This is a genomic window from Streptomyces sp. NBC_00210, from assembly GCF_045160975.1.
Lineage (GTDB): Bacteria > Actinomycetota > Actinomycetes > Streptomycetales > Streptomycetaceae > Streptomyces.
This window is the reverse complement of the sequence record NZ_CP108120.1, coordinates 6,086,074-6,143,170: the sequence shown is the minus strand read 5'-3', so window position 1 is coordinate 6,143,170 and position 57,097 is coordinate 6,086,074. Positions and strand designations below refer to the sequence as shown.

The window sequence follows — 57,097 nt, the reverse complement described above, 5'->3', positions numbered from 1 at the left end:
CGGCAGTCACAGCTTTGCCACCCCCTTGGCGATGAAGGCCACCAGCGCGAATACCGCGATCGCGGTGACGACGAAGGCCACGTCGGCCATCGTGAGCTCCTGGAAGAGATTCGGATTGAACGGACCTGACCAGGAAAGCGCCCCGCCGAGCGCATATGCGGTCCGTTGACGGGCCTCTTACGGCCATTGGCGCGCTCTTGACGGAGCTCTTACGCGCTCGGGCCCCGACCACTGGAAATACAGGCCCGTCACACCCCGGAATGGGCCCCGCGGCCCGCCGACGACATCCTTTTCCGGTCATCCGACACAGGGCAGGAGGCCGGAAGACCCAGGAGGTCAGTGCTCCAGCACAGGGCCTGCCGTGTCCAGGGCCGCGCCGGTCTGATCAGCCAGGGTCACAGCGACCAGCCGCGCCTGGAGGGAGGGGACGGCCCCGGGGCCGGGCCGCAGCATGAACCGGCCGCGGTAGTGGCCGTTGCCGAAGACGCGGAGCTCGATCTCACCTTCCGGCCAGCCGCGCCGCTCGACGTCCCAGTGCTTGCGCGCCACGACCATGCCGCCGTCCTGCTCCAGCCGCGGCGGCTGCCCGAGCAGACTGTCGTACTCGAAGCGGCAGCCCCGCAGCTCCAGCACGTCGACGAGCTGCCGCCGCACATGATCGACGACCTTGTCGGGAGAACCGGAGGCCTGCACGAGCTGGGCGGTCTCATGGAGACGGGCCAGCTGACCGGCATCGGTCACCGCGATCACCTGGAGCTTCCGGGCGCGTGCGGCGAGCTGCGACACCACGATGCCCACGACCAGCAGCAGGACGGCCGTCTCGATGTCGTCGGCATCGTTGATGGTGAACTGCTGGTACGGCCGGGTGAGGAAGAAGTCGAACCAGGCGGCCGCCGACAGCGCCGCGAGGGCTCCCGCCGTGCGGTTGCCGATCGCGGCGACCGCCACCACGACCACGACAAGGATCAGTGCCAGGGTCGCGTTCGTCGCGTCATCACGGAAAGGCACCAGGACAGCAGCCACCGCGGGCGGGGCGAGCAGGGCGGCACCCAGCGCGACCGTGTCACGAAGCGGAGTTCTCATGGCCCACCTCGCGTCTTGGGGCTTCAGAACTTCTCCGGGAAGATCAGCGCCGCCACCAGGTACCCGACGAGGCCGACAGCGATGACAAGACCGACTGCATTCTCAGCGCTCACAAGGACAGCGTCCGCCCGGGAACACCGTCCGGGTAAGCCGGACCCGCGGACCTTGACGACTCCCTGACACGAGGACATCACCCCCGCCCGCTCAGGCACGGAACTCGGCCAGCCGCGGGCGCAGACCGAGTACGGTCAGCGCCGCGGCCGCCACGAGAGCGCCGCCGGCCCCGGGCAGCAGGCCGGAGACGGCGCCCCTGCCCTCGCGCACCGATGCCGCGAATTGGGCCCGGTTGATGGCGGTGACCTGGTCGAGTGCGGCCATCCAGGCGCCGAAGTGGGCGTTGGACTTGCCCGGGTCCCAGCTGATGCAGAAGGCGATGGCCTCCTTCTCCTTGCCCTCCGCGATCAGACGGCGGATGGTGCGGTCGTCGCGCTGGTAGACGGCGTACGCCTCGACGGTCCGCTCGGCGGCGGTGCGTTCGCCAGGGAAAGTGATGTTGTCGAGCTCGCGCCGGAACTCTCCGGTGAAACGCAGATCGGCATGGTCGGTGCGGTAGGCGGCCCAAGTCTCGTCCACGCCTGTGTCGTACGTCGCGAGGGTCGCCCCCTCGATGTCGTACAGCTGCTGTGACTTGTCGAGGAAGGACTGCTCGTAGGCGGTCCGCTCCTGCCTGAAGAGGAGGTAGCGGCTTTCGTCGGCGTTCCCGTCGTAGGCGATGGCGCGTGCCCGGGACAGCGCGACGACGGAGTCGAAGGCGTCACGGCGGGCGCCACGCAGATGATCGGACGAGGCGGCAAGTGCCTGGCCGCCCAGGGCGAACGCGAGGAAGGCGCAGAGCGTGCCGGCCAGGAGTGCCGGGTTGAGAATCCGGTGGAACTGCTTCGCGAGATACCACTGCAGTACGACGAGAGCGGCGAGGAGCAGCAGGCCGAGCACGACCGCAGCGATCAGTTCGGCGTTGAGCCGGGAGCGTGCGTCGTCGTACTCGGCTTCGTACGCCTCGTTGTTGGCGGCGATCAACGCCTGTGATTCGGGCCGGATGTGGCTGCCGAGCAGGCGGGTGGCCGACTGGTAGTCGTCCAGGGCCGCGGCCTTGCCGCCCGAGCGGCCGTCGTTCTCCAGTGCGCGACCGATCAGCTCCTGGTAGCGGGCGAAGTTCTCGGTCAGCGCCTCGACGGTGCGCTCGGCCTGCGCGTCGCCCTCGGCGGCGACGGCGAGCGTACGCAGTTCGCGGCTGACCGTGCGACGAGCTGAGTCGTAGAAGCCGGTGGCCTTGTCGTACGGGACCTCCATGCGTCCCGCGCCCGCGTCGCCGCTGGACAGCAGGATGTTGGCGGCCTGCGCGTCCATGTTGTTGAGCGCGAGACCGAGACCGGCGGCGCTGGTGGTGCGCGGGGCGTCGCGTCCCGCAACGGTGTGCCATGTGGCGGAGACAGCGAGCCCAGCCAGGAGCAGCAGCAGCCCGAGCGCGGCCGTGAGCAGCACAATCCCCGTACGTGCCAGACGCAGCCTGGCCGGCAGGGTCGCCCAGCGACGCCGCAGCCGCTGCTTCAGGGCGTCCAGGCGCGGGCGGCCCGGCCGCTGCCTCCCTCGTGGCCGCGGGCCGGGTTGCCCGACCGGTCGTACGGCCGTCGCGTGGCGTGTTCCGGCTTCGGTCCGGGATCCCGCCTCAGGACTCTGCGCGGTACCGGCGGTGATGGTCACACGCCCCTCCAAGCTCACACCACGGACGGTCGTCCGTTCCCCCGTGCGATGAGTCTCAGCCACGCTCCAACACGAATCGGCCTCCCTTGATGCCGCCCTGACGCTATGTCAGTGCTTCTTGATGCGGGCTTGATGCCCCACCGCCCGCGCCTGTCAGAGGGCCGTAAATACCCCTGGGCAAAGGCGAGATGAGGGTTTTGCGGCGGCTAGATTGCCTTTCGGCCGCTGGAACCGCGGACGTCAGTGGAATGACGCGTGTTCGGCGGCGGGTACGCGGCGGCTCCCCGCGTCGCGGCCGCAGTCAGCCTGGTCGACGCCGGGGCGCCCCGGCGTCGACCAGGCCTCAGCGCCTGACGCTTCTCCCCTGCACGCCCCCATCAGAAGGTGTTCGCGATGCTCCCCGCCGCTCCTCAGCAGGCTCCGACAGCACAGGCACCGGATGGAAGTCCGCCACACGCCCACCCGCACCGGAAGCGCTCCGGGCAGGGCGGGTTCTTCGATCCTGTGCAGTTGTTGAAGTCCTTCCCGGAGGCACTGCACAAGCTGCACCCGCGCGCCCTGGTCAAGAACCCCGTGCTGTTCGTCGTCGCCGCCGGATCGGTGCTCACCACGCTCTCCGCGCTCTTCCATCCGTCCGTCTTCACCTGGGTGATCAGCATCTGGCTGTGGCTGACGGTGATCTTCGCCAACCTCGCCGAGGCGGTGGCCGAGGGCCGCGGCAAGGCGCAGGCCGAGTCACTGCGCCGCGCGCGTACGGACACGGTCGCGCTGCGGCTGCGGCACTGGCGCTACGGCACCAACCTGAACAGCGCCGAGACCGAGGCTGTCGCAGCAACCGACCTTCAATTGTTCGACTTCGTCCTCGTCGAGGCGGGCGAGCTGATCCCAGCGGACGGCGATGTCGTCGACGGCATCGCGGCGGTCGACGAGTCCGCCATCACCGGTGAATCGGCCCCCGTCATCCGGGAGTCGGGCGGCGACCGCAGCGGCGTCACGGGCGGCACCACGGTGCTGTCCGACCGGGTCGTCGTACGCGTCACCTCACGCCCCGGGCACTCCTTCCTGGACCGGATGATCGCCCTGGTCGAAGGCGCGCGACGGCAGAAGACACCCAACGAGATCGCGCTCAACATCCTGCTGGCCGCGCTGACCATCGTCTTCGTCCTGGTCGTGGTCACCCTGCAGCCGATGGCCGCGTACGCCAATGCCGCCCAGTCGACCACCGTTCTCGTCGCCCTCCTGGTCACTTTGATCCCCACCACGATCGGCGCGCTGCTCTCCGCCATCGGCATCGCGGGCATGGACCGCCTGGTGCAGCGCAATGTCCTGGCCATGTCCGGCCGGGCGGTCGAAGCCGCGGGCGACGTCAACACCCTCCTCCTCGACAAGACCGGCACCATCACCCTCGGCAATCGCGAGGCCGCCGGCTTCGTACCGCTGCCCGGCGTCGACGAGCTGATCCTCGCCGACGCAGCTCAGCTCTCCTCGCTCGCCGACGGGACTCCGGAGGGGCGCTCCGTCGTCGTACTGGCGAAGGAGAAGTACGGACTGCGGGCCCCGGCCCAGGGCGAGTTGAGCAACGCACAGTTCGTGGAATTCAGCGCCCAGACCCGGATGAGCGGCGTCGATCTGCGGTGGGACAACGGGGCGGCCTGCTTCATCCGCAAAGGCGCAGCCGCCCAGGTGATCAACTGGGTGGAGATGCGCGGCGGTCTCGTCCCGTCCCAGGCGGCCATCTGGGCCGACTCGATCGCCGCGAGCGGTGGTACGCCGCTGCTGGTCGCCGTCCACGACTGGGACGGACCGCGGATGCTCGGCATCATCCATCTCAAGGACGTCGTCAAGGACGGCATCCGCGAACGGTTCGCGGAACTGCGGAGGATGGGCATCCGTACAGTGATGGTCACCGGAGACAATCCGCTGACCGCGAAGGCGATCGCGGAGGAGGCGGGCGTGGACGACTACCTCGCCGAGGCCACCCCCGAGGACAAACTGGCCCTGATCCGGGAGGAGCAGGAGGGCGGCAAGCTCGTCGCCATGACGGGCGACGGTACGAACGACGCCCCCGCGCTCGCCCAGGCGGACGTCGGAGTAGCCATGAACACCGGCACCTCGGCCGCCAAGGAGGCCGGGAACATGGTCGACCTCGACTCCAACCCGACCAAGCTGATCGACATCGTCGAGATCGGCAAGCAACTCCTCATCACCCGCGGTGCGTTGACGACCTTCTCGATCACGAATGATGTCGCGAAGTACTTCGCGATCATCCCGGCGATGTTCGCGGGTGCCTATCCCGGGCTCGAGGCGCTCAATCTCATGGGCCTGCACAGCCCGACGTCCGCGATCACCTCGGCGATCATCTTCAACGCCCTGATCATCGTCGCGCTGATCCCGCTCGCCCTGCGCGGCGTGCGCTACACCCCGGCCTCCGCGCACGACCTGCTGCGCCGCAACCTCGCGGTCTACGGGCTCGGCGGACTCGTACTGCCCTTCGTCGGGATCAAGCTCATCGACCTGCTGATCTCGAACGTGCCCGGATTGGGCTGAAGTTCGTCAGAGGGATGTCAAGGACGGCGCCAGGTCCTTGAGCCGCCGCCGGCAAGCCAGTTGTATGAACAGCGTGAACAGCGAGTGGCTCCTTCTCGACCGGCCGCCTCATCAGGCGTCGCCCCGTCGTGTGCCCCGCTGCCCGGACACGCTCGCCTTCGGCTGACAGCCGTCGGCTGACGCGTAGTCCGTAGCCCCCGGGGCGCCGTGACCTTGTCCGGCGCCCCTTCTTCGTATCCCCACGCCCAGCCTTCTTGGATGGATCATGCCCGGCTCAACCCTTTCCTCCTGCACTGGACAGGGTGCCGGGCGGCCGCGTCGGCAGAGTCGTCAACGTCTCCTCCTCGCTGCACCGCACCGGCTCCATCCAGTGGAGCGACCTCAGTCGCGCACGCCGCTACTCGCGGCTCGCCGCCTACGCCCAGTCGCAGCTGGCGCTCACCGTCTTCGCCGCAGACCCGCGCGTGACGGCCGTCTCCGTCCACCCCGGCATCTGCGAGACCGCGCTGCTGCCGCTGTACGGCCAAAACGGGGCCATCGCCGCCGACGGCGCCTGCCATGTCGTACGGCTCTGCGACCCGGCGGTGGAGATCGTCAACGGCGCGTACTACGAAGGCGACGAGCGGGTCCAGCCCGCTCCCGCCGCCACCGAGGAGCGCGCGATCAAGCGCCTCACCAAGCTCGCCGACGTCCTCGTCGGCCACAGCGCCTGAAGGGACCCCGGAACCAGATGTCGAAGCGCTCCCGCAAGAAGAAGGCCCGCCGCAGGAAGAAGGCGAACCACGGCCGCAAGGCCGGCCAGCGCTAACCCCGGTGGGCGGCCCGCCGCGCCCGATGCCGGTGGCCGCCTGCTCGGCATCTCAGGCCGGAGCCTCAGTCCAGCCGGAACCGGAGCCGGCAGATCACCGCGTCCGTATCCCTGCGCACCGCATGTGCGACGACCGCACCGCGCTGGTTCTGCAGGACCCGCTGCCACAGGTGGGCGGGCTCGACCTCGGGGATCAGCACGGTGATCCGGGCCCCGGGCGCGCACGCCGCCAGCTCCCGTACGTACGCGGCGACCGGGCGGCCCAGAGTGCGGCGGTCCGACGACACCCTCACCAACTCCACACCCGGGTTCCACAGCGCCCAGTCGCGCTCCAGTGCCTCGGTCTGGGCGCGGTCCTCCGCGTCGGGGTGACAGACCGTGACCGCCCGGACCTCGTCGCCCAGCGACACAGCCGCTGTCATGGCCTCGCTGGTGAGGCGGGTCAGGGAGGAGACCGGGACGATGACCAACGAGCGGTCGCGGTGCGGAGGTTCCGGGATACGGCCCACCCCGAGGCGCCCGCCGATCTTCTCGTACGCACGGTGCACCAGCTCGAACGTGACGACCAGCAGCGGCAGCGCGACGACGATCAGCCAGGCGCCGTCGTGGAACTTGGTCGCGGTGACGACGACGGCGGAGATGCCGGTGAGGAGGGCACCGATGCCGTTGAGGAGCGCCTTGCCCGCCCAGCGTGGCCCGCGCAGCTGCCGCCAGTGCAGGACCATGCCGGTCTGCGCGATGGTGAAGCCGACGAAGACGCCGATCGCGAAGAGCGGCACCAGGGTGTTGGTGTCGCCGCCGGAGAAGACCAGCAGCGCGGCGGAGACACCGGCGAGGGTCAGCACACCGTGCCGGTGGACCTGACGGTCCGCCTTCAGCCCGAAGACGTGGGGCAGGTAGTTGTCGCGGGCCAGGAGCTTGAGAAGCACCGGAAGCCCGCCGAAGGAGGTGTTGGCGGAGAGCGCCAGCAGCGTCATGGTCGCGAACTGGATGACGTAGAAATCCCAGTTGTGGCCGAGGGACGCATCGGCGAGCTGTGCGAGGACGGTGACGCCCTCGACCGGCTGCAGCCCGAAACGGGAGATCAGTACGGACAGGCCGATCAGCATCACTCCGAGCAGCGCGCCGAGGGCGACCTCGGCCCGCTGGGCGCGGCGGCCGGCCGGAGCGCGGAAGGACGGGACGGCGTTGGCGATGGCTTCGACGCCGGTCAGCGCCGAGCAGCCGGAGGCGAAGGCCTTCAGCAGGAGCAGCGCGCCAACGGTGGTGGCGTTGTCGGCGAGTACGGAGGCGTGACCGGCGGCCGCCTCGGTCGAGACCGGGGCGTCGCGGAACAGCCCGATGGCGATCAGCACCAGGATCGAACCGATGAACACGACAGTCGGCACGATGAAGGCGCGCGCCGACTCGACGATGCCGCGCAGATTCACCGCTGTGATCAGGACGAGGACCGCGAGGCACAGCCACATCCGGTCGCCGTACAGCTCGGGGAAGGCGGACGTGAGCGCGGCAACGCCGGCGGTGACTGCGACGGCGACGTTGAGGACGTAGTCCAGGACGAGCGATGCGGCCGCGACCAGGCTCGTACGGGCGCCCAGATGCGCCTTGGCGACCGCGTAACTGCCGCCGCCGTCCGGAAAGGCGGCGATCACCTGCCGGTACGAGGCGACCAGCACCGCCAGCAGCGCGGCGATCGCCAGGGTGACGGGGAGCGTGAAGCCGAGCCCGTATCCACCGGCTGCGGCCAGGACCAGGACGATCGCCTCGGGCCCGTACGCGACTGAAGCCATCGCATCGAGCGACAGGGCGGCCAGGCCGGTCAGGGCGGTGAGCCTGTGACGAGCACCCGTATCCGGAGGCTCTTCTGCGCTGGGCGCGACACCGGTCGATGTGGTCATGGCGGACATGCAGTCGGGCTCCTTCGTTCACGTCCGCTCAGGGTGCGCCCCGATCCGACCGGCCACGGCCGTCGCTGGCGCATTCTTGGCGCATTGCGGCGGTGTCTTCACGCGTTCTTGACGACGGCCGTCAGGGGGGCGTCAAGACTGACCGACATCGCGTCAGCGGTGCGTCAATGAACTCGGCGCGGGCCCTCGGCACCTCTAGCGTCGGTTGCATGGAACGGCGCACAGGATCTGCTCCGGGCCACGATGCCGATCGTGTGGAGCCCGCCGGAAAGCACGCTGCCGATACCGGCTGGACCGGTGAACGACGAGCAGCGCTGCGCTATGCCGCCGCGCTGCTGGCGCTGCTCCTGCTGATCGACTGGGGCACCGGAGGCCTGACTGTGCTCCGTGCCGCCCTGTGGACGGGGCTCGCGATCCTCCTTCTTGTGGTGTTGCTGCCGCCGCGGGTGACCGCCGGCGAGGGCTGGCTGGCTTCGCGCGGGCTACTGCGCGAACGACGCGTGCGCACCGACCGGCTGATGGCGGTGCGCTGGTCCGACGGCGTCGCACAACGGCTGGTGCTGCGCGATCTGGACGGCGGACGGGTCGAGGTCGACCCGCGCGTGTTCACCGCCAATCCTGAGCTGTGGCATCTGCTGGACGCCGGCGCCCGTATCTCCCTGGGCCGAGGGACGCTGCTGTCCGGTGCGACCGCCCTGAAGCAGCTGTCGCAGCGGATCGACGGCGAGAGCGCCCGTTTGGTCTTCAAGGTCTCCGGACTGGAGTAGCGACGACCGCCCCCGCTGTGGGCGTAATTGCGCCATATGTACGAACCCTCGCGGAATCCTAACGAGTTCTTGATGCCCCTCCGGCCCCAGTGAGGGTGCTTTTGGGCTGGTGGGGCGGCTTACGCTCGCGCCGTGCTCAATGTGACCGGGATACTCAAGCGGCTGGTTATCGGCCGTGCCAAGCGTAGCGAGGAGCTGGGCGCGACGCTGCTGCCCAAGCGGCTCGCCCTGCCGATCTTCGCTTCCGACCCGCTGTCCTCGGTGGCTTATGCCACCCAGGAGATCCTGCTGGTGCTCACGTTGGGCGGCCTGGCCTATCTGCACTTCACGCCGTATATCGCGGGCGCGGTCGTCACCCTGATGACCGTGGTGGTGCTGTCCTACCGCCAGGTGGTGCACGCCTATCCGAGCGGCGGCGGCTCGTACGAGGTCGCCTCGACCAACCTGGGCCCCTCGGCCGGTCTGGTCGTCGCCGCCTCGCTGCTCGTGGACTACGTGATGACCGTGGCCGTCTCGGTCGCCTCCGGCGTGGACAACATCATCTCGGCGGTGCCCGCCCTGGTCGACTACCGCGTGCTGATGGCGCTCATCTTCGTCGCCGTCCTGACCGCGATGAACCTGCGCGGGGTACGTGAGTCCGGCCAGGCGTTCGCCGCCCCCACCTATCTGTTCATCGGCGGCGTGCTGATCATGATCGGCACCGGCCTGTTCCGCTATCTGATGGGGGACGCGCCGGTGGCCGAGTCCGCCGCGTACGGGATCACGCCGCAGCCCGGGGACGCGAACCTGGCGGGTCTCGCCCTGGTGATGCTGGTCCTGCGCGCGTTCTCCAGCGGCTGTACCGCCCTGACCGGTGTGGAGGCGATCTCCAACGGCGTGCCCGCCTTCCGCAAGCCCAAGTCCCAGAACGCCGCCACCACCATGGCCGCAATGGGCATCACCGCCATCACCATGTTCGTCGGCGTCACCACACTCGCAATCATCGCCAAGGTGCACATCACCGACGACGCCTGCAGACTGACCGGCCTGACCGACTGCGCCAACTACACGCAGCGCACCGTCATCGCCCAGCTCGCCGCCTCCGTCTTCGGCGGCGAGAACAGCGTCGGCTTCTACTTCATCCAGGCCGCCACCGCCCTGGTGCTCATCCTGGCCGCGAACACCGCCTTCAACGGCTTCCCGCTGCTCGCCTCGATCCTCGCCCAGCACCGCTACCTGCCACGCCAGCTCCACAACCGCGGCGACCGGCTCGCCTTCTCCAACGGCATCCTCGCCCTCGCCATCGTGGCCGGCCTGCTGCTCTGGGCGTACAAAGCCAACGTCACCAGCCTCATCCACCTCTACATCCTGGGCGTGTTCACCTCCTTCACCCTCTCCCAGACCGGCATGGTCCGGCACTGGAACCGCGAACTGCGCACCGAGACCAACCCGGCGCTGCGCCGCCGCCACCAGATCGCCAGGGTCATCAACGCCACCGGCGCGGTCATCACCTGCCTGGTCCTGATCATCGTGCTGGCCACCAAATTCACCCAGGGCGCCTGGCTGGCCGTACTCGCCGCGATCGTGCTGTTCGTGATGATGCGCGGCATCCGCCGCCACTACGACGCCACCGCGGCCGAACTCGCGGTCACCGACCCACGCAGCGAAATGGTCCGGCCCTCCCGGGTGCTGGCCATCGTGCTCGTGTCCACCATCCACAAACCGACCCTGCGCGCCCTGGCCTACGCCCGCGCCTTCCGACCGGACCACCTGGAGGCACTCACCGTGGCGGTGGACCGCGACGCCTCCACCGCTCTCCAACGGCAGTGGGAGGACTACGAGATCCCCGTGCCGCTCAAGGTCCTCGACTCCCCCTACCGCGAGATCACCCGCTCCGTCGTGGAGTACGTGCGCTCCATCAGGCGCGACAGCCCGAGGGACGTGGTCGCGGTCTTCATCCCCGAGTACGTCGTCGGCCACTGGTGGGAGAACCTGTTGCACAACCAGTCCGCCCTGTGGCTCAAGAGCCGCCTGCTCTTCACCCCGGGCGTCATGGTCATCAGCGTCCCCTGGCAGCTGACCTCCTCGGCCGCCGCCGACCACCCCGCGGCCCGCGCACCCGGCTCGGTCCGCCGCGGAGAACCCACCACGGCGCCCAAGAGCGACGACATCAGCACGGGCGTCTAGCCGGGACCCATGCTCAACCAACATCCGCTCACAAGAAGGTACTTGGGAAGGCCGAGAGCCCACCTCATCTTGACGGCATACATACGCGACGGTCGTTGTGACAGCCGATCATGTCGGGCAAGACTGCTCGCACAAGCGTCACTCAAGGTGCGGTTCGACCACCCGCACCCCGTGACCACGCGACCTATGTGGGGGAACTACATGTCGAAGTCGAAACTGTCCCGCGCCCGCCGTCTGACCACGCTGGCAGCAGCCGCGGCATGCGGGATTCTGCTCACCACCGGCGGAACCGCGACGGCCTCCGCTGCCGAGAATTCGCCGACGGACAATGGCGGCGGATTCCTCACCGAGGCACAGCCCAAGGACGCCGCTGCTGTGGCCGAGCTCGCGCAGCAGCGCGCCGAGGAAGTCCACGCCCGTACACCCGCGAACAAGCTGTGCACCGGGACATGGACGCACGCGGTGTCCACCGTCACCTTCCAGCGTGCCGCGGGCGGCACGCTGGCCTTGGGCTTCAAACTGTCCAACACTGCCCGCGCCAACCTCGGCCCCACAGTGACGGTGACCATGACCTACTCGTACGTCAACGGCAAGGCCATCAACCCGCCGTACGGCCCCCACACCGCCATCAGCACGTACAACTTCCACGGCAGCATGAAGAAGTACCAGTACGTGGGCGGCGGGTCCGGTTCCATCGCAACAGGGAACAAGGTGACGTTCTACTGGTTCCTCAAGGGCTCCAAGCCGAACAGCGCGGCGGACCGCTACATCACCTGCCAGGTCCCCAAGCCCGGAAGCGCGTGAACAGCTCGATGAACAGCAGCCCTCGTCCCACTGTCCCGATCCTCGGCGGTCGCCATGAGCTCACGCTTCACGGCCTGACCGCGCACGAGGATTCCTTCAGCGTCGAGTACTCCGTCGCCCCGCCACTGCCGGAGGGACCCGAGGGCGAGAGCCCGGTCCTTCTGGTCATGGAGGCCAAGGACGATCTCGGCAACGAATACAGCGACTGGGGAGGCGCGTTCGGCCTCCACCCCGACGGCGCGCGCACCGAAGGGACGATCTCGGGGCAGCCTGCGCTTCCTGCCTCCGCCCGCACACTCTTTGTACGGTTGACGTATCTCCAGGGCGGCAACGAGACGTCGTACGACCTCTCCTTGCCCATCCCGCGGACCGGCTGACCATGCCCGGGGCCCAGACCGGCCGGTCTGGGCCCCAGCCACCGACACCGCCGCCGACACCGCCCCCGCTACCTCATCGCCGAGCCGGGCATCGGCTACCGCTTCACGCCTGACGAGTGAAGCTCCCGCGCCCTGCGGCGTCGGCGAAGGCCGTGAAGGCGGCTGGGGTGACGGCGAAGGCGGGGCCGTCGGGGTTCTTGGAGTCGCGGACGGCGATACGGCTGGGGTGGGCGGCGACCTCGATGCAGTCGCCGCCGGTGTCGGAGCTGTACGACGACTTGCGCCAGGCGGCGGCACCGAGCGGGGCGCACTCGATGCACTCGCCGCCACTGGTGCCGCTGTACGACGACTTACGCCACTGCACGCCCGTCAGGTCCAGGCTGGTCCCCATAACGTTCCTCCATTACGCGAGCGATCAGCGCCGCCGAGTCCTCGGGGGACAGGGCCGTGGCCTGCAAGCGAGCGTAACCGACGGAACGCTCCCTGATCACTTGCGGGTTGGCCGTCATCTGGCCCGAGTCATAGCTCTCCGCATAGAAGAAATCCGGGTCATCCTCGAAGCGCAGAAGGGTGAACGAGCCCATCATCCCCGTGTGTTCACCGGCCGAGAAGGGCAGCACCTGAATCTGGACCCATTGCCGATCGCCGAAACTCAACAAGTGGGCAAGTTGGCTCCGCATAACCTCGCGGCTGCCGACCTCCCGGTGCAGTAGCGCCTCGTCCAGCACCACCCACAGCACCGGCGGATTCTCGCGAGCCAGGATGCGCTGCCGCTCCATGCGCGCCGCCACCATCTCGTCGACTCTGTCCGGGTGGTCGACTGTCAGCAGCGCCCGCGCATACGCCTCGGTCTGGAGCAGGCCGTACACCAACTGCGCCTGGTACGTGGAGATGTACGCCGCCTTCGCCTCCATCTCCGCATACGCCTGGAACCAGCTCGGCAACTGACTCCGCAGCACCAGCCCCACCAGCCGCGAGAACACCCCGCCCGTCCCCAGCGCCGCGTCCACCCGTTCCGAGAAGTCCCTCGTCGGCACCTTCCTCGCCGTCTCGATCTGGCCGATCAGCGACGCCGTACAGAAGACACAGCAACCGAGCTCGCCCTGCTTCAGCCCGGCGTCCTCTCTCAGGCGGCGCAATTCGGAGCCGTAGTAGTCCAGCGGCGATGCGCTGGGATCGAGGTCGCGGATATTGACCACGCGGCGGTCACCCCCAAGCTCACGCCTCGCGGCGTTCGTTTCCGTTCGTAGCCGAGCGTAACCACACCACCGCATGCTGGTGACGTGAATCACACAACTGACTGCCCACCAGCGGCAATTAGCGACAGCTATCGCACGGGCTTCACCCTCGGTGAGCACTCGGCGCGGCATCTGCGGCGCATCCTGCGGACGTTCCTGACCCGCTGGGAGATGGCCGCGCTCACCGACGCCGCCGAGCTGGCCCTGACCGAGCTGATCGCCAACGTCGTACAGCATGTGCCGGGCAGGCGCTGCACACTGCTGATCCTGCGACGGCCGGACGGACTGCGGGTCGAGGTCGCGGACGAGCACCCGCACTGCCCCCGCCCGGTGCGCCCCGAGTGCAGAGGCGACGAGCTCGACGAGGGCGGGCGAGGGCTGTTCCTCGTCGAGACCGTGACCGACCGCTGGGGCACGGTGCCGCTCCCCGGAGGCAAGACGATGTGGTTCGAGTGCGACGTGTGAGGCACGATGGCGGCCGGACACCCCGTACGACCAGGAGGAACCATGGCCGCCGCCCCCAAGCCGGAGACCCTCGCCGCCTTCGAGGCCGCGAAGGGCTTCATGCCCGTACGGGAGGGCCTTGCCCTGTACGCCGCAGCGGCCGAGGCGGGCGCGCTCGGCCTGCCCCTGCTGGAGGTGGGTACGTACTGCGGGCGCTCGACGATCCTGCTCGCCGACGCCGCCCGTGAGGCGGGCACGACGGCCGTCACGGTCGACCACCACCGGGGCAGCGAGGAGCAGCAGCCGGGCTGGGAGTACCACGACCCGGAGACCGTGGACCCCGAGATCGGCCGCATGGACACGCTGCCCACCTTCCGCCGCACCCTGCACAGGGCCGGCCTGGAGGAGCACGTCATCGCGGTCGTCGGCCGCTCCCCGCAGGTGGCGCGGGTCTGGGGCGCACCGCTCGGCCTGGTCTTCATAGACGGCGGGCACACCGACGAGCACGCGGGCGGGGACTACGAGGGCTGGGCGCCGCATGTCGCCGACGGCGGTTTCCTCGTCATCCACGACGTCTTCCCCGACCCGGTCGACGAGTGGACCGGCCAGGCCCCGTACCGCGTCTACCTCCGGGCACTCGCGTCCGGCGCGTTCACCGAGGTCTCAGTGACCGACTCCCTGCGCGTCCTGCGCCGTACCGGGCCGGGGATCTGAGCCGCCGGGCTAGCGGTGCCGGGGAAGTTCGGGTGGGAGAAGGTGGGGGCACCTCCCGTGCCCGAAGGGCTACGGGGGAGGGTCGAGGGCCGAGTCTGGCAAGGCGGAGGAAGGAGCCCACGCGGAGCGTAGGCGACTGACGACAACGCAGCCAGGCGACAGCCATCGGCGCGCGACGCCGCCCGAACTTCCTCGGGACCGCTTAGCATCGCGAGCGTGTCGTACGACGAGAACCAGCCCCCCGCCCCACCGCGCCGCCCAGGACGCGGCAATCTCACCATCGCGGTCGCCGCGCTGGTGCCGACCGCCCTGGCGGGCTGGCTGGTCTGGCAGGCGATGAACGGCTCCGAGGAGAACGAGCCGCCGAAGGTGCTGCCCCTGCCGAGCGGACAGACCACCGCGGGCAAGCCGGGCCCGGGGTCCTCCTCGCACACCGACTCGGCCTCACCCTCGGCCTCACCCTCGGCCTCGCCCTCGGCATCGAAGGGGTCGCAGGAACCGGGCGGGAAGGGCGGCGCGTCGGGTCCGCTCGCGGGCAAGGTCGTGGTCGTCGACCCCGGGCACAACCCCGGCAATTTCCGCCATACCGCTGAAATCAATAAACTCGTTGACATCGGCACGAACCGCAAGGAATGCGACACCACGGGCACGTCCACCAACGACGATTACACCGAAGCCGAATTCACCCGCGATGTTTCACAACGTCTTCGCACCCTGCTCGAAAAGCAGGGCGCAACGGTGAAATTCACTCATGACAACGACCGCCCGTTCGGTCCCTGCGTCGACGAACGGGCCAGGATCGGCAACAAGGCCAAGGCCGACGCGGTCATCTCCATCCACGCCGACGGAGCCGGCGTCGGCGACCGCGGCTTCCATGTCATCCTCCCGGCCCTGGTCAAGGCGGGTGCCGCGGACACCGCAAAGATCGTCGGCCCCTCGCGCGAACTCGGCGAGCGCATCGCCGGCAGGTTCGTACGTGCCACCGGCAGCGCCCCTTCCAACTATGTGGGCGACGGCACCGGGTTGGACGTACGCAAGGATCTGGGCGGCCTGAATCTGTCCACCGTGCCCAAGGTGTTCATCGAATGCGGCAATATGCGTGACCCGAAGGATGCGGCCCTGCTGAAGAGTTCGGCCTGGCGCCAGCAAGCTGCGCTCGGAATGGCGGAAGGCATCGCCGGTTACCTCAAGGGCTAACTGCGATACCCGGCAGACGGCCGGATCGGGCAGACGATAGATTCACCTCTACGATGGGGAGTCACCCCCGAGCTCCGCGCCGTGCTCACCGCCGCAACGGCGGCAGCGACGACCGCCCCGATGAGACGACCGACGAAGGACTTTTCACGTGAACATCCGCTCTCTGACCCGAGGCGATGGCGTGGTGATCGGAGCAGCGGTGTTGCTGTTCATCGCCTCGTTCCTCAACACGAGCGACTGCTCCGGCTCCCTCTGCGACCATGTCCCGAACACTTGGGAATTCTCGCCGATGGGTTGGGGCAGCTACTTCCCCGGCGTGGTTGGCGCTGCTCTGGTCGTGATCAACCGCGCGCTGCCCCAACCGCGCAAGATCGCGGGCCTGGACCTGGGACAACTCGGTGTCGCCCTGACCGCAGCTTCCGCCTGGGTCATCCTCATGTGGATGTTCGAGGCGGACAACGCGGGCGGTGCGCTCATCCTGGGCCTGATCGCGAGCCTGGTGCTGGTCGGCGCCGCGGTAGCCACTCCGCTTGTCCCTGCCCTCAAGGTCGCCCTCGTCGGCGCCCCGAGGCCGGCCGCCAACCCGTACGGCGCGCAGCCCGGCGCCCCCGGCGGCTACGGCTACCCGGGCGCCCAGCAGCAGCCCTACGGCGCGCAGCCGGCTCAGCCGCAGCCGGGTCAGCCCCAGCCGTACGGCGCCCAGCCGCAGCCCGGCCAGCAGCAGTCGGCTCCGGTCGCGCCGCAGCAGGCCGGTGCCCCGGCCGACTTCACGCCGTTCTGGTTCGCGGTGCCGGTGGCCCGTCCGCTGTACGGCGAGGACGGTTCGCCGACCCCGATCGCCGAACTCGCGCCCGGCACCTGGTACCTGGCGGTCGAGCAGCGCGGCCCCGGCCTGGTGGCCCAGACGCAGGACGGCCGCCGCGGCGTGCTGCAGGACACCAGCGGTATCCAGCGCGGCTGATACGCACAGCGCCACAGAGCGGCCCCTCGCCCTTCCGGGCGGGGGGCCGTTGCCGTACCGTGACGCACCGTCAGAAACACACGGTCGGAGAGGAGCTGGCATGCGACTCGGACTCGCGCTCGGCTACTGGGGCCGCGGCCCCGACCCCGGCCATCTCGAACTCGCCCGCGAGGCCGAGCGCCTCGGCTACGACTCCGTGTGGACGGCGGAGGCCTGGGGCTCCGACGCATTCACCCCGCTCACCTGGATCGCGGCGCACACCAGCCGGATCCGCCTGGGCACGGCCGTGGCGCAGATGGCCGCGCGTACGCCCACCGCCACCGCCATGCACGCGCTCACCCTGGACCATCTCTCCGGCGGCCGGATGATGCTGGGGCTCGGCCTGTCGGGACCGCAGGTGGTGGAGGGCTGGTACGGCCGCCCGTTCCCGAGGAGCCCGCTGACCGCCACGCGCGAATACGTCGACGTGATCCGCCAAGTGCTGAGGCGCGAGGCACCCGTTGAGCTGGCAGGCCGCTTCTACTCCCATCCGTACCGCGCGGACGACGCCACCGGCCTCGGCAAATCCCTTAGGCCGATCACCCACCCACTCCGCGCCGACCTGCCGCTCCTGCTCGGCGCGGAAGGCCCGAAGAACATCGCTCAGACGACGCGCATCGCCGACGGCTGGCTGCCGCTGTACTGGTCCCCGCTGCGCACGGACGTCTACGAGGCCTCGCTCACCGAACTGCCCGACGGCTTTGTGATCGCTCCGATGGTCCGCGCCAAGGTCTGTGACGATGTGGCCGAAGGCCTGCTGCCCGTCAAGGCGATGCTCGGCTTCTACATCGGCGGCATGGGCCATGCGGCCCGTAACTTCCACGCCGATCTGATGGCGCGCATGGGGTACGAGTCCGAAGCCCGGCACATCCAGGCGCTGTTCGCCGACGGCCGCCGCGAGGAGGCCGTTCTCGCCGTCCCCGACGCCTTCGCCGACGAGATCTCGCTGGTCGGGCCGCGCGGGCGGATCGCAGAACGACTGGAGCTGTGGCGCAAGGGCCCGGTCACGGACCTGCTGGTGACGGCCCCCGACCCGCACACGCTGCGCGTGCTGGCGGAGTTGAACGGCCAGGGCTAGTCATCGCTGAGCGGGCTCTATGGGTTTCACACGCTCACAAGCGGCAACCCGATACACATGAGTCCTCTTCATCGCAACGGAACAAATCAGGCCGCGGCGGTCATAATGATCGTTGCCGATGTCATGGCCGTCATCCTCGGCCTGTGGATCCTGATGTATCTGCTGGACGCCAACCGGGCCAACGACCTGGTGAGCTTCATCCAGGACGCCGCGCGCTGGCTGGCGGGCTGGTCGTACGACCTGTTCACCTTTGACGAGGCATGGGCGCGGGTGGTGGCGGGTTACGGCCTGGCGGCGGTGGTGTACCTGTTCGTGGGGCACGCGGTCGCGGGGCGCCTGCGCCGCCACTGACGGGCCGGGGAGGTTTTCCCCTACCCGCCCTCCCCCTACGGCCTGGCGGCCGTGGGAGGTACCCCCATCCCGTAACTGGGGGGCAAGCCCCCCAGACCCCGGCGCCCGCTTCGCGTCTCGCTTCCCTCGGCGGCCAGCAGGCCGCGGCGGGCTGCCCACAGGGTGCCGGGGATGTCGCCATCTTCAGCGGCGGCGGGTGGACGGGACGTACGGTTGCCACAGACGCGCCCCTAGCAGCACTCGGGCGCCAGCCCCCGCGGCAGGCGCTCCCCGCCGAAGACCGCCACCGTCGCCTCGTCTCCCCCGAGCGCCGCCACCGCCAGCAAGAGCGACCCCGCCGTCCAGGTCGTCAGCTCCTCCGGCCAGACCGCGCTGTTGCCCTCGAAGACGTACCCCGTCCAGTACATGCCGCCCTCCGCCCGCAGATGCTGCACGGACTGCAGGATCTCCAGCGCGCGGTCGGACTCGCCCATCACCCACAGGGCCAGGGCGAGTTCACAGCTCTCGCCGCCGGTCACCCACGGGTTGGGCAGCACACACCGCACACCGAGGCCCGGCACGACGAAGTCGTCCCAGGACTCCTCGATCCGTGCCTTCGCCTCGGCGCCGGTCAGTGCGCCGCCGAGGACCGGGTAGTACCAGTCCATGGAGTAGTGGCTCTTGTCCAGGAAACGCTCGGGGTGCCTGCGGATCGCATGCGCGAGCGCGCCCGCCGCCAACTCCCAGTCGGGCTGCGGCTCCTCGCGTTCGTCGGCGATCGCCAGCGCGCACCGCAGCGCCTGGTGGACGGACGAACTGCCCGTCAGCAGCGCGTCGTTGACCGGCGTACCGTCCGCCTCGCGCTTCCAGCCGATCTGGCCGCCCGGCCGCTGCAGCTCCAGCACGAACTCGATCGCCGCGAAGACGGCAGGCCACATCCGGTCGAGGAACGCCTCGTCGCCGGTGGCCAGATAGTGGTGCCAGACGCCGACCGCGATGTACGCGCAGAAGTTGCTCTCGCGGCCGCGGTCGGTGGGCCGGTCCGCCTCGCCGTCGTGGTACGCCGCGTACCAGGATCCGTCCGGATTCTGGTGCCGCCGCAGCCACTCGTACGCACGCGTCGCGGCCTCGTGCTCGCCGGCCGCGTCCAGTGCCATGGCCGCCTCGGTGTGGTCCCACGGGTCGAGGTGATGCCCCCGGAACCACGGGATCGCGCCGTCCTCGCGCTGGACGCCCAGTATCCCGGCGACCGTCTCGGCGGCCTCCTCGGCGGTCAGCACTCCCGGCAGGACGAGGTGTTCCGTACGGTCGGGGCCGCGCCTGGGCACAGTCACTTGGCGGCCACTGCGGGCAGGTGCGGCTTGGTCGCGTACGCCACGAAGCTCTTCCCGATCACCGGATTGAGCGCCTGCTCGGCGAGACGGGTGACCAGGGGCTTCTTCATGATGTCCCAGACGAGGAGCTGGTGGTACGCCTTGACGGGCAGTGCCTTGTCGTTGTCGACGCCGAAGGCGCACTTGAGCCACCAGTAGGGCGAGTGCAGGGCGTGCGCGTGGTGGGTGCCGTACGGCCTCAGACCGGCTTCCTTCATCTTGCCGAGCAGCTCGTCGGCCTTGTAGATGCGGATGTGGCCGCCCTCGACCTCGTGGTACGCGTCGCTGAGCGCCCAACAGATCTTCTCGGGTCCGTAACGCGGCACGGTGACGGCGATCCGGCCGCCGGGCTTGAGCACCCGCACCATCTCGGCGAGGACACCCTTGTCGTCGGGGATGTGCTCCATGACCTCGGAGATGATCACGACGTCGAACGACTCGTCGGGGAAGGGAAGATTGAGCGCGTCCCCCTCCATGGCGGTGGCGGTGGCACCCTCGGGCGCCTCCCCGGCCCCCTTCATCGCGGCGAACCACTTGGCGACCTCGCGGATCTCCTCGCCGTTCTGATCGAGAGCCACGACGTGCGCACCGCGCCGGTAGCACTCGAACGCGTGCCGCCCGGCACCGCAGCCCAGATCGAGGACGCGGTCGCCCGCGGCAAGCGGAAAGCGGGAGAAGTCGACGGTCAGCACGTGATCCTGCTTTCGCAGTCGAGGGAACCAGTACGTGTTGCGGTGCGCGGCAGTTGTGGACTGCGTCCACAACTCGGGCCGCGGAGAGGTAGGGAAACCGGGGCCGTGGCGCGACCGGTCACCGCAGGACCCCAGACCTCGTCGCGATCGCCTCGCGGTACAGCTCAGCCGTGCCCTGCGCGGCCTTCGCCCAGGTGAAGCGGGACAGCACCCGCTCCCGGCCCGCCGCCCCCAGCCGTACGCGCAGGTCCGCGTCGCCCAGCAGCCGGCCCAGTGCCGCGGCGAGCGCGCCCGCGTCGCCCGGCGGGACCGCCAGGCAGGTCTCGCCGTCCGGGCCCGCGACCTCCGGGATCGCACCCCCGGTCGTCGCGACCAGCGGCGTCCCCGTCGCCATCGCCTCCGCGGCGGGCAGCGAGAATCCCTCGTACAACGACGGCACACACGCGACCTGCGCGCTGCGCACCAGGTCCACGAGCTCCGCGTCGCTGATGCCCTTGACGAACTCGACCGCGTCCTCGAGTCCGTACCGCTCGATGAGCTGAGCGACCGGCCCGTCCTCCGCGCGCTTGCCGACGACGACGAGATGCGCGGCCGGATTCTCCGTACGGAGCTTCGCCAGCGCCTCGACCAGGTGCACGAGCCCCTTCAGGGGGACGTCCGCGCTGGACGTGGTGACGATCCGGCCGGGGACCTCCGCGACCGCCGGGTTTGGCGAAAAGAGGTCCGTGTCGGCGCCGATGTGGACGACCTGGACGCGGCCCGGCCGTACACCGAGGTGGTCCACGATCTCCTGCCGCGAGGAGCCGGAGACGGTGAGCACGGACGGCAGCCGGCGTGCGACGCGCTTCTGCATCCGCGTGAAGCCGTACCAGCGCCGTACGGAGGCGCGCCGCTTCCAGTCGGGTGCCGCGTCCAGTTCCAGCTGCCGGTCCACAGTGATCGGGTGGTGGATCGTGGTGACCAGCGGCGCACCGAGGTCGCCGAGCAGCCCGTAGCCGAGCGTCTGGTTGTCGTGGATGACGTCGAACTCGCCGCGCCGTGCGATCAGATGACGCCGGGCCCGCAGCGAGAAGGTCAGGGGCTCGGGGAAGCCGCCGGTCCACATCGTCGCGACCTCGACCGCATCGATCCAGTCGCGGTACTCGCCCCGCCCGGGCGTACGGAAGGGGTCCGGGCTGCGGTACAGGTCGAGGCTGGCCAGCTCGGTGAGCGGCACGCCCTCGTCGAGTACGGGATACGGCTGCGCGCCGATCACCTCGACGCTGTGCCCGAGGCGGGCGAGCTCGCGCGAGAGGTGGCGTACGTAGACGCCCTGGCCGCCGCAGAAGGGGTTGCCTTTGTAAGTGAGGAGCGCGATGCGCAGCGGCTCGTCACCGCCGCCGGACGACCCCGTACGAGGGCCGACCTCTATGGCCTCAGCGGTCACTCACGGCCCCCTTCTCACTGCGTTTTCGCCGGAGCGTAACTGCTCGCGCTAATCTAGAACAAGTTTCAGACTTGATCGCTCAAGGAGCTTCGAATCTACCGGCAGGTAGCGGCGCCGGAAGGGCCGGATCAGGTGATTCGCGCCACGGCAGGGGCGCTGCCATGCTGTGCGATCCGGACTCGCGTATGGAACGGGACATATGACAGCCGAAGCCAAGTCGGCAGGGCCGGCGTCGCCGCCCCTGACGGAACGCCAGGAGGCGCGTCGGCGTCGCATCCTGCATGCCAGTGCACAGCTGGCCAGCCGGGGCGGCTTCGACGCGGTGCAGATGCGCGAGGTCGCCGAGGCGGCCGGCGTGGCGCTCGGCACGCTCTACCGGTATTTCCCCTCCAAGATCCATCTGCTGGTCGCCACCATGCAGGACCAGCTCCAGCACATGCACACGACACTGCGCAAAAGACCCCCGGCCGGCGACAACGCGGCGGATCGGGTCGCGGAGACGCTGATGCGGGCCTTTCGGGCGCTGCAGCGCGAGCCGCATCTCGCGGACGCGATGGTGCGCGCGCTGACCTTCGCGGACCGCAGCGTGAGCCCCGAGGTGGACACCGTCTCGCGGCAGACGACGGCGATCATCCTGGACGCGATGGGCCTGGAGAACCCGACGCCGCAGCAGCTCTCCGCGGTCCGCGTGATCGAGCACACCTGGCACTCGGCGCTGATCACCTGGCTCTCGGGACGTGCCTCGATCGCACAGGTGAAGATCGACATCGAGATGGTGTGCCGTCTGATCGACCTGACGACGCCGCCGCCGAAGGCGCGAAGCTGACCGCCGCCGAAGGCGGGCCCTGGGGGTGTCGTAGCTCTTCAGGCCCCGCGCGCGCGGGTCGTGCACGCGGGCGTTCACATCTGGCGCGTGCGCCCCTCTTGCCACCCGTTGGCCGGATCTCCGCCCTCACGGCACCCGTCCACCGATGACAATGTTTCGCGTGCTGCACGGAGCAAACCCGTGGACGGTGAGCTGAGGGGGCGAAACGTGATCCGGGTACTTCTCGTGCACGATGCCGGTCTGCTGCGCGCTGCGCTGGCGGAGAGGCTTGACAACGAACCCGACCTGGAGGTGTTCCACGCATCGTGGCGCAATGCGCCGGGGCTCGCGCGCTCGCTCGCGCCCGACGTCTGCGCGGTGGACCTGGAGTGTGCGGACTCGTACGGCATTGCGCCGATCGGCGAGTTACGGAGCTTGCGCAGAGGCGCGGCCGACGGGCGCCTGCTGGTGCTTGCCAGCGCAAATCGGCCAGGTCCGCTCCGCCGCGCGGTCGAGGCGCACGCCGTCGGCTATGTCGACAAGGAAGGCACGCCCGAGCGGCTGATCGCCGCCATACGGCAAGTGGCCCGGGGAGAGCGCTTCATCGACAACTCCCTTGGCTTCAGCTTTCTGAAAGCAGCTCAGATGCCGCTGACCAGACGGGAGTTGAGCGTACTGTCACTCGCGGCTGAGGGAGCCTCCATCGCCGACATCGCGAGCAGCCTCCATCTGTCCAACGGCACGGTGCGCAACTACATGGCGGCCATCACCCGCAAGACCGGGGCCCGCAACAGGGTCGACGCCATAAGGATCTCCCAGGGCGAGGGCTGGGTGTGACGGCCCCGCCGACTGGCCCACCGGCCGGCCCGCCGACTGACTCGCCGGCTGGCCCGTCGGCGCCGCGAACCCGGTCAGATCGCGGTAGAAGGAAGAGCGGGCCAGCAGCTCCTCATGGGTCCCGTACTCCGTGCGCGTGCCGTCCATCATCAGCACATGGTCGGCCCGCCGCGCCGAGCCCGGCCGGTGCGCGATGACGATCAGCGTGCCACCGGGCCGCTCGGCGAACGCCCGCTCCGCGCGCGCCTCCGCCGCCGGGTCGAGATGACAGGTCGCCTCGTCGAGCAGCACCAGCGGCGCGGGTGCTGCATGGGCGCGGGCCAGTGCGAGCAGCTGGCGCTCACCGGCCGACAGCACCGCGGGCTCGACCAGTGCGTCCAGGCCGCCGAGCCGCGCCACGAGCCCGTGCGCCCCGACGGCCGTGGCGGATGCGAGCAGAGCCGGGTCCGGGGGCGGCTCGGGGCAGAGGTAGCCGAGGTTCTCGCGCACGGAGGCGGTGAAGATGTACGCCTCCTGCGGTACGAGGACCCGCTCGGCGCCCAGGACGATCTCGCCCCGGTCGGGCCGCAGCACCCCGGCGGTCAGCGCGGCGAGCGTGGACTTGCCGATGCCGCTCGGCCCGGCGACGGCGAGGTGGCCGCCGTGCGGAACAGTCAGGTCGAGTCCCTCGACCACGGGCGCTGCGCCCGGGCCGTAGGCGAACGTCACACCACGCAGCAGTACGGCAGGACCGTCGCCGCCGGCGTACGACGCCGGGCCCGGGTGCTGAGGGGGCCCCGGCGCGGTCAGCCGGCGCAGCACGACCGCCAACCGCGCGCCCGAGGCGCCGAGACCCTGCATCAGCGACTGCAGGGCGGGGAGCAGCGACTGGGTGAGATAGGCGAGGGCGCCGACCAGCGCGCCCGCACTCACCCCGCGCGCGAGCAGCCAGGGGGCGCTGAGCAGGAGCAGGACCACCGGGAGGCGGCCGCCGACGCCCAGGGCCAGGACGCGCAGGATGCCCCAGCGGGCCAGCGCGCGGGCCGCCCGGTACTCGTCGGCGAACCGGGCGCGGGCGTCGGCGGCCGCCCGCTCCTGTGCCCCGGCGGCGGTGATGTCCCTCAGCCCGGGTATCAGCGCGCCCAGTTCGGCCGCGACGGCTTCGTCGGCGACGAGGAAGGCCTCCTGCCGTCGTGCCATCGGACGCAGGGACAGCACGAACAGCGCAAGACCGGCGAACAGGGGTGGCGCGACCACCAGCAGCAGCACGGGCGCGAGCGAGAAGAGCCCGGCCAGGGCCCCGGCGGCGGTGAAGACGAAGGTGCGCGAGACCAGTACGAGGCCGGCGAAGGTGTCGCGGGCGATCTCCACCTGGTGGGTCAGCCGGGAGACCGCCGCGTCGTCACCGTCGCGCAGAGCCCGGTCGACAACCTTGCGTACCAGCTCGTCCCGCAGGGGCTCCACGAGGTCGGCAACCACACGGTGCACCCTGCCGGTGCCGAAAGCCCCGAGCAGTACGGCGACTGCCGCGGCGGCAAGCCAGCGCAGACCGTGGGCGGGGTCGTGGGCGAGGAAGCCGCCGTCGACGGCGCGGGCGATGGCGTGGCCGAGGACGAAGGTCTGCCCGGCCTCCAGCGCGGACCACGCGACGAGCCGTACGAGTACGGAAGGACGGCCCCTCAGGAGACAGCTCATCAGGAGTCGGAGCTCACGCATCGAACACCGCCCGGTACTCCGGCCGCCGCCAGAGCTCCGCGTGCGGAGCCATCGCACGGACGCGGCCCTCCTCCAGCCAGACCACCAGGTCCGCGCGCGCCGCCGTCGATGCGCGGTGGGCGATGATCAGGCGGGTGCGGGCGACGGAGCCGTGCCACAGTGCGTGGGACACCTTCAGTTCGGTGGCCGAGTCCAGGCTGGACGTGGCGTCGTCCAGTACGAGCAGCCGCCCCGGGTGCGCGAACGCCCGGGCCAGTCCCAGGCGTTGGGCCTCGCCACCGGACAGCGGCACGCCCTTGCAGGGCGTGTCGTAACCGTGCGGCAGCCGGAGTGCGAAGTCGTCGGCGCACGCGGCTCGCGCGGCCTCTCTCACCCTCTTGGCGCCGGGGTCGTACGTCCCGAAGGCGATCGTGTCCCCGACGGTCGGGCCGAGCAGGGCCGGGCGGGCGAAGGCGTGGCCGACCTCGCGGCGCAGCGCTGAGCGCGAGAGCGAGGGCAGCGGGACGCCGTCGATGAGCACGGATCCCTCGTCGGGGTCCGCCAGCCGTCCGGCGACGGCCGCCAGCGCCGACTTGCCGCTGCCCGAGCGGCCGACGACGGCGGTGACCGTGCCGCCCGGCACGGTCAGGTCGATGCCGTGCAGTCCGCGCAGACTGACACCCTTCAGTTCCAACTCTCCCTTGCCGTCGGGCAGTTCCTGTTCTCCGTACGCCATGACGGGCGTCTTGAGGATCTCCGCGAGCCGGCCCGCGGCCGTGCGCCCGCGCACCAGACCGCTGAGCTGTCCCACCAGTACGCCGGTGCCGGTGGCGAGCACCCCGTACCGCCAGGCGGCCAGCATCCCGCCGACACTCAGCGCGCCGTCCGCGAGCCGCAGCCCCGCCACGGCCAGCACGATGAGCTGCAGCAGGGGCAGCAGGGCGGCCGCGCGGGCGGTCGAGCCGCCCAGGATCCGCCACATCAGCCGGCCCTCGCGTCTCAGTTCGGGCAGCGGCGCGAGTATGCGTGCCGCGTCCCGCTGCTGGGTGCCGGCCGCGGTGATCGTGCGGATTCCGCGGACCGCTTCCGACAGGAGTCCGGCGATCTCGCCCTGGGCCCGCAGATAGCGGGCGCCGCTCTCGCCGGTGGCTCGGACGAACACCCTGAGCAGCAGCGCGAGCAGGGGCATTCCGGCGATCACCGCCAGCGCCGTCCACCAGTCGGTGAGGACGAGCGCCACCAGTCCGCCCACGGGAGTGAGAACGGCGGCGAGCGCGGACGCGAGCGCGGTGGGCACGGTCCCGGCCTGGGCGGCGTTGCCGGTGAGTCGGGCCACGAGATCGCCGGGCGCGATGGTCTCCCGGGGCCCGGCGGCGGGTCCGGCCAGGGGTCCGAGCGCGGGTCCGAGCGCGGGTCCGAGCGCGGGTCCGGCCGCGAGGACGTGGTGCAGGACCCGTTCCCGTATCCACGCGGTGGTACGGGCGTTGGCGGTCCCGGTGACCAGTCCGTCGAGTGCGCCGAGGAGTACGGAGACGGCGGTGAGGCCCCCGCACAGGGCGAGCCACGGGCCTGCGTCCGCGCGACGTCCGGCGAGCAGCAGGTCGAGGGCGCGACCGAGCACGGCCGGCATGGCGAGTCCGGCGGCGGCGGTGGCGCAGGTCAGCAGCAGGACGAGGGCGGCGCTGCGGGCGCGGTGCCGGACGGTTTCACGCAGGAGCACGGACGCCCTCCCTCGTCGGTGCGGCCCCGGGTGGCGAGCGGTGCCACCCGGGGCCGCAAACGCCGAACTGTCAGAGACAGAGGATGTTGCTGTGCGAGCTGTGCTTGTCGCACAGGAGCAGGCTGACGCTGCTCTCGTCGCCGTGCCCGCCGCCGTCCGTCTCGGGAACGTCCAGCTTCTGCAGGTCGAGAAGTGTCATCGTGATCTCCTTCTTCATGGGGACTGTATTTACTGCTCGTTACTGCTCTTTACTGCTCGACCCTTGGGGGCCGTATGGGGAGCCGCCGGTGGAGGCGGCAGGAAGGGCAGCCGTGCGGGGCGTTCGCCTTCGCCCGGCGCAGAGCCCGGCGCGGGGCCCGACGCGGAGCCCAGTGCGAGCAGGACGCCCGCGGTTCCGGTGGCCAGATCCATGGAGAGCCGCATCATCTGGTCGCCGGGGAAGGCGAGTTGGCCCTTGTACGGCACGGCGTACCAGGCGAGCGCGGCGATCTGGACGTCCAGCTGGGAGCGCGGGGCGCGGCTGCGGGCGAGGTGCAGGACCATGCCGGCGCGGCCGTTGAAGAGACCGGGCTGTGCGTAGTACCGCAGCCGCGCGGCCGGCAGGATCGCCTGCCTGGCCTCGGCGAGCTCGTCGTCGTGGCGGTGGACGAGGTAGTCGTCGATGACCGCGCCGATGCCGACGCTGCCCGTGCCCAGGTAGGGCATGCTGCGGGCGCCCTCGTCCACGAGCAGGGTGCCCGTGCGGTCCCGTACGCAGCGGGCGAGGTCCCGGCGCAGCGCCCGGGAGGCGTGGTCGAGGAGGGCGGGGTCGCGGGTGGACTCGTACAGCCGCAGGAAGAACAGCGCGGGTCCGCTCGCGCCGCGCAGCAGCCCGGCGGGTTTGCCGCGCCCTGCGTCCGGCCGCTCGGCGAGGATCCGCGCGGCCTCCAACGCCTCGTCGTGCAGTCCGAGTTGGTGGAGTACGAGGCCGAGCCCGGCCAGCCCGCCGTGCAGGTCGGCCCCGAGCCGCTGCCACTTCTCGTCGAGCACCCGTCCGATGAGTTCATGGGCGCGCTCGCGATGACCGAGCCGGTCCAGTACATGGGCGACGCCCGCGAGCCCGTCGTAGAGCCCGAGGGGCGTGCCGTCGGGCGGCGGCTGGACGCGGTCGAGCAGCCACTGCTCACCCGTCTCGTACCGCGCGGCCCCGGTCTCGGCGAGCGCGTAGAGCACCCCGGCCGCCCCGTGGGCGACCCCCAGCCCGCCGCCGTCCGCGAACTGCGCGATGTCGCCGGGGAAGAGCCGGTCGGCACGCTCGGGCGTCGCGGAGGCGAGGATGGCGCGCACCATGGAGTCGCGACTGGCGGGCCAGTCGTGCGGGGATGCGGGCAGATACCCGGCCGCGGCGGCACCGGTCGGGGCGGCACGGGTCGGGGCGGCACGGGTCGGGGCGGCACGGGTCGGGGCGGCACCGGCCGGGGCGTCCGCGGCCCGCAGGGCAACCGGCGCGTCTGCCGAAGATTCCCGGCGGCGCGACGCGTCACCCGCGGCAGGCGTTCCGCCACCGGCAGGACCCACCGCGTCCGGCGACGGGACCGCCCCGCCCCGGATCACCCGTACCGCCTCCTCGAGGAAATCCCTCCGCAGGTCCGGGAACTGCTCCGCCGCCACCTCCGCCAGGTGTGACGCCTTCGCCCTGTCCACCACCAGCAGCGTCGTCATCGGTACGAACAGCGCCAGCCGCAGGCACGCCAGCGCATAGTGGTCCACCTCGAAGCCCTCGCGGTCGGCGGGAGCCACGAAGCCCGGGTGGGCCATCGCCTGGCCCCGGTGTTCGGACACCGGGGTCGCCGCCTCGAAGTCCAGCAGGCGTACGGACGTCTCGTCCGGGTCGACCATGATGTTGAACATGTGCAGGTCGTTGAAGACGAGCCCGCGCCCGTGAACCGCCGCGACCGCCTCCTCCACCGAGCGCAGGATCCGTAACGCCCAGCGCGTGTACTCCGCGACCGCCCCCGCGTCCGGCTGCACCGCCAGCAGCGGATGGCGCTGCGCGAAGAAGGAGTTGAGGGTGCGGCCCGGCAGGAAGTCCATGACGAGGAAGCGGTGGTCGCCAAGGGTGAACCAGTCGCGCACACCGGGCGCGACCCCGAGACCGCTGAGCAGCTCCAGCGCCGTCTTCTCGCGCTCCAGGCGCCGCACCGCGTCCGCACCGTCCGCCGCAAGACCCGCGTAGGGCCGGGCCTCCTTGAGGACCACCTGCTCGCCGGTCCGCCGGTCGGTTCCGGCGTACACACCGCCGCCGTTGGAGAAATGCAGCGCGCGCTCGATGAGGTACGGCAGATCACCGGTCGTCGTCGCGTTGCGCGCCGCCAGCTGCGGCTCGAGGAACGACGGCAGCGTCACCCAGTCGGGGAGCTGGAAGACCGGGTCTCGCCGGTCGGGCACCAGCACCCCGTCCGCGTTCTCGATCGCGGGCACCAGTGCGCCCGAGCCGTCGGCGTCCACGCAGTGCCGCTTGGCGAAGCCGCCGTACCGGACATACAGCGGCCCGTCCTGCCAGCGGAGGTCGGTGAGAATGTACGGCCCCGGCTCCCCCGCAAGTTCCCCGCCCAACTCCTCGAGAATCAGCCGGAGTTCCGCCTCGTCCGCCGGATAGATGGTGGCGAACTTCCCGCTGGAGCCGCGGCCCGCGTACTTGGAATTGCGCAGATGCAACGGCTGCCGTCCGGGCACGAACTTGAACGGCACGGACCGCGGGACGCAGTAGTCCCACACCCTGGCCGCCGCCTTCTCCGCGTTGTCCAGACAGGCCGAGACATGGATTTTCCAGCCCTGGAGGGGCCGCGCCGGCGCGTTGTCGGGGCTGAGGTGAAGCCAGTCCCCGGAGAGGAATCTCCGCCACCCTTCGGGGACCGGGCGCAGGGCCGCCTCGAAGAGCGGAACGCCGCCGGAGCGCGAACCCATGGGCGCGGAGGACAAGCGGTCCGGGGTCTCGTAGAAGATTCTGTCGGACAGACAGAAGACCTCGTACCGCTTGTCCATTTCACTTCCCCCTCGGGCGACGTGGCCTCAAGATTTCCACTCGCCAAAGGGCCCGGACAGTCGCGCCTGTCACGAGGTCACCGTGCGATACGCACGAGTCAACCTCTGTTCCCAGCCGTTCGAAGGACCGGCTCTCAGTCCTCCGGCGGGAAGACCGGTTCGCCGCTCTCCAGCAGCGCGATCGCGATCGCCTCCACCGGGCAGCTCTCCGCGGCCGCCAGAATCCGCTCGTTCGCGTCGATGTCGGCGGCCCGCGGGTGCGACTGCCGCGCCGAGTCCAGCGTGAAGCCTTCCGGTGCGTTGCCCACGCACAGGCCGGAGCCGATGCAGACGCTCCGGTCGACCTCGACGTGCCAGCGGTCCCCCATCAGTTCTCCCCGGCCGCCGCGTCAGCGGCGGATGTATACGTGGAGGGGAGATGGATCATCTTGTGCTCCAGGTACTCGCCGTATCCTTCGGGCCCGAACTCGCGCCCCAGACCGGAGCTCTTGTAGCCGCCGAACGGTCCGAGCATGTCGAGACTGAAGGTGTTGACGTTGTACGTCCCCGTCCTGATCCGCCGCGCGAAGTCGATGCCGCGCTCGACGTCCGCCGTCCAGACGCTGCCGCTGAGCCCGTAGTCGGAGTCGTTCGCGATCTTCGCCGCCTCGCTCTCGTCCCCGTACGGCAGCAGGCAGATCACCGGCCCGAAGATCTCCTCGCGGGCGATGCGCATGGAGTTGTCGACCCCGCCGAAGAGCGTCGGCTCGACGTACCAGCCCTGGTCGAGCCCGGCCGGACGCCCGCCGCCCGTAAGGATCTTGGCGCCTTCTTCCTGGCCGATCCTTATGTAGTCGAGGGAGCGCTGCTGCTGACGCCGGGCGACCAGCGGGCCGACCTGCGTCGCCGCATCCAGCGGGTCGCCCACCACCAGCGCGGAGGCCGCGGCCGCGAACGCCTCGGCGAACTCGTCGTAGCGGCTGCGCGGCGCGAGGATACGGGTCTGGGCCACGCACGCCTGCCCGTTGTTCATCCAGGCCGCGGGCACGATCCCGGCGACGGCCGACTGAAGATCCGCGTCCGGCAGGATCACCGCCGCCGACTTGCCGCCGAGTTCAAGGGTGACGCGGGTGAGATTGCGCGAGGCGACTTCCATGACCCGCTTGCCCGCGCCGACGGATCCGGTGAAGGACACCTTGTCGATCCCGGGGTGCCCGACGAGATACTCGCTGACCTCACGGTCCGCGGGCAGGATGGACAGGACGCCCTCGGGCAGCCCGGCCTCCTTGGCCATGTCGCCGAGGATGTACGAGTCGAGGGGCGACTCGGGCGAGGGCTTGAGCACCACGGTGCAGCCCGCAAGCAGCGCGGGCCCGAGCTTGGCGGCGGCCGTGAACTGCGGGACGTTCCACGGCACCACGGCCGCGACAACCCCGACCGGCTCCCGTCGCACGAGAATCGGCCCGAGCACTCCGGCCCGCCGCTCCTCGTGCACGAAGTCCCGCGCGACCGTGATGGCCGCGTCCCACACCATCATCGCGCCGAGCGCCTGCGCGAGGACGCTCCAGGAGTAGGGAGAGCCGTTCTGCGAGCTGACGGAGCGGGCGATCTCCTCGTGCCGTACGGCGATGGCGTCCTTGATCCGGCTCACCACGGCAATCCGCTCATCGAGCGTCGCACGTGGCCAGGGCCCCTCGTCGAATGCCTTGCGAGCGACGGCCACCGCCCGGTCGACGTCGGCGCGGGAGGCGTGCGGGACGCGGCCGATGACGTGCTCGGTATGGGGCGAGACGACCTCGATCGTTTGGTCGCCGAGGGGGTCGGTCAACTCCCCGCCGATGAACAGCTTTCCCTGTTCCACAAGCTCCGTCATGGCTGCTGCCTCCCGCGGGCCCCGGCATTGTCTGACACTGTTTCAGAACTGATATCAGTTCTAGTTCGAGTAGTCCACGGCAGGAACGAAAGAGCCTGTGACCAGTGGTTTCCCGTTGAACTGGCTCTCCACGAGCGATTTGGGCGGGCCCCGGCTACCGTGGGACATATGACAACTCATGTGACAAACGTGATGTTCTACACCGTGAGGTCCGGTGACACCCTCACCGGCATCGCCGCCAAGTTCGGCACAACCGTCGAGCAGCTGGTCAAGTGGAACGGCATCCCCAACCCCGACGTGATCAAGACGGGGCAACGGCTGACCGTCTCGCAGTCTGACTCACCTCAAGCGCTCCGCTACACGGTCAGGAAGGGCGACACACTGACGGCCATCGCCGCGAAGTTCGGGACGACGGTCGAGCAGCTGGTCAAGTGGAACAAGATCGCCAACCCGGACCGGATCAACATCGGGCAACAACTCATCGTGGCGAAATCGCAGCCTGCGTCGGTCTGAGACCCCGTCAGAGATCTGCCGCGCCCAGCCGGTTGAGACTCACCCGTCCCACGGCGACGCCGACCGGCAGGCACTGGGAAGCCCCGTCCCCGCCGGCCGGGGCCGAGAAGGGATGAGGAGCCACGCTCGTTGGAGTGACTCACACCGTTGAAGATCCAGGGACGTTCTTCCCACTTACCAAAGAAACGGCCGAAAACCTTCCGGCCGGCCTGACGGTCCACCAGGTACTGCCCGCGGCGGACGGGTCGCCGGCCCACTGCCGGTGGGAGGCACCGTCGGTCGACGATGTGCGCAATCTCATCGATCCTGCGACCGTCGGCATCTCCGTCAACGAGTACTTCGAGGTCAACCCTGACGAAGCCATAGGACTCCCGTGACCCATCACTGAGAGCCAGACCGCAGAAGCTGCGCAGCCCGGCTTGGGCAGCCGTGTGGCCGGGCAGTCACCCGAGCGGGTGACTGCCCGGCCACACGAGATTCAGCCCTGCCACTACCGGCCGGCCCGTATGAGGCATGCGTCGATCAGGTGCGGGCGGCGGGTTCACCGCAGCTCAGCCAACTCCCCACGGAAGACAGTCGACTTGGGCGACCATTGGAACCAGTTCTAGTTATAGTGGGCAATGGCCGTGCCGCCGAAGAGATGATGAGGGGCCTCATGACGCAGGTGATCGACCACCGCGGGGGCGTCTGGTCCATCGAGGTGCCCATCCCGGACAACCCCCTCGGTCACACCCTCGTCCACCTGCTCGACACCGACCGCGGCCCCGTCCTCATCGACACCGGCTGGGACGACCCCTCCTCCTGGGACACCCTCACCGCCGGTCTCGACTCCCTCGGCGTTCGCGTCGCCGAGATCCACGGCGTGGTCATCACCCACCACCACCCCGACCACCACGGCCTCTCCGGGCAGGTCCGGGACGCCTCCGGTGCGTGGATCGCGATGCACGCCGCCGACAGCGCGGTGGTACGCCGTACCCGCGAGGCCGAACCCGGCCGCTGGCTCGACTACTTGACGGACAAGCTGACGCGCGCGGGCGCGCCCGACGAGCACACCGCGCCGTTGCGCGAGGCCCGCGCCTCGGGGCGGATGCGCACGCTGCCGGGGCTGCGCGCCGCCCTGCCCGATCGCGAGATCGTGCCGGGCGAGCTGCTCGACCTGGCCGGGCGGCGGCTGCGCGCGATCTGGACGCCCGGGCACACCCCCGGTCATGTGTGCCTTCATCTGGAGGAGGCCCACCCGGCGAAGCGGCCGGGCAACGGCCGGCTCTTCTCCGGCGACCATCTGCTGCCCGAGATCACCCCGCACATCGGCCTGTACGAGGACCCCGACGACGCGACCGTCACCGACCCCCTCGGCGACTACCTCGACTCACTGGAGCGCGTCGGCCGCCTCGCCCCGGCCGAGGTACTGCCCGCCCACCAGTACGCCTTCCCCGACGCGGCCTCCCGGGTACGGGAGTTGCTCGCCCACCACGAAGAGCGCCTCTCCGGACTGCTCGCCCTGCTGGCGGAGCCGCTCACCACCTGGCAGGTCGCCGAGCGGATGGAGTGGAACCGGCCCTGGGAGCAGATTCCGTACGGATCACGGAACATCGCGGTCTCGGAGGCGGAGGCACATCTGCGCAGGCTGGTGAAGCTGGGGCGGGCGGAGATGCTGGCGGGCACCCCCACCACATACGTGGCCCTCTGACTCGCTCCCACCTTGGCTCAGGCAGGCGCCCTGACGGGCATAAGTAACCCGCCGGTAGAGTGAGCGCGTCGTCATCATGCCCGTACGGGGGGAAGCCGGTGCAAATCCGGCACTGACCCGCAACCGTGAGCCGCCGTCTCAGGCGGTGAGTCGGAATGCCTCGTACGCGGTCGTGAACGGCTCGTGCCACCGGAACCGCCGGTGGCCGGCACCGTCGAGGTATACGGGCCGGAGCCATGGTGCCTTTGCGTGCCTGTGCCCGGCTCCCGCAGGAGAGGCCAAGCCCGCCATGAGCATCGTCCGCCGCAGCGCCGCAGCGCTCGCCGCATCAGCCGTACTCGGCATGGCCATCACCTCGGCCGCGGCCGCCGCACCGTCGCCCACGCCTTCTGCCGCAGCGCCCTCGGGCCTGTACGGCACGGGCGACCCGGCCTACGACGGCGTCTGGCGGCAGTCGCTGGCGCTGCTCGCGCAGGACACGGCCGGCCTGAAGCCCGCGGTGAAGGCGGTGGACTGGCTGACCGGGCAGCAGTGCGACAGCGGGGCGTTCCCCTCGTACCGGGCGGATGCGACCAAGCCGTGCGACGCCAAGCTGCCGCTCGACTCGAACGCCACCGCGGTCGCGGTGCAGGCACTGGCCGCACTCGGCGGGCAGGGCGCCGCCGTGAAGAAGTCGGTCGGATGGCTGGAGTCCGTGCAGAACGCGGACGGCGGCTGGGGCTACAACCCGGGCGGGGCGAGCGACGCGAACTCCACGTCGATCGTGATCGGCGCGCTCGCGGCGGCGGGCGAGAAGCCGGACGAGGTGAAGTCGAAGGGTGGCAAGACGCCGTACGACGCGCTGCTGACGTTCGCGAAGCCGTGCGGCGGGAAGGACGGCGGGGCGTTCGTCTATCAGCCGAAGCAGCCGGGGATCGTGGCCGACTCCACGGCGGCGGCGGTGCTCGGCGCGCACGGCAAGGGGCTGGTCGTGACCGCCGGTGCGAAGGACGCGAAGGGGACGGTCTGCGAGAAGTCGACGACGGTCGAGGGCGCGGCGCACAACGGCGCCGTGTACCTCGCGACCGCGCTCGCCAAGACGGGACACCTCGACACCCCGCCGATGGCGGGCGCGGCCGACCCGACGCCGAAGCCGGACTTCGGGAACACGGCGGACGCAGTCGTCGCGCTGACCGCGCAGGGCCTGGGCGACCAGGCCAGAAAGCCGCTGGAGTGGCTGGAGAAGAACTCCGCGGCATGGGCGAAGGAGTCGGGCCCGGCGGCGTACGCGCAGCTGATCCTCGCGGCGCACGCGGCCGGGGCGGACCCGAAGAGCTTCGGGGGTACGGACCTGGTGGCGGGCCTGAACGCGACGGGTCCGGCGCCGGAGAAGCCCGCGGCCGACACGTCGGAGTCCGAGAAGAAGGACTCTTCGGACTCGGACTCCGGCGTCGGGGTCTGGTGGATCGTCGGCGCGTTCTTCGTCGCGAGTGTGGGTGCGGGCTTTCTGTTCAGCGGCCGCCGGAAGAACCAGCAGCAGCCGTGATGCGTACGCGAATCCTCGCCCTGGTTCTCGCGCTCGGCGCCGCGCCGGCGCTGCTGGGCGCGGGACCGGCGCAGGCCGCGGGGTACCGCTACTGGTCGTTCTGGCTGAGCAGCGGCGGCACGTGGACCTACGCCACCGAGGGCCCGGCGACCGCGAGGCCCACGGACGGCTCGGTGAACGGCTTCCGCTTCTCGGTGAGCGAGGACAGCGCGGACTCGGCGCAGCCGCGCAGGACCCCGGACTTCAAGGCGATCTGCGGCGGGACGCCCCCCAAGGCGGACACGAAGCGCATCGCGCTGCTCATCGACTCCGGCACCCGGGCGGACGCGCCGTCGGGCGACGCGCCACCGGCCCTGCGGGTGGCGTGCGCGCGGGTCCGGAAGGACGCGACGAGCGCGGAGGCACTGGCGTCGGTGGCGAAGCCGCTGAGGTACAACAGCCAGGCACTGCTGTGCGCGATCGCGGGCTACCCGAAGTCGGGCTGCGGCGACCAGGTCTCGGCGCCCGAGCAGAAGCAGTCGGCCCCGGCCGCCTCGGACGCCGAGGAGGGCGGCCCGTCGCTGGGCATCGTGGCGGGCATCGCGGTGATTCTCGCGCTTGGGGGCGCGGCGGTGTGGAAGTCCCGCCGCCGTAAGTACCCGGGTACGTCGTGACCGTGGGCAAAGGGGCGTTGCTGGTCGCTGCCCCAAGGCTGGCTTCGGGGGCGAACCCCGACGAGGCCGGGCACATCGCGTCCCGGTGGGGAGGGGCCGTGCAGGGTCGTCCCCGCAGGGGATCGGCGGCAGGACCCGGTGATCAAAGCAACCGCCCGTACGCCGCCGACCCTGAGGAGTCGAGCCCGACGGGGCCGGTACCGCGGTCGTGGTCGACCTGGGCCAGTGGGCGTTGGTGGTTGCTCTCCGGTGGGTGGCTTCGCGGGCGAACCGCCGCAAACCGCAACACCGGGTGCACAGCGCAGGCCCGCACCCCGTGCCGGGACGGTGGCGGCCCGCCCCGCCACTCCCGCTGGGCGCGGCTGCGGACGCCCGAGGCCAGTCGCAGCAACGCCCTTCACCCCGGCGCCTGGTGGCTCTGGGCGCTCGGTCTCGCCGTAGCCGCTTCCCGGACCACCAACCCCCTCCTCCTCGGCCTCGTCGTCGGCGTCGCCGGATACGTCGTCGCCGCCCGCCGCACCGACGCCCCCTGGGCCCGGTCCTATGGAGCCTTCGTCAAGCTCGGCCTCGTCGTCATCGGGATCCGTGTGCTCTTCTCCGTCGTCCTCGGGTCGCCCATCCCCGGTACGCACACCCTCCTCACCCTCCCCGAAGTCCCCCTCCCCCACTGGGCAAAGGGCATCCGCATCGGCGGCCGGGTCTTTGCCGAACAGCTCGTCTTCGCGCTGTACGACGGCGCCAAGCTCGCCACGCTCCTCATCTGCGTCGGCGCCGCCAACGCCCTTGCCAACCCCGCACGCCTCCTCAAGTCGCTCCCCGGTGCCCTGTACGAAGTCGGCGTCGCCGTCGTCGTCGCCATGACCTTCGCGCCGAACATGGTCGCCGACGTGGTGCGCCTGCGCACCGCCCGCCGCCTGCGCGGCCGCCCCACCGGCGGCATCAGGGCCATCGTGCAGATCGGACTGCCCGTCCTGGAGGGCGCGCTGGAGCGGTCGGTCGCCGTCGCCGCGTCGATGGACGCCCGCGGATACGGGCGGACCGCACAGGTGCCGCCCGCCGTCCGGCACACCACGACCGTCCTCACCCTCGGCGGGCTCCTCGGCGTATGCGCAGGGTCGTACGGACTGCTGGCCGCCGCGGGCGCATCGTACGGACTGCCCCTCCTCGTCACCGGACTGCTCGCCGCGCTCGCGGGGCTCCGGCTCGGCGGGCGACGGTCTGTCCGCACCCGCTACCGCCCCGACCGCTGGGGCCCCAGGGCCTGGCTGGTCGCGGGCTCCGGCGCGGCCGTCGCCGCGCTGCTGATCCTGGCGGGCTCGTACGATCCGGACGCGCTGCACCCCGGCGTCGTACCGCTGACCGCGCCCACGCTGCCGCTGTGGCCCGCCGCGAGCATCCTGATCGGCCTGCTCCCCGCCTTCGTCGCACCCCTCCCGAAGGAGTCCTCGTGATCCGCTTCGAGAACGTCTCGGTGACGTACGGCGACGCCGCCGCGCCGACCCTGCAGAATGTGGATCTCACCGTCCCCGAGGGTGAGTTGGTGCTGCTCGTAGGCCCCTCCGGCGTCGGCAAGTCGACCCTGCTCGGCGCCGTCTGCGGCCTCGTACCGCACTTCACGGGTGGCACCCTCCGGGGCCGGGTCACCGTCGACGGCCGCGACACCCGCACCCACAAGCCCCGCGAACTCGCCGATCTCGTCGGCACGGTGGGCCAGGACCCGCTCGCCCACTTCGTCACCGACACGGTCGAGGACGAGCTGGCGTACGGCATGGAGTCGCTCGGCCTCGCCCCCAAGGTGATGCGCCGCCGGGTCGAGGAGACGCTGGACCTGCTGGGCCTGGCGGAGCTGCGCGACCGGCCCATCGCCACGCTCTCCGGCGGACAGCAGCAGCGCGTCGCGATCGGCTCGGTGCTCACGCCGCACCCGAAGGTCCTGGTCCTGGACGAACCGACGTCGGCGCTGGACCCGGCGGCGGCCGAGGAGGTCCTGGCGGTGCTGCAACGGCTGGTCCACGACCTGGGTACGACGGTCCTGATGGCCGAGCACCGCCTGGAGCGGGTGGTGCAGTACGCGGACCAGGTCATCCTGCTGCCGTCCCCGGGTGCGGCGCCGCGGATGGGCGCGCCCGCCGAGATCATGGCGGTCTCGCCGGTGCACCCGCCGGTGGTGGCGCTGGGCCGACTGGCGGGGTGGGACCCGCTGCCGCTGTCGGTGCGGGACGCGCGGCGCGGGGCGGGTGCGCTGCGGGCCCGCCTGGAGGGTTGTTCCCCCGCCCCGCCCCGGGGGCCGGGCGGGGAGAAGACCCCCTCCAGCCGCACCGGCGCACCCGCCACCGCCACCCGCCTCACCGTCCGCCGCGCCCGCATCGAAGCCCTCCGCCGTGTCGACCTCACCGTCTCCCCGGGCCGGATCATCGCCCTCATGGGCCGCAACGGCGCCGGAAAGTCCACCCTCCTCGCCACCCTCGTCGGCACCGTCGAGCCCACCTCCGGCACCGTCGAAGTCGGCGGTCGCACGCCCCACCGCACCCACCCCCGCGAGCTCGTCCGCCAGGTCGGCCTCGTCCCGCAGGAACCGCGTGATCTGCTGTACGCGGACACGGTGGCGGCCGAGTGCACGGCCGCCGACGCCGACGCCGGAACCACCCCCGGCACCTGCCGTGCTCTGGTCAGCGAGCTGCTCCCCGGCGTCGCGGACGCAACGCACCCCCGCGACCTCTCCGAGGGGCAGCGGCTCGCGCTCGCGCTGGCCATCGTGCTGACCGGCCGGCCCCCGCTGCTCCTGCTCGACGAGCCGACCCGTGGCCTGGACTACGCGGCCAAGGCCCGGCTCGTCGCCGTGCTCAAGAACCTGGCCGCCGAGGGCCACGCCATCGTCCTGGCCACCCACGATGTGGAGCTGGCCGCCGAGCTCGCCCACCGCGTGGTGATCCTGGCAGGTGGCGAGGTCGTCGCGGACGGCCCGACCGCCGAGGTCGTGGTCTCGTCCCCCGCCTTCGCGCCGCAGGTCACCAAGATCCTGGCCCCTCAGGAGTGGCTGACCGTCTCCCAGGTCAGGGAAGCCCTGTGAACCCTGCGAACCTTGTGAGGAGGGTCACACGCCCCGTTGCGAAGCAGGCCGCCCGCGCCCCCGTGAAAGCACGCCCCGTCCGCCTAGGTCCCCGCTCCATCACCGCCCTCGCCCTGATCAGCGCGATCGGGCTCATCGCCTTCGGCTGGCCACTGCTCGCCGACGCCGACTCCGGGCTCGCCCACTCCGCCGACGCCCCCTGGCTCTTCGCCGCGCTGCTGCCCCTCCTGGTGGCCGTGGTCGTGGCGACGATCGCCGACACAGGGATGGATGCCAAAGCGGTGGCGATGCTGGGGGTGCTCGCCGCGGTCGGCGCCGCGTTGCGGCCGCTGGGCGCGGGCACCGCCGGCCTGGAGCCGATGTTCTTCCTGATGGTGCTGAGCGGCCGGGTCCTCGGCCCGGGCTTCGGCTTCGTACTCGGCTCGGTCACGATGTTCGCGTCCGCGCTGCTCACGGGCGGTGTGGGCCCCTGGATGCCGTTCCAGATGCTGTCGATGGGCTGGTTCACGATGGGCGCTGGGCTCCTGCCCGGCCCCGACCGCCTGCGCGGCCGCGCCGAGGTGCTGATGCTCGCCGTGTACGGAGCCGTCGCGGCCTTCGCGTACGGCACGGTCATGAATCTGCAGGGCTGGACCTATATCGGCGGGCTGACCTCCGGGATCTCCTTCCACCCCGGCGACCGGCTCCCCGAGAACCTGGTCCGCTTCCTCGCCTACTGCGCAACGACGTCCTTCGGCTGGGACCTGGGCCGCGCCGCCCTGACCGTCGTACTGACCCTGACCATCGGCTCCACCGTCCTCAAGGCGCTGCGCCGTGCCACACGTCGCGCCAACTTCGAGGCGCAGGTCACATTCGAGGCCCCCGAGGGGGTCCCTCAGAGGTGAGCCGCCCCACACGCCAAAGTCCGGTACGAAGCGGAGTAGGAGACCTCAGCGGGCCGCTGAGCCCCCTCAGGACCCCTCCGATCCCCGCCGTGACCTGCGCGGACGCCGCCCGTCAAGCCTTCTGGATGATTTGCCCGATATGCGAGCTCGGCTAGTAATAAGGGTCGTTGCGAGGGGCTGAGTGGCTCGCTAAACATGGTCCGGTCGCAAGGAGCGGCGTGCTCATCCCGAGCCGCAACGCGCCCTCCGGGCGGCCGGATTTCCCTCGTACGTACGGGAATCCGGCATGCCCGCGACCGCCCTGTTCCCGACGTAAGGACCGCCTGTGTCTCGCTCCCTCATCAGCCGCATCGCCAACCTCCCGAAGACCGCTGTGGTCGGCTCCGCCCTCGTGGTGAGCTCCGCCGCCATGGTCCTCGGCGCCAACCCGGCGACGGCCGCCACGACCGCCGCGCCGTCCGGCTCCGCGCAGGCGATCGCCAAGCAGATGATCAAGGACGACGCGCAGTTCCAGTGCTTCAGCAACATCGTGTCCCACGAGAGCGGCTGGGACGTGTCCGCGTCCAACCCGTCCTCCGGCGCCTACGGCCTGGTTCAGGCACTGCCGGGCGGCAAGATGGCCTCCGCCGGCTCCGACTGGAAGACCAACCCCGCCACCCAGATCAAGTGGGGCCTGGACTACATGAACTCCCGCTACGGCAGCCCGTGCGGCGCCTGGTCCACCTGGCAGTCCCAGGGCTGGTACTGAGCCCGGCCCAGCCCGGCTCGCCCCGGCTCAGCCCAGCTCAGCCCGCCCCGGTCCAGCCCGGCTCAGCCCGGCTCAGCCCGGCTCAGCCCAGCGAGTTGAACCAGCCCACAGTCTTGGGCGCTGCGTTCTTGAAGGCCCCGAAGTGGTCGACCTTTCCCTGGTCGAACACCGGGGCTTTCGTGCCGTGTGCGGCCAGATCGCGGGCGCAGCTGCGCGTGTTGGCGATGGGCACATCGGTGTCGCCGGCCGCGGTGTAGAGCCGCACCGGCGCCTTCGGCCGCCAGGCGCAGTTGCCGTCCTGCGCGCGCAGGGCCGCGAGCAGCCCGCCCCGCGGATGGCGTACCCGCCGCAGGAACTCGGGCGTGAGCAGCTGCTTCAGCGTCCCCGGCAGCGCCTTGACGATGTCCTCCTCCTCGTGGCGGCCGTCGAAAAGCCCCTCGATCCGGGCTGCGTACGGCGCGCGGAACGCGTCGGCAGGCGTCCGGTAGACCGGATGCAGCCGGTTCTGCGCCGTAAGGAAGTACGCCATGTAGAAGACGCCGCTGGTCTTGTTGACGGTGCCGTCGAACAGCCCGGGCACCTCCGCGTGCCTGAGGTCGTACGGCCCCGAGACCGGCGCGAGCGCCCGTAGCCGGAAGTGCCGGTCGGCGCCGTTCTGCAGGGCCCGCCCGAGGGCCATGGCCACCTGCCCGCCCTGCGAGAACCCGGTGGCGTACACATCGCCGGTGAGCGGCCGCGCCAGCAGCCGGCTCGCGGTGCGGGCGGCCCGCAGCATGTCGACGCTCGCGGTCACGGCGGACGCGGTGTCCATGTACGGATGCCGCCCGGGCCCCTTGCCGAGCCCGAGGTAGTCGGGCGCGGAGACGGCCCGTCCGGCGGAGGCGTGCAGATAGGGAGCGAGCCGCCCGAGGCCGTTGCCGACGGAGGGGGCATCGTCGCGGTGGGCCATGGTCCCGTGCGTGTCGGAGACGACGTCGAGCCGTCGCGCCCCGCCGTCGGGCAGGACGAACAGACCGGTGGCGACGGTGGGACGCCCATGGGCGGTGACGGTGCGGTAGGTGAGCCGGTAGGCGCGTACGCCGTGGCGGACGGTACGGGTGTCGAGCCCGGGCCCGGCGATGAAGCGGACGACCTGTGCGCGGTCGAGCGACGCGATGCGCTCGACCCGCAGTAACGTGCCCCGCGCGTGTGTGTGCTTGACGGCTGCGGGGTGCACCGGCTCCGCCACGGCTGCGGGGGCCGCGGGGCTCGCGGCGAGCGCGGTGAGGATGATTGCGGTCGCGCCTGCGAGGTTGCTCAGCTTTGAGGTCATACCTCGAAGGTAGGAAGGCGCGGCTGCGCCGGACATCCGGGCAACACCCGGACCGTGGTACACCCGCCACCACCCCTGGGCCTTCGCCCCAGCCCCCCTCCCGGGACTTCGCCCCGGACCCCGGTCCTCACTCGCCGCACGGCTGGTTTGCAGCCCGTCTAGGGGGTCCCCCCGAACGAAGTCTGGGGGGAGATTGGGGACTGGGGTTCGTAGAGGGACGGCAGTCCCCTACAGCCTCTGAATGATCGTCGCCGTCGCCAGCGCGCCACCCGCGCACATCGTCACCAGCGCGAACTCCTTGTCCCTGCGCTCCAGTTCATGCAGCGCCGTCGTGATCAGCCGCGCCCCCGTCGCCCCTACCGGGTGCCCGATCGCGATCCCGCCCCCGTTGACGTTGACCTTGTCCAGGTTCTGCTCGAAGACCTGCGCCCAGCTCAACACCACCGACGCGAACGCCTCGTTGACCTCCACCAGGTCGATGTCCCGCAGCGACATCCCCGCCTTGCCCAGCACCGCCCGCGTCGCGTCGATCGGGCCGTCCAGGTGGTAGTGCGGGTCCGCCCCGACCAGTGCCTGCGCGACGATCCGGGCCCGCGGCTTCAGCTTCAGCGCACGCGCCATCCGCTTCGAGGCCCACATGATCGCCGCCGCGCCGTCCGAGATCTGCGAGGAGTTGCCCGCGGTGTGCACCGCCGTCGGCATGACCGGCTTCAGCTTGGCCAGCGCCTCCATGCTGGTGTCCCGCAGCCCCTCGTCCCGGTCGACGAGCCGCCACATGCCCTGACCGGCGGCCTGCTCCTCCTCCGTGGTGGGCACCTGCACGGCGAACGTCTCGCGTTTGAAGCGCTCCTCGGACCATGCGACGGCCGCCCGCTCCTGCGACAACAGCCCCAGCGAGTCGACCCGTTCCCGGGTGAGACCGCGGTTGCGCGCGATGCGCTCGGCCGCCTCGAACTGGTTGGGCAGGTCCACGTTCCACTCGTCGGGGAAGGGTTTGCCGGGCCCGTGCTTGGACCCGCTCCCCAGCGGCACGCGCGACATCGCCTCGACCCCGCAGCTGATGCCGATGTCGATGACACCGGCCGAGATCATGTTCGCGACCATATGGCTGGCCTGCTGCGAGGAGCCGCACTGACAGTCCACCGTCGTCGCCGCGGTCTCGTACGGCAGCCCCATCGCCAGCCAGGCGTTGCGCGCGGGGTTCATGGACTGTTCGCCGGCGTGGGTGACCGTGCCCCCCACCACCTGTTCGACGCAGTCGGCGTGCATGCCGGTGCGGCCCAGAAGTTCTCGGTAGGTCTCGCCCAGCAGATAGGCGGGGTGCAGATTTGCGAGCGCGCCCGAGCGCTTGCCGATGGGGGTGCGTACGGCTTCGACGATGACGGGTTCCGCGGCCATGAGCTCGTCCTCTCCTGACATGCGCGGAGGCGTCCCGGCGCCGCCACGCGAGAACTAGTACGCGTTCTAGTTCCCCAAGCAGTCTTATGAGTGCTACCCCCGGTACGCAAGGGTCTTGCACGCCCCTACTGCACCCATGCCCCGCAACAAATCCGGCCGCGACCCTTGCCACTTGTAGAACTCGTTACTACCTTTCGGCCAATTCTGATGGGTCGTCAGGCACGTTCGGACGAAGCGTGTCACCGACACCACCGCCAGACCTGGAGTTGCCGATGCCCTGCCCCCATCTGCCCGAAGGCTTCGACTTCACCGACCCCGATCTGCTCCAAGCCCGCGTTCCGCACCCCGAGTTCGCCGAGATGCGGAAGACCGCCCCGGTCTGGTGGTGCACACAGCCGGCCGGGATCTCCGGCTTCCAGGACGAGGGCTACTGGGTCGTCACCCGGCACGCCGACGTCAAGCATGTCTCCACACACCCCGAACTGTTCTCCTCCAACACCAACACCGCCGTCATCCGCTTCAACGAGTCGATCAGCCGCGACCAGATCGAGGTCCAGAAGCTGATCATGCTGAACATGGACCCGCCGGAGCACACGCGCGTACGCCAGATCGTCCAGCGCGGCTTCACTCCCCGGGCGATCCGCTCCCTGGAACAGGCCCTGCGCAACCGCGCCCACGCCATCGTCGAGACGGCGCTCGCGGGCGCGAAGGCCGACGGCAGCTTCGACTTCGTCACCAATATCGCCGTCGAGCTGCCGCTCCAGGCCATCGCCGAACTCATCGGCGTAGCCCAGGAGGACCGCGCCAAGATCTTCGACTGGTCCAACAAGATGGCGGCGTACGACGACCCCGAGTACGCCATCACCGAGGAGATCGGCGCCGAGGCGGCGATGGAGATCGTCTCGTACTCGATGAACCTTGCCGCCGCCCGCAAGGAGTGTCCGGCCAAGGACATCGTCAGCCAACTGGTCGCCGCGGAGGACGAAGGCAACCTCTCCAACGACGAGTTCGGCTTCTTTGTGATCCTGCTCGCGGTGGCGGGCAACGAGACCACGCGCAACGCCATCAGCCACGGCATGCACGCCTTCCTCACCCACCCCGAGCAGTGGGAACTCTTCAAGCGCGACCGCCCGGCGACGGCCGCGGAGGAGATCGTGCGCTGGGCGACGCCCGTCGTCTCCTTCCAGCGCACGGCGACCCAGGACGTGGAGCTGGGCGGTCAGCAGATCAAGAAGGGCGACCGGGTCGGGCTCTTCTACTCCTCCGCCAACAACGACCCCGAAGTCTTCGACGCACCCGAGCAGTTCGACATCACCCGCGACCCGAACCCCCACCTCGGCTTCGGCGGCGGAGGCCCGCACTTCTGCCTCGGCAAGTCGCTGGCCGTGATGGAGATCAACCTGATCTTCAACGCGGTAGCGGACGCGCTGCCCGGCCTGCGCCTGGTCGGCGACCCGCGGCGGCTGCGCTCGGCATGGCTGAACGGCATCAAGGAGCTGCAGGTCAGCCACGGCTGACCTGCATTGCCGTGGGAGGCAGGGGCCAACTCACCCCCACGCCCCGCCCCTGCCTCCCTCTGGCGCACCTCAGCAGGTAGATTCCTTCGCCAGGGGGTGCGTCAATGAGTGAACCCAGCACGCAGGGGCGGAAGTTCAACTGGCTACGGCGGGGCCGGACCGCCCGTCTCATCAGCGCGACGATCATCGGAGGCGTCACGGGACTGGCCCTCTTCAGCGTGACGCAGGTGACCGGGCGCTACCTCTTCATCATCACCGGCAGTGTTGCCGGCGTGGTCGCCGTGATCGTGATGGAGGCGTACGGACGAGGCGCCCGCCTGAGCGAGGTCAAGGTCACCGTCCCGCAGCTGAGCGAGTTCACCTTCGTGGTCAACAACGATGCCCGGCAGGTGGCGTGGCAGCTGTTCGTCGAGACGGTGACGCGCGTGTCCACACAGCCGCTGGCGAGCGACGACGGCAACATCCGCGAGGCGATGAACTCCCTGTACGGGCTGTTCGCGACCACCCGCGACACATTGAAGGGCAGCCGCCCCTCGACGGCCATCGGGGGCGGCCAGACCGTCGAATACCTGGCCGTCACGATGCTCAACCGCGAGCTGCGGCCCTTCCTGTCCGCCTGGCACCCCCGGCTCGGCACATACGAGCGGGAGCACCCGGACGCCCCGGAAGCGGACTGGCCGGACAACGAGACGTGCCGCGAGGAACTGAGCGTGGTGCAGGGCCACCTGCACGCGTACGCGCTGGGGTTCGCCCGCCTGGCGGGCGTGCGGGACGCGGATGCGCTGATCGGGACGCGGGGCCCGTCGTAGGGGCCGGTCTCCTGCGGCGAAGGCCGCGAAGGCGGCGCGGGAGAGACGGAGGGCGGGACGGCGCACTCGCCCGAGTGGCGAAAACGGGCCCGCGGGCGGATCCTGGCAGGAACGCGACGATCCACCCCAGGGGGTGCGGGGACACCCGTACCCCCTGGGGCCGTGCGTGCTACTTCGGTGCGGCCGGGACCGGCGTCTCCGCCTGCGCACGCGCGAGTGGGACCGCGCCCGGGGGCACCCGGAGCTGCCGTCGGCCCGCCAGGACGTACGTGAGGCCGAAGCCCGCGCCGACGACCGCCGCGCCGCCCGCCGCGTCCAGCACCCAGTGGTTCGCGGTGGCGACGATGGCGCAGACCGTGAAGAGCGGGTGGAGCAGGGCGAGGAGCTTCATCCACAGCTTGGGTGCGAGGACGAGGACGATCAGGCCGCACCAGAGGGACCAGCCGAAGTGCAGCGAGGGCATCGCCGCGTACTGGTTGGTGACCGCGGTCATCGCACCGTAGTCCGGGTTGGCGAGGTCCTGCGGGCCGTGGACGGTGTCGATGAAGTCCATGCCGGGCATCAGGCGCGGCGGGGCCAGCGGGTAGAGCCAGAAGCCGAGCAGCGCGAGCAGTGTGGCGAAGGCGAGGGACGCGCGTGCCCAGCGGTAGTCGGAGGGGCGGCGGACGTAGAGGACGCCGAGGATGGTCAGCGGCACGATGAAGTGGAAGGACGTGTAGTAGAAGTTGAAGAAGGCCTCGGCCCACTTCACCTTCACCACCGCGTGGTTGACCCAGTGCTCGATGTCGATGCCGAGCGCCTGCTCGGTGGAGACGATCTGGCGGCCGTGCTCCTCGGCGGCGGTGACGCCGCCGGTCGCGGCGGCGCGGATGTGCGAGTAGGCGGAGTAGCCGACCCGGATCACGAGGAGTTCGAGGAGCAGGTTGGGGCGGCTGAGCACCCGCCGCCAGAAGGGCAGCAGCGGCACCCGGCGCCAGCGGGCCGGGGCGGGCAGGGCGTACTCGGTGGGGATGGGCGCGCGGAAGTACGGCGAGGTGCGGGGCAGGAACGGCACCGCGCAGGCGGCCGCGAGCGCGGCGACCAGGACGACGTTGTCGCGTACGGGGAAGAGCACGGCGATGTTGGGCAGCAGCATCGCCTGGGGCAGCGTCATCGCCAGGACGATCAGGACGGGCCAGAGCATCCGGTCGGCCGCCCGCTTGCCGACACGGCCGACGACGGCGAGGAGCACCCACAGGAGCTGGTGCTGCCAGGCGGTGGGCGAGACGGCGACGGCGACGCAGCCGGTGAGGGCGACGGCGAGGAGGAGCTGGCCGTCCTGGGCGTAGCGGACGGCGCGGCGCAGGCCGAACCAGCAGACTGCGCCGGCGAGCGCGACGTAGAGCGCGATCTCGAGCGGGCCCTGGAGGCCGAAGCGCAAAAGCGCGCCGTGCAGGGACTGATTGGCGAGGCTGTCGGGGCGGGCGCCGAGTCCGGCGCCGGCGACATGGTGGACCCAGTACGTCCAGGAGTCGCTCGGAAGCGCGGCCCAGGCGAGTGCCGAGCAGGCGGCGAAAGTGCCGGCCGAGGTGAGCGCGGCGCGTCTGCGGCCGGTGAACCAGAGCAGCGGCGCAAAGAGCAGAACCGTGGGCTGAAGGGCCGCTCCGACACCGATCAGCAGGCCGGACGATCTTTCCCCGCGGGCGGCGAAGCAGCCGAGGAGGACGAGCAGAACCGGGATGATGCTGGTCTGCCCGAGGTAGAAGCTGTTGCGCACGGGCAGCGAGAGCATCAGCAGGCTGATGGCGATGGGGGCGGCGAGCAGGCCGCTTCGGCGCGATACGGGGCCCGGGAGGGCGCGGGCGACGACCAGGCCGAGGCCGACGACGAGCAGGAGCGTGCCGAAGGTCCAGGCGACGCCGAGGCTCTGCTCGGCAGAGCGCGCGAGCGGTTTGAGTACGAGTCCCGCGAAGGGTGTGCCGGTGAACTTGTCGGCGTCGTACAGCGAGCCCTTCACATGCAGGACGCCGTTCTCGCCGATCCAGGTCTCCAGGTCGGTCAGCCGCTCGCCGGGCGGCTGCCGGAGCACCGCTGCCGCCTGCCGTATCGCGAGGACGGCGGCCACGAGCCACAGGGCGGCCCTGGCAGCGCCCATCCTCGAGTCCGTCGTCCCGCTCCCGCGCACGCTGTGCTCCGCGTTCGCCACGTCGCGCCGGCCTCCCCTACGTTCTGCGTTTCTGGTTCATAGAGCCTCGCATTGCCCCCCGAAGGAGACCCAGGCAACCCCCTCTTAGCCTGAGTGTCACCCCGTTTTGACCGAATATCTCGCCGACCGGCACCGGAACCGCAAGTTCGGGGCCGTCGTCACAGGAGGCATGCGGGGGAACATACAAGAAATGCGGGCCAGGATTCTGCTGGTCGTGGCAGCGCTGCTCGCGCTGCAGCTCGGATCGCTGATCAGCCCGGCGTACGCGTGCGGCTGCGGGGCGATGGTGCCGGACCGCGGGTCTCATATGGCGGTCGACCGCGAGACCTCTGTGGTGGGCTGGGACGGGCGTACGGAACAGATCGTCCTGCGCTTCACGGTCGACGGGAACGCGCGGAAGGCCGCGTGGATCATGCCGGTGCCCAGCAGGGCGACGGTGGAACTCGGTGACCGGGCGCTCTTCGACGAGCTGGAGACGGTGAGCGCGCCGGAGCACAGGACGCGGCACTACTTCTGGCCGCGCGCCCACGACTGGCCCTTCTCGTCCGGCTCCACGGATTCCGCGGGCGCGCCGGCGCCGGGAGCCAGGGCTTCGGTGGGCGTGGTGGGACGGGAGCGCCTCGGCGACTTCGATGTCGCCCGGCTGACGGCGACGGATCCGCGGGCGCTGCGAAGCTGGCTGGAAACCAACGGCTTCGTGCTGCCGGCCGGTCTTGCGACGGAGCTGAAGCCGTACGTCGCTCAGAAGTGGGAGTACGTGGCGGTGCGGCTGGCCCCCGAGGCGGAGGGTGCGATGCTGCGCGGCACGCTCGATCCGCTGCGGCTGCGGTTCGCCAGCGAGAAGTTGATCTACCCGATGCGGCTGTCCCGGCTGGCCAAGAACGCTCAGTCGCTGGGCCTGTTCGTGCTGGCGCGGCACCGGATGGAGCCGAAGTCCTCGATCGGCGGGGATGCGCCGGAGGTGACGTACGCGGGCAAGGTCCCGGCGGACGGGGTGCTCGCCGGGTTCGCGGGCGGCGGGCAGACCTTCCTGACGGCGCTGGACCAGAGGTTCCCGGAGCCGGGGCGGATCAGCGGCGATCACGAGCTGCGGGCGGCCGAGGCGGACACCGCCTTCCGGCGGGTGGTGTACGAGGACGAGCTGCTGACGGCGGGCGGTGTGCCGGTGTGGCTGCTGACGGTCGGCACAGGGCTCGCGGCGCTCGTGGTGGCGGCGCTGTGGCGCGTACGGGCCAGGCGCCGCAGGCCGGTCCTGCCGCCGCCCCCGGTCCATGTGCCGCCGCCGGTCGCCTGAAAAGTGGGGCTCGCTGAAATAGGTTGGGCCCATGACCCAGGAGCAGTGGAACGCAGTTGACCGCTTCATCACCGACCACCTCGTCCACGACGACGAAGCCCTCAAAGCGGCCCTCGCGGCGAGCGACGAGGCCGGCCTCCCCGCCATCGCCGTTGCCGCGAACCAGGGCAAGCTGCTGAACCTGCTGGCCCAGATCCAGGGCGCCCGCAGTGTGCTCGAGATCGGCACACTGGGCGGCTACAGCACGATCTGGCTGGCCAGGGCGCTGCCGGAGGGCGGCAGGCTGATCTCGCTCGAATTCAACCCGGCCCACGCGGAGGTCGCCCGCGCGAACCTGGCCCATGCGGGCCTCGACAAGATCGCCGAGGTCCGCGTGGGCGCGGCCCTGGACACCTTGCCGAAACTGGTCACCGAGCCGGGCGCGGGCCCCTTCGACCTGGTCTTCATCGACGCGGACAAGCAGAACAACCCGCGCTACGTCGAGTGGTCCCTCAAGCTGACCCGCCCCGGCAGCCTGATCATCGTCGACAACGCGATCCGCGGCGGTGCGGTCGTGGACGCGGACAGCACGGACCCGGCGATCGTCGGCACGCGGGAGCTGTACGAACTGGTGGCGCGTGAGCCGCGGCTGGACGCGACGGCGGTGCAGACGGTGGGGACGAAGGGGTACGACGGCTTCCTGCTGGCGAGGGTGGTGGACTGACACCTCCGGTCGGGGGCGTGGGCGGTGCGGCAGGATGGGCGCATGAGCATTGTGAAGATCAACGCCCTGACCGTGCCCGAAGAGCAGCGTGAGGTGCTGGAGAAGCGCTTCGCGTCCCGTGCCGGGTCGGTGGAGAACTCCGACGGCTTCGAGTGGTTCGAGCTCCTTCGGCCGCTCGAAGGGACAGACCAGTACCTCGTCTACACACGCTGGCGCGACGAAGCCGCGTTCCAGGCATGGATGGAGGGCTCGATGAAGACGGCGCACCAGGGTGGCGGCGAGCAGGGTGGCGGGGAGCGGCCGAAGCCCGCCGCCACCGGGTCCACGCTCTGGTCGTTCGAGGTGGTGCAGCAGGCCGCGCCCAAGGCGTAGGCCCTCTTCGGGCCGGCTCTTCAGGCCGGCTCTTCAGGCCGGCCAGGAAATCGTTGGCCAAGGGTTCGCTGGCTCGGGTAGAGAGAGCGTCATGACGACGTGGACCATGGCCCCCGAAGCCTTCGATTCCGCCGACGCCGGCGTGCTGCGGCGCGAGTACTACGACGAGGTCGCGAGCCGCTACTGGAAGCGGCCCGCGACCGCCGAGGAGATCGACGAGGGGCTGACCGGGGACGGCGCCGAGCAACTCACGCCGCCCACCGGGCAGTTCGTCGTCGGGCGGTACGGCGGCAAGGTCGCGGCATGCGGCGGGGTGCTCATGCTGGACGCCGAGCGGGCGGAGCTGACCCGGGTCTTTCTGCGGCCCGCCTTTCGCGGCAGGCAGGGCGCGGGGCTGCTGCTGGGGGCCCTGGAGGACGCGGCGCGCGGGCTCGGGGCGCGGCGGATGGTGCTCAATACGCGGCTCGATCTGATCGAGGCGCGCAAGCTGTACCTCCGGCACGGCTACGCGGAGATCCCGGCGTACTGCTCGGGGCCGTACATGGAGGTCTGGTACGGCAAGGCGCTGTGACCCGGGGCGGCCGAGGGCCCGCGGGGCTCCGAAGCGCGCGGCCGGGCGGCCCGGGCCCGGGGAAGGCCGGTTGACCCGCAGCCGACGCCCGGGTCCAGGTGGCCCCGAGCTCCCGGGGCTTCAGCGGGCGTGGTCCCGCTTCGGGTCGGGGCTGTACGGGCGCTCCTCGTCCGAGCCGCACAGTTCCGCGGTCAGGTCCCGGACCAGTTGCACCAGATCCGTCGGGCGATCCGGGCCCCACCAGTCGCCGAGGAGCTCCGCCAGCGATTCCTCGCGGGCGTTCGACAGACGTACGGCCGCCTCCATCCCCGCGTCGGTGAGCATCAGTTGCGGCCCCTCGCGACGGGCCAGGCCCCGCTCCTCCACCTGACGGGAGGCCTCGGTGATCGCGCGCAGCGGCACCGGCGTGGTGTCGGCGAGCCGTTGGGGCTCCACCATGCCGTGGCGGCGGATGCGCAGCAGCAGCCAACTGGCCGCGGGCAGCAGGTCGTACCCCGCCTTCTCGGTGATCTTCTCGTAGATCCTGCGCCGGCCGTCGCGCGAGCCGAGCACCGAAAGCGCCCGTGCCACCTCCTCGTGGGAGGAGCGCGTGACCGGGTTGGAGGCCACGGTCTCGCTGGGGTCGGGCGCGGTGACCGAGCCGCGCAGCTTGTCCTCCTTGAGGAACCAGGCGACGACGAAGGCGACGGCCACCACGGGAACGGCGTACAGGAAGACGTCGGTGATGGACGACGAGTACGCGTGCAGCACCGAGGGGCGCAGCGCGGACGGCAGTTCGGAGATCGCGCGCGGGTCGGCCGCCAGCTCGCTCGCCCCGGCGCCGGGCGGCACCTGCTGTCCGGCGAGCGCGTCGGTCAGTTTGTTCTCGAGCCCGTTGGTGAAGATCGTGCCGAAGATGGCGATGCCGAACGAGGCGCCGATGGAGCGGAAGAAGGTCGCCCCCGACGTGGCGACGCCCAGGTCCGCGTAACTGACCGCGTTCTGGACGACCAGCACCAGCACCTGCATCACCAGGCCGAGACCGGCGCCGAAGACGAAGAAGTACGCGCTCATCTCCCAGGTGGAGCTCGTCTCCGTGAGCTGGTGGAGCAGGACCAGGCCGACGGCGGTGACACCGGTGCCCGCGATCGGGAAGACCTTCCAGCGTCCTGTGCGGCTGACGATCTGTCCGGACGCGGTCGAGGTGAGCAGCATGCCGAGCACCATCGGCAGCATGTGCACACCGGACAGGGTCGGTGTGACGCCCTGCACGACCTGGAGGAAGGTCGGCAGATAGGTCAGCGCGCCGAACATCGCGAAGCCGACGATGAAGCTGATGACGGCGACGAGCGAGAAGGTACGGATCCGGAACAGCCCCAGCGGCAGCACCGGTTCGGCCGCGCGCCGCTCCACGTAGAGAAAAGCGACGAGAAGTACGGCGCCGAGTACGGCGAGGCCGATGATCTGACCCGAGCCCCAGGCCCAGGTGGTGCCGCCGAGGGAGGCGACCAGGACCAGACAGGTGGCGACGGATGCAATGAGGAAGGTGCCGAGGTAGTCGATGGTGTGCCGGGTCGGGCGGGCCGGGATGTGCAGTACGGCGGCGATGACGAGCAGTGCCACGACGCCGATGGGCAGATTGATGTAGAACACCCAGCGCCAGCTGAGGTGTTCGGTGAAGAAGCCGCCGAGGAGCGGCCCGAGGACGCTCATCGCGCCGAACACCCCGCCGAACAGGCCCTGGTATTTTCCGCGTTCGCGCGGCGAGACGATGTCGCCGACGATCGCCATCGACAGGACGATGAGGCCGCCGCCGCCCAGACCCTGGAGCGCGCGGAAGCCGATGAGCTGCGGCATGTTCTGCGCGATGCCGCACAGCGCGGAGCCGATGAGGAAAATGACGATGGCGGCCTGGAAGAGCTTCTTGCGGCCGTACTGGTCACCGAGCTTGCCCCACAGGGGCGTCGCCGCGGTCGAGGCCAGAATGTAGGCGGTGACCACCCAGGACAGATGGTTCATGCCGCCGAGCTCGCTGACGATGGTCGGCAGCGCGGTGGAGACGATCGTCTGGTCGAGGGCGGCGAGCAGCAGGCCGAGAAGCAGTGCGCCGATGGCGACCATGACGGCCTGCCGGTTCTGGCCCTCGCCCGGGGCCGGACTGACGGCCTCGGTGCTCACTTCCTGAGCCATGCCGCTCTCTCTCCTCGCCGCTCTCCGCACCACTCTCCTCCTCATCGTGGTGGGTGTGACCGGTTATGGCCTGCCGAGGGAGCCGGGCGCCGTTGGGTCTCGCCTGCGGCGGCTGCATAATCGCTCGCAGGTAAAGGGGAGGGAACCGGCAATGACCGGACACGTGTGTCCTGAATGCGGTATGCCGCGCGGCGCCGGGGGCAGAGCCGTGCCCGGCTGCCACTGTGCGGCGCGGGCGAGCGAGGCGGTCGGGGCCGGGCGAGAGGCGGAGATCGCGGCGACGCGGGTTTTCGATCCGTTGCGGGTGCGGCCGTATGTGAGCTTGCGCAACGTGGGCGAGAGCGGGTCCGGGCCGGAGACGGTGCCGCTGCTGCTGCCGGATGCGGTGGTTCCGGGGCCGGGTGACGAGCGGGACGCGCGCGAGGCGGTGGACCTCACGAACGTGGACCTCACGGCGGTGGACCTGGGCCGGGTGGATCTCACGCCGACGGGCCACACTCCCGGGCGCCACCGCGGCCGCCGACGGCCGTACCGGGGTCTCTTGGTGGTCGCGGCGGCGGTGGCGGTGGCGGGGACCGCGGCGTTCGCGTCAGGGCTGTTCTCCGGGGACGACGAGCGCGACAAGGCCCTGCCGGACCGGGAGACGAGCGCGCCGAGCCTGAACGTCCTGCCGGACGCCCCCTCGTCGTCGCCGACCGGGTCCGCCTCGCAGACCGCGTCGGCTTCGGAGACTGCGTCGGCCTCGCCGTCCGTAACGCCGTCGGCGGATGCGTCGTTGCGCATGGCCCCCGGCCCGTCCGCGCCCTCGGATCCGTCGACGCCGCCCGCGACGGCGAGTGCGTCGGGATCGGCCTCCGCGGCGCCGCTCGGTGCCCGGTCGGGCACGCTGCGCCCCGGGGACAGCGGACCGGAGGTCGTGGAGCTCCAGCAGCGGCTGGCCGAGGTGTCGCTGTACTCGGGCCCGATGGACGGGCAGTACAGCCAGTCCGTCGAGGACGCGGTGCGCTCCTACCAGTACGACCGGCACGTCAAGGGCGACCAAAAGGGGGTCTACGGCCCGAAGACGCGCCGCGAGCTGGAGGCCGAGACGCAGGACCCGTGACGCTCGCTCTGCGCCGACCGGGTGGCGCAGACCGCCAGGTTTTTGTATCGTGATGGAACAAAGTGGTTCCGTCCGTATTCCCTGACCGGCGGGCGGAGCCACTTGTTCTCTTCTCCCGCGCCCTGGAGTACGCCGATGCCGGCAACCGCCCCGTTCGTTCTGACCGCCCGCGCCCTCCTGCTCGACATGGACGGCACCATCGTCAACTCGGACGCGGTGGTGGAACGCTGCTGGCGCCAGTGGGCGACGGAGCACGGCCTGGACCCGGACGAGGCGCTGAAGGTCGTACACGGCAGGCAGGGGTACGCCACGATGGCGGCACTCCTGCCCGACCGGCCGATGGAGCAGAACTACGCCGAGAACCGCGTGATGCTCGCACAGGAGACCGCGGACACCGACGGCGTCGTCCCGGTCGCGGGCGCCCCCGCCTTCATGGCCGCCATCGCGGGGCTCCCGTACGCCCTGGTGACCTCGGCGGACGAGGCTCTTGCCCGGGCCCGGCTGTCCGCCGCCGGGCTGCCGATACCGGAGATCCGCGTCACCGCCGAGTGCGTCGGCGCGAGCAAGCCGGACCCGGAGGGCTTCCTCAAGGGCGCGGCCGAACTCGGCTTCGCCCCGGCGGACTGCGTGGCCTTCGAGGACTCCGAGGCGGGCATCGAGGCGGCGAGGGCGGCGGGCATGCGCGTGATGGGTGTGGGCCCGCGCGCGGCGGCCCTGTCCCCGGACGCGCACATCCAGGACCTGACCTCACTGCGCGTGGAGCCGGGGCCCGACGGCACGATCCGTTTGTACGTCACGGGGTGACGGTTGCCCTGCACGGCCTGACCCCGCGCCCTACCCCGCCACCGCCTCGAACAGGCTGAACCCCGCCAGCACCAGCATCAACCCCGCAGCCACCTTCGTGATCAACCTCAGCGGCACGAACTTCATCAGCGTCCGCCCGCCCAGAATTCCCAGCCCCGCCACCGTCCACAGCGCCAGCACCGCCCCGATGCCCACCGACAGCGGACTGTCGTAACGCGCGGCCAGATTCGCGGTCATGATCTGGGTCAGATCACCGAACTCAGCCACCAGAATCAGCATGAAGCCCGCCCCGGAGACCTTCCAGAAGGACTGGTCCGCCGGGGCCTTGATGTGTTCCTCGTCGCCGTCGTCCTTCTTCAGCAGCACCAGCGCGCCGGCAAGGAAGAGAACGCCCACCACCGCCTGCACCAGCCGGTGCGGCAGCAGCGTCAGCACGCTGCCCGCCGCGATGGCGAGCGCGACATGGACCGCGAACGCGGCCGCGACACCGACGAAGACGTACGAGGCGCGATAGCGAGTTCCGAGCATCAGACCGGCGAGCGCGGTCTTGTCGGGGAGTTCGGCGAGAAAGACGACACCGAAGGTGATCGCCAGGATGCTGAAGCTGAGCACGGAACGGATTCCTCAATCGGTCGGGCTGCCGGACCGAGAGACCTGATCGGAAAGGGGTCGCTTCGGCACGGCAGCGTCACCTGAAAAGACAGGACACTGCGGCCGAAGGTCTCGCTGGCGGGCCGGGTCGAACTGGTCGACGAGGGCCGCCTCCGGGCGCCGGCCGGGCACGAGGCCCGGCAGTATGTCGACGTTCCGGCGAAGAGCTACTCCCCTTCTGCTCCGTTCAGGGTACGTCAGGCGCCACTCACGGCGAATCCCGGTACAGCCGCCCCCGCGCCACCAGCTCCAGCACCACCGACACCGACACTGCCTGCACGGCCATCAGCGCGACCAGCACAAACAGCTGCACCGCCCCCGCGAGCAGCGGTGAGGCGCCGCCCAGCAGCATGCCGACGAACGCGCCCGGCAGGGTGACGAGCCCCACGGTCCTGGTCTGATCGAGCCCCGGCAGCAGCGCGTCGGAGGCGGCCGGGCGCGCCACCTCCATGCGGGCGTCGCGAACGAGCAGCCCGAGCGCCATCCCCGCCTCCACCTCTCCGTGCCGCAGCCCCAGCTCGTCCAGCGCCCGCCGCCCGCCGAGCACGGTCGCGGTGAGCGCGCCGCCGATGAGGATGCCGGTCACCGGTACCAGCGTGATGCCCTTCAGCGGGACGAGGCCGGTGAGCAACAGCGCGGCCACCACGGGCACAACACCCGCGGCGATCGGCAGCCACGCCCACCGCCACGTCCGGTTCGCGGTGATCCGCCGGCCCGCCGTCCGTACCGCGACCGCGTACATCAGCAGCAGAAACGCGAACAGCAGCGGCAGCGAACGGACCACCCAGCCGATCACCAGGGAGACGGCCGCGAGTTGGACGGCCGCCCGCACGCCCGCCACGGCGATCTCGCGCGCCCGGCCCAGCCGGGCGACGGCGGCCACGGTCGCCGCGACGGCCAGCAGGACGGCCAGCACAGCGCCGAAGGTGACATTGACCGTGAGCAGCACCCGGCAACCCTACGACGTGCCACGGCATGTGCCGGAGTGTCAGAAAAGACTTGATCTGACGTGCCCATGTCGCCACTCTGTTACCTGGCGCCCACTCCAGCGAAACCTGGCGCCGACAACATGGCCACGCCCGAACGGCCAAATACCCCCCACATCCAAGGAGTTCGCATGTCAGGTGTCTACGCGCGTCAATGTCGCCGTATAGCCGTACTCGCCGCAACCTCCGCTCTCGCCGTCACCGGTCTGCTCGCCACCGCCCCCACCGCGCAGGCCTCCCCGCCCACCCCCGTCAGCGCCGCCACCGCCCGTACCTATCTCGCCGGGCTCACGGTGTCCCCCGAGGGCTCGTCCACAGGCTACAGCCGCGACAAGTTCCCGCACTGGATCACCCAGTCGGGCGCGTGCAACACGCGCGAGGTCGTCCTCAAGCGCGACGGCAAGAACGTCGTCCAGGACTCCAGCTGCGCCGCCGTCAGCGGCAGTTGGTTCTCCGAGTACGACGGCGCCACCTGGACCGCCGCCGCCGACCTGGACATCGACCACATGGTGCCGCT

At 70.7% G+C, this 57,097-nt stretch carries 52 protein-coding genes, 2 pseudogenes and 1 riboswitch (2 of these 55 running past the window's edge); of the genes and pseudogenes, 32 read left to right on the top strand and 22 right to left on the bottom strand.

Annotated elements, in window-relative coordinates; all coding sequences use genetic code 11:
* From kdpF (OG729_RS27820) to OG729_RS27805, 4 genes are all read right to left on the bottom strand, one after another.
* Positions 1-10, bottom strand: partial view of a K(+)-transporting ATPase subunit F gene (gene kdpF, locus OG729_RS27820; RefSeq protein ID WP_063801986.1) — the start only. Its footprint begins 80 nt before the window's first position; 10 of the gene's 90 nt are visible here — the first part of the coding sequence; the start codon lies at positions 8-10; the stop codon falls past the left edge of the window.
* 326 nt (positions 11-336) lie between these two features.
* Entirely contained in the window at positions 337-1,083 is a 747-nt protein-coding gene (locus tag OG729_RS27815; protein WP_405808563.1) for a DUF4118 domain-containing protein, read from the bottom strand.
* Between the two features lie 23 nt (positions 1,084-1,106).
* A complete protein-coding gene (kdpF, locus tag OG729_RS27810) occupies positions 1,107-1,196 on the bottom strand; it encodes a K(+)-transporting ATPase subunit F (protein ID WP_404727569.1) in 90 nt (29 codons plus the stop codon).
* Between the two features lie 91 nt (positions 1,197-1,287).
* Positions 1,288-2,844: a hypothetical protein gene (locus OG729_RS27805; protein ID WP_405808562.1), complete on the bottom strand. Its 1,557-nt coding sequence runs from the start codon at positions 2,842-2,844 to the stop codon at positions 1,288-1,290.
* Positions 2,845-3,237: 393 nt separating this feature from the next.
* Here OG729_RS27805 and kdpB point away from each other — a divergent pair, with 393 nt between their 5' ends.
* Together kdpB and OG729_RS27795 are read left to right on the top strand one after the other, a co-directional pair.
* On the top strand, positions 3,238-5,391 hold the full coding sequence (gene kdpB / locus OG729_RS27800; RefSeq protein ID WP_405808561.1) for a potassium-transporting ATPase subunit KdpB: 2,154 nt from the start codon (positions 3,238-3,240) through the stop codon (positions 5,389-5,391).
* Positions 5,392-5,678: 287 nt separating this feature from the next.
* Positions 5,679-6,104, top strand: a pseudogene (locus OG729_RS27795) (short-chain dehydrogenase); the annotation flags it as partial.
* Between the two features lie 160 nt (positions 6,105-6,264).
* Here the strand turns inward: OG729_RS27795 and OG729_RS27790 are convergent.
* Positions 6,265-8,106, bottom strand: a complete 1,842-nt coding sequence (locus OG729_RS27790; protein ID WP_405808560.1) for an APC family permease — start codon at positions 8,104-8,106, stop codon at positions 6,265-6,267.
* A gap of 209 nt (positions 8,107-8,315) precedes the next feature.
* Between OG729_RS27790 and OG729_RS27785 the strand changes: the two genes are divergently transcribed.
* From OG729_RS27785 to OG729_RS27770, 4 genes are all read left to right on the top strand, one after another.
* Positions 8,316-8,873 (top strand): hypothetical protein, encoded by a 558-nt coding sequence (locus OG729_RS27785; RefSeq protein ID WP_405808559.1) that lies wholly within the window; start codon positions 8,316-8,318, stop codon positions 8,871-8,873.
* 132 nt (positions 8,874-9,005) lie between these two features.
* A complete protein-coding gene (locus tag OG729_RS27780) occupies positions 9,006-11,039 on the top strand; it encodes an APC family permease (protein WP_405808558.1) in 2,034 nt (677 codons plus the stop codon).
* Between the two features lie 171 nt (positions 11,040-11,210).
* Positions 11,211-11,843 (top strand): hypothetical protein, encoded by a 633-nt coding sequence (locus OG729_RS27775; RefSeq protein ID WP_405808557.1) that lies wholly within the window; start codon positions 11,211-11,213, stop codon positions 11,841-11,843.
* 8 nt (positions 11,844-11,851) lie between these two features.
* Positions 11,852-12,220 (top strand): hypothetical protein, encoded by a 369-nt coding sequence (locus tag OG729_RS27770; RefSeq protein WP_405808556.1) that lies wholly within the window; start codon positions 11,852-11,854, stop codon positions 12,218-12,220.
* A gap of 103 nt (positions 12,221-12,323) precedes the next feature.
* Here the strand turns inward: OG729_RS27770 and OG729_RS27765 are convergent, their stop codons facing one another.
* Together OG729_RS27765 and OG729_RS27760 are read right to left on the bottom strand one after the other, a co-directional pair.
* Positions 12,324-12,611 carry a DUF397 domain-containing protein gene (locus OG729_RS27765; RefSeq protein ID WP_405808555.1) on the bottom strand — a complete coding sequence of 96 codons (288 nt, stop codon included), beginning with the start codon at positions 12,609-12,611 and terminating at the stop codon, positions 12,324-12,326.
* A complete protein-coding gene (locus OG729_RS27760; protein ID WP_360874780.1) occupies positions 12,571-13,419 on the bottom strand; it encodes a helix-turn-helix transcriptional regulator in 849 nt (282 codons plus the stop codon). The genes OG729_RS27765 and OG729_RS27760 overlap by 41 nt, the downstream gene beginning before the upstream one ends.
* Before the next feature lie 84 nt (positions 13,420-13,503).
* Here OG729_RS27760 and OG729_RS27755 point away from each other — a divergent pair, with 84 nt between their 5' ends.
* The 6 genes from OG729_RS27755 to OG729_RS27730 all read left to right on the top strand — a co-directional run bounded on the left by OG729_RS27755 (position 13,504) and on the right by OG729_RS27730 (position 18,242).
* Positions 13,504-13,923: an ATP-binding protein gene (locus OG729_RS27755; RefSeq protein ID WP_360874777.1), complete on the top strand. Its 420-nt coding sequence runs from the start codon at positions 13,504-13,506 to the stop codon at positions 13,921-13,923.
* Between the two features lie 42 nt (positions 13,924-13,965).
* Positions 13,966-14,616 carry a class I SAM-dependent methyltransferase gene (locus OG729_RS27750; protein WP_360874774.1) on the top strand — a complete coding sequence of 217 codons (651 nt, stop codon included), beginning with the start codon at positions 13,966-13,968 and terminating at the stop codon, positions 14,614-14,616.
* A gap of 216 nt (positions 14,617-14,832) precedes the next feature.
* Positions 14,833-15,813: an N-acetylmuramoyl-L-alanine amidase gene (locus OG729_RS27745; RefSeq protein WP_405808552.1), complete on the top strand. Its 981-nt coding sequence runs from the start codon at positions 14,833-14,835 to the stop codon at positions 15,811-15,813.
* Between the two features lie 148 nt (positions 15,814-15,961).
* Complete coding sequence (locus OG729_RS27740) at positions 15,962-16,774, top strand: hypothetical protein (protein ID WP_405808550.1); 813 nt, start codon at positions 15,962-15,964, stop codon at positions 16,772-16,774.
* Positions 16,775-16,874: 100 nt separating this feature from the next.
* Positions 16,875-17,891: an LLM class F420-dependent oxidoreductase gene (locus OG729_RS27735; protein WP_405808548.1), complete on the top strand. Its 1,017-nt coding sequence runs from the start codon at positions 16,875-16,877 to the stop codon at positions 17,889-17,891.
* 57 nt (positions 17,892-17,948) lie between these two features.
* Entirely contained in the window at positions 17,949-18,242 is a 294-nt protein-coding gene (locus OG729_RS27730) for a hypothetical protein (RefSeq protein WP_360874763.1), read from the top strand.
* 230 nt (positions 18,243-18,472) lie between these two features.
* Here the strand turns inward: OG729_RS27730 and OG729_RS27725 are convergent, their stop codons facing one another.
* From OG729_RS27725 to OG729_RS27715, 3 genes are all read right to left on the bottom strand, one after another.
* A complete protein-coding gene (locus tag OG729_RS27725) occupies positions 18,473-19,555 on the bottom strand; it encodes a prenyltransferase (RefSeq protein ID WP_405808546.1) in 1,083 nt (360 codons plus the stop codon).
* Complete coding sequence (locus tag OG729_RS27720) at positions 19,552-20,286, bottom strand: class I SAM-dependent methyltransferase (protein ID WP_405808545.1); 735 nt, start codon at positions 20,284-20,286, stop codon at positions 19,552-19,554. Before OG729_RS27720 ends, OG729_RS27725 begins: the two co-directional genes overlap by 4 nt.
* 118 nt (positions 20,287-20,404) lie before the next feature.
* A complete protein-coding gene (locus OG729_RS27715; RefSeq protein ID WP_405808544.1) occupies positions 20,405-21,712 on the bottom strand; it encodes a glycosyltransferase family 4 protein in 1,308 nt (435 codons plus the stop codon).
* Positions 21,713-21,911: 199 nt separating this feature from the next.
* On the opposite strand from OG729_RS27715, the gene OG729_RS27710 reads away from it, so the two are divergent.
* Both OG729_RS27710 and OG729_RS27705 read left to right on the top strand, forming a co-directional pair.
* Entirely contained in the window at positions 21,912-22,538 is a 627-nt protein-coding gene (locus tag OG729_RS27710) for a TetR family transcriptional regulator (protein ID WP_360874752.1), read from the top strand.
* 207 nt (positions 22,539-22,745) lie between these two features.
* On the top strand, positions 22,746-23,354 hold the full coding sequence (locus tag OG729_RS27705) for a LuxR C-terminal-related transcriptional regulator (protein ID WP_405811314.1): 609 nt from the start codon (positions 22,746-22,748) through the stop codon (positions 23,352-23,354).
* Positions 23,355-23,684: 330 nt separating this feature from the next.
* On the opposite strand, the pseudogene OG729_RS27700 reads toward OG729_RS27705, so the two are convergent.
* From OG729_RS27700 to OG729_RS27675, 6 genes and pseudogenes are all read right to left on the bottom strand, one after another.
* Positions 23,685-24,194, bottom strand: a pseudogene (locus OG729_RS27700) (ATP-binding cassette domain-containing protein); the annotation flags it as partial.
* An 847-nt stretch (positions 24,195-25,041) separates the two neighbouring features.
* Positions 25,042-26,748, bottom strand: coding sequence for an ABC transporter ATP-binding protein (locus OG729_RS27695; protein WP_405808542.1), 1,707 nt, complete (start codon positions 26,746-26,748; stop codon positions 25,042-25,044).
* A 70-nt stretch (positions 26,749-26,818) separates the two neighbouring features.
* Entirely contained in the window at positions 26,819-26,947 is a 129-nt protein-coding gene (locus tag OG729_RS27690; RefSeq protein WP_405808541.1) for a SapB/AmfS family lanthipeptide, read from the bottom strand.
* 29 nt (positions 26,948-26,976) lie between these two features.
* Positions 26,977-29,772, bottom strand: coding sequence for a class III lanthionine synthetase LanKC (gene lanKC, locus OG729_RS27685; RefSeq protein WP_405808539.1), 2,796 nt, complete (start codon positions 29,770-29,772; stop codon positions 26,977-26,979).
* A 134-nt stretch (positions 29,773-29,906) separates the two neighbouring features.
* On the bottom strand, positions 29,907-30,140 hold the full coding sequence (locus tag OG729_RS27680; RefSeq protein WP_360874737.1) for a ferredoxin: 234 nt from the start codon (positions 30,138-30,140) through the stop codon (positions 29,907-29,909).
* Complete coding sequence (locus OG729_RS27675) at positions 30,140-31,624, bottom strand: aldehyde dehydrogenase (protein WP_360874734.1); 1,485 nt, start codon at positions 31,622-31,624, stop codon at positions 30,140-30,142. Before OG729_RS27675 ends, OG729_RS27680 begins: the two co-directional genes overlap by 1 nt.
* Positions 31,625-31,792: 168 nt before the next feature.
* Between OG729_RS27675 and OG729_RS27670 the strand changes: the two genes are divergently transcribed.
* The 9 genes from OG729_RS27670 to OG729_RS27630 all read left to right on the top strand — a co-directional run bounded on the left by OG729_RS27670 (position 31,793) and on the right by OG729_RS27630 (position 40,707).
* Positions 31,793-32,137 carry a LysM peptidoglycan-binding domain-containing protein gene (locus tag OG729_RS27670; RefSeq protein WP_360874731.1) on the top strand — a complete coding sequence of 115 codons (345 nt, stop codon included), beginning with the start codon at positions 31,793-31,795 and terminating at the stop codon, positions 32,135-32,137.
* A gap of 134 nt (positions 32,138-32,271) precedes the next feature.
* A complete protein-coding gene (locus OG729_RS27665; protein ID WP_405808537.1) occupies positions 32,272-32,514 on the top strand; it encodes a hypothetical protein in 243 nt (80 codons plus the stop codon).
* Positions 32,515-32,792: 278 nt separating this feature from the next.
* Complete coding sequence (locus OG729_RS27660; protein ID WP_405808535.1) at positions 32,793-33,827, top strand: MBL fold metallo-hydrolase; 1,035 nt, start codon at positions 32,793-32,795, stop codon at positions 33,825-33,827.
* 89 nt (positions 33,828-33,916) lie between these two features.
* A riboswitch (cobalamin riboswitch) is annotated at positions 33,917-33,987 on the top strand.
* Positions 33,988-34,116: 129 nt separating this feature from the next.
* The gene (locus tag OG729_RS27655; RefSeq protein ID WP_405808534.1) at positions 34,117-35,352 is read left to right on the top strand and encodes a prenyltransferase/squalene oxidase repeat-containing protein; all 1,236 of its coding nucleotides are present in this window, start codon (positions 34,117-34,119) and stop codon (positions 35,350-35,352) included.
* A complete protein-coding gene (locus OG729_RS27650; RefSeq protein WP_405808532.1) occupies positions 35,352-36,005 on the top strand; it encodes an SCO2322 family protein in 654 nt (217 codons plus the stop codon). Before OG729_RS27655 ends, OG729_RS27650 begins: the two co-directional genes overlap by 1 nt.
* Positions 36,006-36,367: 362 nt before the next feature.
* Positions 36,368-37,456, top strand: a complete 1,089-nt coding sequence (locus OG729_RS27645) for an energy-coupling factor transporter transmembrane protein EcfT (protein ID WP_360874866.1) — start codon at positions 36,368-36,370, stop codon at positions 37,454-37,456.
* Entirely contained in the window at positions 37,453-39,075 is a 1,623-nt protein-coding gene (locus OG729_RS27640) for an ABC transporter ATP-binding protein (RefSeq protein WP_405808531.1), read from the top strand. The genes OG729_RS27645 and OG729_RS27640 overlap by 4 nt, the downstream gene beginning before the upstream one ends.
* Positions 39,076-39,137: 62 nt before the next feature.
* Positions 39,138-39,959, top strand: a complete 822-nt coding sequence (locus tag OG729_RS27635; protein WP_405808529.1) for an ECF transporter S component — start codon at positions 39,138-39,140, stop codon at positions 39,957-39,959.
* A 325-nt stretch (positions 39,960-40,284) separates the two neighbouring features.
* Complete coding sequence (locus OG729_RS27630; RefSeq protein WP_360874713.1) at positions 40,285-40,707, top strand: transglycosylase SLT domain-containing protein; 423 nt, start codon at positions 40,285-40,287, stop codon at positions 40,705-40,707.
* An 82-nt stretch (positions 40,708-40,789) separates the two neighbouring features.
* On the opposite strand, the gene OG729_RS27625 is transcribed toward OG729_RS27630, so the two are convergent.
* Together OG729_RS27625 and OG729_RS27620 are read right to left on the bottom strand one after the other, a co-directional pair.
* Complete coding sequence (locus OG729_RS27625; protein ID WP_405808528.1) at positions 40,790-42,019, bottom strand: alpha/beta hydrolase family protein; 1,230 nt, start codon at positions 42,017-42,019, stop codon at positions 40,790-40,792.
* A gap of 228 nt (positions 42,020-42,247) precedes the next feature.
* Positions 42,248-43,417 carry a steroid 3-ketoacyl-CoA thiolase gene (locus tag OG729_RS27620; RefSeq protein ID WP_405808526.1) on the bottom strand — a complete coding sequence of 390 codons (1,170 nt, stop codon included), beginning with the start codon at positions 43,415-43,417 and terminating at the stop codon, positions 42,248-42,250.
* Between the two features lie 272 nt (positions 43,418-43,689).
* Between OG729_RS27620 and OG729_RS27615 the strand changes: the two genes are divergently transcribed.
* Together OG729_RS27615 and OG729_RS27610 are read left to right on the top strand one after the other, a co-directional pair.
* Entirely contained in the window at positions 43,690-44,934 is a 1,245-nt protein-coding gene (locus OG729_RS27615; protein WP_405808525.1) for a cytochrome P450, read from the top strand.
* A 104-nt stretch (positions 44,935-45,038) separates the two neighbouring features.
* Positions 45,039-45,743: a hypothetical protein gene (locus OG729_RS27610; protein ID WP_360874702.1), complete on the top strand. Its 705-nt coding sequence runs from the start codon at positions 45,039-45,041 to the stop codon at positions 45,741-45,743.
* A 169-nt stretch (positions 45,744-45,912) separates the two neighbouring features.
* Here OG729_RS27610 and OG729_RS27605 read toward each other — a convergent pair whose 3' ends face one another.
* Positions 45,913-47,877, bottom strand: coding sequence for a bifunctional glycosyltransferase 87/phosphatase PAP2 family protein (locus OG729_RS27605; RefSeq protein ID WP_405808523.1), 1,965 nt, complete (start codon positions 47,875-47,877; stop codon positions 45,913-45,915).
* A gap of 241 nt (positions 47,878-48,118) precedes the next feature.
* On the opposite strand from OG729_RS27605, the gene OG729_RS27600 reads away from it, so the two are divergent.
* The 4 genes from OG729_RS27600 to OG729_RS27585 all read left to right on the top strand — a co-directional run bounded on the left by OG729_RS27600 (position 48,119) and on the right by OG729_RS27585 (position 50,868).
* Positions 48,119-49,222 carry a DUF2330 domain-containing protein gene (locus tag OG729_RS27600; protein ID WP_405808522.1) on the top strand — a complete coding sequence of 368 codons (1,104 nt, stop codon included), beginning with the start codon at positions 48,119-48,121 and terminating at the stop codon, positions 49,220-49,222.
* A gap of 31 nt (positions 49,223-49,253) precedes the next feature.
* Positions 49,254-49,925: an O-methyltransferase gene (locus OG729_RS27595; protein WP_405808520.1), complete on the top strand. Its 672-nt coding sequence runs from the start codon at positions 49,254-49,256 to the stop codon at positions 49,923-49,925.
* Positions 49,926-49,967: 42 nt separating this feature from the next.
* Positions 49,968-50,297 carry an antibiotic biosynthesis monooxygenase family protein gene (locus OG729_RS27590; RefSeq protein ID WP_404723093.1) on the top strand — a complete coding sequence of 110 codons (330 nt, stop codon included), beginning with the start codon at positions 49,968-49,970 and terminating at the stop codon, positions 50,295-50,297.
* Between the two features lie 91 nt (positions 50,298-50,388).
* On the top strand, positions 50,389-50,868 hold the full coding sequence (locus OG729_RS27585; RefSeq protein ID WP_405808519.1) for a GNAT family N-acetyltransferase: 480 nt from the start codon (positions 50,389-50,391) through the stop codon (positions 50,866-50,868).
* 120 nt (positions 50,869-50,988) lie between these two features.
* Here the strand turns inward: OG729_RS27585 and OG729_RS27580 are convergent, their stop codons facing one another.
* Entirely contained in the window at positions 50,989-53,037 is a 2,049-nt protein-coding gene (locus OG729_RS27580) for an MFS transporter (RefSeq protein ID WP_360874685.1), read from the bottom strand.
* A gap of 151 nt (positions 53,038-53,188) precedes the next feature.
* Here OG729_RS27580 and OG729_RS27575 point away from each other — a divergent pair, with 151 nt between their 5' ends.
* Both OG729_RS27575 and OG729_RS27570 read left to right on the top strand, forming a co-directional pair.
* A complete protein-coding gene (locus OG729_RS27575; protein WP_405808518.1) occupies positions 53,189-54,139 on the top strand; it encodes a peptidoglycan-binding protein in 951 nt (316 codons plus the stop codon).
* A 135-nt stretch (positions 54,140-54,274) separates the two neighbouring features.
* The gene (locus OG729_RS27570) at positions 54,275-54,943 is read left to right on the top strand and encodes an HAD-IA family hydrolase (RefSeq protein WP_360874679.1); all 669 of its coding nucleotides are present in this window, start codon (positions 54,275-54,277) and stop codon (positions 54,941-54,943) included.
* A 30-nt stretch (positions 54,944-54,973) separates the two neighbouring features.
* On the opposite strand, the gene OG729_RS27565 is transcribed toward OG729_RS27570, so the two are convergent.
* Positions 54,974-55,555, bottom strand: coding sequence for a TMEM165/GDT1 family protein (locus tag OG729_RS27565; protein ID WP_405808516.1), 582 nt, complete (start codon positions 55,553-55,555; stop codon positions 54,974-54,976).
* Positions 55,556-55,802: 247 nt separating this feature from the next.
* Complete coding sequence (locus tag OG729_RS27560) at positions 55,803-56,543, bottom strand: ABC transporter permease (RefSeq protein ID WP_405808514.1); 741 nt, start codon at positions 56,541-56,543, stop codon at positions 55,803-55,805.
* 168 nt (positions 56,544-56,711) lie between these two features.
* Here OG729_RS27560 and OG729_RS27555 point away from each other — a divergent pair, with 168 nt between their 5' ends.
* Positions 56,712-57,097: the 5' portion of an HNH endonuclease family protein gene (locus OG729_RS27555; RefSeq protein ID WP_360874671.1), read on the top strand. The gene runs 268 nt beyond the window's last position; only the first 386 of its 654 coding nucleotides appear in the window; it begins with the start codon at positions 56,712-56,714; its stop codon lies beyond the right edge, outside the window.

Excerpts from the sequence above, each read along its gene's own strand:
- OG729_RS27750 (WP_360874774.1), top strand. The coding sequence starts at position 13,966 with ATGGCCGCCGCCCCCAAGCCGGAGACCCTCGCCGCCTTCGAGGCCGCG.
- OG729_RS27605 (WP_405808523.1), bottom strand. The coding sequence starts at position 47,877 with ATGGGCGCTGCCAGGGCCGCCCTGTGGCTCGTGGCCGCCGTCCTCGCG.
- OG729_RS27680 (WP_360874737.1), bottom strand. The coding sequence starts at position 30,140 with ATGGGGGACCGCTGGCACGTCGAGGTCGACCGGAGCGTCTGCATCGGC.
- OG729_RS27735 (WP_405808548.1), top strand. The coding sequence starts at position 16,875 with ATGCGACTCGGACTCGCGCTCGGCTACTGGGGCCGCGGCCCCGACCCC.
- OG729_RS27590 (WP_404723093.1), top strand. The coding sequence starts at position 49,968 with ATGAGCATTGTGAAGATCAACGCCCTGACCGTGCCCGAAGAGCAGCGT.
- lanKC (WP_405808539.1), bottom strand. The coding sequence starts at position 29,772 with ATGGACAAGCGGTACGAGGTCTTCTGTCTGTCCGACAGAATCTTCTAC.
- OG729_RS27710 (WP_360874752.1), top strand. The coding sequence starts at position 21,912 with ATGACAGCCGAAGCCAAGTCGGCAGGGCCGGCGTCGCCGCCCCTGACG.
- OG729_RS27655 (WP_405808534.1), top strand. The coding sequence starts at position 34,117 with ATGAGCATCGTCCGCCGCAGCGCCGCAGCGCTCGCCGCATCAGCCGTA.
- OG729_RS27730 (WP_360874763.1), top strand. The coding sequence starts at position 17,949 with ATGAGTCCTCTTCATCGCAACGGAACAAATCAGGCCGCGGCGGTCATA.
- OG729_RS27785 (WP_405808559.1), top strand. The coding sequence starts at position 8,316 with ATGGAACGGCGCACAGGATCTGCTCCGGGCCACGATGCCGATCGTGTG.
- OG729_RS27770 (WP_405808556.1), top strand. The coding sequence starts at position 11,852 with ATGAACAGCAGCCCTCGTCCCACTGTCCCGATCCTCGGCGGTCGCCAT.
- kdpB (WP_405808561.1), top strand. The coding sequence starts at position 3,238 with ATGCTCCCCGCCGCTCCTCAGCAGGCTCCGACAGCACAGGCACCGGAT.
- OG729_RS27670 (WP_360874731.1), top strand. The coding sequence starts at position 31,793 with ATGACAACTCATGTGACAAACGTGATGTTCTACACCGTGAGGTCCGGT.
- OG729_RS27580 (WP_360874685.1), bottom strand. The coding sequence starts at position 53,037 with ATGGCTCAGGAAGTGAGCACCGAGGCCGTCAGTCCGGCCCCGGGCGAG.
- OG729_RS27595 (WP_405808520.1), top strand. The coding sequence starts at position 49,254 with ATGACCCAGGAGCAGTGGAACGCAGTTGACCGCTTCATCACCGACCAC.
- OG729_RS27600 (WP_405808522.1), top strand. The coding sequence starts at position 48,119 with ATGCGGGCCAGGATTCTGCTGGTCGTGGCAGCGCTGCTCGCGCTGCAG.
- OG729_RS27815 (WP_405808563.1), bottom strand. The coding sequence starts at position 1,083 with ATGAGAACTCCGCTTCGTGACACGGTCGCGCTGGGTGCCGCCCTGCTC.
- OG729_RS27675 (WP_360874734.1), bottom strand. The coding sequence starts at position 31,624 with ATGACGGAGCTTGTGGAACAGGGAAAGCTGTTCATCGGCGGGGAGTTG.
- OG729_RS27625 (WP_405808528.1), bottom strand. The coding sequence starts at position 42,019 with ATGACCTCAAAGCTGAGCAACCTCGCAGGCGCGACCGCAATCATCCTC.
- OG729_RS27610 (WP_360874702.1), top strand. The coding sequence starts at position 45,039 with ATGAGTGAACCCAGCACGCAGGGGCGGAAGTTCAACTGGCTACGGCGG.
- OG729_RS27570 (WP_360874679.1), top strand. The coding sequence starts at position 54,275 with ATGCCGGCAACCGCCCCGTTCGTTCTGACCGCCCGCGCCCTCCTGCTC.
- OG729_RS27615 (WP_405808525.1), top strand. The coding sequence starts at position 43,690 with ATGCCCTGCCCCCATCTGCCCGAAGGCTTCGACTTCACCGACCCCGAT.
- OG729_RS27650 (WP_405808532.1), top strand. The coding sequence starts at position 35,352 with ATGCGTACGCGAATCCTCGCCCTGGTTCTCGCGCTCGGCGCCGCGCCG.
- OG729_RS27690 (WP_405808541.1), bottom strand. The coding sequence starts at position 26,947 with ATGACACTTCTCGACCTGCAGAAGCTGGACGTTCCCGAGACGGACGGC.
- OG729_RS27585 (WP_405808519.1), top strand. The coding sequence starts at position 50,389 with ATGACGACGTGGACCATGGCCCCCGAAGCCTTCGATTCCGCCGACGCC.
- OG729_RS27575 (WP_405808518.1), top strand. The coding sequence starts at position 53,189 with ATGACCGGACACGTGTGTCCTGAATGCGGTATGCCGCGCGGCGCCGGG.
- OG729_RS27790 (WP_405808560.1), bottom strand. The coding sequence starts at position 8,106 with ATGTCCGCCATGACCACATCGACCGGTGTCGCGCCCAGCGCAGAAGAG.
- OG729_RS27765 (WP_405808555.1), bottom strand. The coding sequence starts at position 12,611 with ATGGGGACCAGCCTGGACCTGACGGGCGTGCAGTGGCGTAAGTCGTCG.
- OG729_RS27660 (WP_405808535.1), top strand. The coding sequence starts at position 32,793 with ATGACGCAGGTGATCGACCACCGCGGGGGCGTCTGGTCCATCGAGGTG.
- OG729_RS27620 (WP_405808526.1), bottom strand. The coding sequence starts at position 43,417 with ATGGCCGCGGAACCCGTCATCGTCGAAGCCGTACGCACCCCCATCGGC.